Origin of the sequence: Streptomyces finlayi, assembly GCF_014216315.1 — a bacterium.
GTDB classification, from domain to species: domain Bacteria; phylum Actinomycetota; class Actinomycetes; order Streptomycetales; family Streptomycetaceae; genus Streptomyces; species Streptomyces finlayi_A.
Window position 1 is genome coordinate 7,316,013 of record NZ_CP045702.1, and the last position, 56,087, is coordinate 7,372,099.

The following is a 56,087-nucleotide window of genomic DNA, read 5'->3' on the forward strand; positions in this document are numbered from 1 at the left end:
GCGGTCCCCTGCGCGCCCCCGGGCGGAGGGTCGGGGGGCGCACAGGGGTCAGCGTTACCCCCGGGCCGGGACGAAAACGACACCCATCCCCACCACGGGAGGATCGGCGTACGCATGTGGAGGTGCCCAAGGCACGCGGTGAGGCCAGGCCCGTGATCACGCCCCAAGTCGACCGGAGGGACCGGGCAGACCTATGTGACCCGCAAGAGCCGTCGCAACAGCCCCGAGCGGCTGGAGCTGCGCAAGTGCGACCCGGCCGCAGGGTGGCGCGTCCCCTTCCGGTAGGACCGCTGACCTGGTGACGAGGCGGCCGGGCGAGGATCGCTGCCGGTGCTCTCGATCACATCGAGGGGTGGCGATTCCCGGGAACGAACCCGGGTGGTTTATTGTTCATCTATATGTGGGTGAGCGAAGCACCACCCGAGGTGGCCGCCTTCGCACCCGCTCATGAGCCGCCCCGGCCGGATTCCCCCGATTCGGCCGGGGCTTCCCTCTGCCCGCCCCGCGTTCCCCCTCGCGCAGCGCCCCGGCGGTGTCACGTGCTCTCGTCGAGATCCCCCGCGTAGTGCTCGATGGCCCGCCGGTAGCGCGCCACGTACGGGTCGGTGCTGGTCGTGGCCACCAGGCGCAGCAGGATCTCCATCGCCTCGTGGTGCTCGCCGATGTTGTAGAGCGCCATGGCGAGGAAGCTCCGCAGGGCTCCGTCCTCCGGGAACTCCGCCACACCTCCGCGGAGTGTATCGACCGCCTGGCCGTACCTCCCCAGTCCGCGGTAGGTGCTGCCGAGGCCGAGGACCGCACCCCTGCGGTCCTCCTCGCCGAGGCCGGGCAGCTGGAGGCACCGCTCGTAGTACGGAACCGCCTCGGCCTCCAGACCCAGTACGTCATGGACCCAGGCGGTCTGGTACGCCACATCCGCCGCGTCGGGGAATCGCGTGGTGAGCGCGAGCAGCTGCTCCCTGGCCCGTTCGGGCTGTCCTTCCGTGCGCAGCCGTGCGGCCTGGGCCAGCAGTTCGTCCTTGTCCTGTGTGCTCATGCCGCCATCGTCGCAGGGCGTGCAGACACCGTTGACAGTCGGTACGCGACTGTGGGTGTGGGCCGGGAAGTTCGGGGCAGTGGTCCGCCCATGAAACCTGAAGCGGAACACACCGGAGAGAGACGCTGGGGCCGGATACTGCTACGGGCGTTGATGCTTGTGGCGACGATTGTCGGACTGGTCGCCTTCTCCGTCGTCCTGGCCCATGTGACGCTCACCCCGTCACCTGCCTCCGAAGACCTCGTGCGCTCGAACCTGCGGCCCGGCCGGTCACTCCGGCAGTACGCGGAGGACTACACCTTCCTCGCCGCCTGCAAGCAGGCGGGCGGCAATCTGCTGCTGGGCATGCCGTTCGGCGTGCTGCTGCCGATCCTGGTGGCGCGCAAACTGCGGATGATCCGCATGGTGCTCCTGACCGTGGGGGTCATGGTGATCGTCGAACTCGTGCAGGGCGCACTCGTCGCCGGCCGGGCGTTCGACGTCGATGACGTGATCCTCAACACGACCGGAGCCCTGATCGGATACCTGCTGGTGGGCCGCAGGATCAGCCACCGCTATCACACGCTCGGCGAGGCGTCCCCGGCAGCGGAGGCGGCACCGGCCGTCGATGGACCGGACTCCTCGAAGGCGGGCGTCAGGGGAGTGGACGAGGCCGGGACCAAGACACGTACGAAGCCCCGGCTCAAGCCCTTTCTCAAGCCCCGGGGCAGGACCGGAAAGGGCCGGAGCGCTTCCGCCCCGGCCCGTGTCCGTGAATTGATCACCCGCCTGCGGAACCGTGGGCCGGGCAAGGGCGCAGGAGCGCCCCGGCCCGGCCGTCGTCGGCGTTAGAGCGCCGGGTGGGCGTTCTTCATGAGCTCCTGGAACTGGGCGGAGAACCAGTGTCCGGAGACGGGGGCGTTCGCCAGCGAGCCGGTCATGCTGTTGCCGTTACGGGGGTTACCCGTGTACGTCGGGTCGCACATCCGGTCGAAGCCCTTGCCCTCGTCGTTCGGGATCGCCTTGCTGGAGCCGTCCGACTCACCCGGGGGCTTCACCCAGACGTAGGCGTCGATGCCGGGCTCCGGTGCGGCCTGCGGCCGTTCGCCGAGGCCGGCTCCGGACTGGTTGCACCAGTTGCCCATGTGGATGCGACGGTCGTAGCGGCCGCCGTCGACGTAGGTGTCGACGCTGGTGGTCGCTCCGGGGCCGGCGGGCCTGGCGGTGCCGCCCCAGCCGTTGCGCGAGGTGTCGATCAGCATGCCGATGCCGGAGTTGAAGCCGATCGAGGCCAGCTTGGTGCGGAACCCCTGGGCGAAGGACAGTTCGTCCGTGTAGCGGTTCCAGTCCACCCACTTCGACTGCCGCACCGACGTTCCGTTGACGGAGTCGTTGATGGAGAAGTTCTCCTCCTTCAGCGCGCTGTAGTTGGCGGTGTTGGTGATGAATCCGTGCACGTCGTTCACCGTGGCGCCTTCGGCGGTGGCCGCCGCCTTGAACGTGTCGGCCGACGGGGCGAAGTTGTCGTCCCAGCCGATCCAGCCGTGGTGTCCGGCGTCGATGTAGTTGTAGACGTTGGGTGCGTCGCCGAGCTTGTTGAGTGCGTAGCCGACGCCCTTGACGTAGTTGCCGTTGGCCTTCATGACGTCGCAGGCCGGGGTTGCGGTGGGACGGCTGCCGGTGTTGGTGACGAGGTTGGGCAGTGAGTCGATCTCGACCGTGTTGACGATGCGCAGTCCGGCGTACTTGGGATCAGCGAGGATCGCCGAGATCGGGTCGATGTACTCGGTCTTGTACCGGCCGATCTCGGTGGGTCCGAGCTCGCCGTTGGAGGCGAGCGCCGCGCAGTCCCGTCCTGGCAGGTTGTAGATGACGAGCTGGACGACGAGTTCGCCGGCGCCCTTCTGGGCGAGGGCCGCGTCCAGGTGGTCGCGCAGACCCATTCCGCCGTTGACGCCCTCGATGGCGGCGATGCGGTCGAGCCAGACGGCGGTGGGCTCGTTGGCCACCCGGGAGCCACCGGGCTCGGCCGCGGCCTTCGCCGACCACTCCGGGTTCACGTAGACGTCGGCGCCCACGTACGGGTTGTCGACGCGGTCACCGGTCGGCGGGTCGGTCGGGTCCGTGGGGTCCGTGGGGTCCGTCGGGCCGCCGTTGCAGGTGACGCCGTTCAGTTTGAACGTCGCGGGCACGGTGCTGTTTCCGCTGCCGCTGGCGTTGAAGCCGAAGGAGGCGGAGGCGCCCGTGGCCAGCGAACCGTTGTACGAGACGTTCTTCGCGGTGACGGCGGTGCCGCTCTGCGTCACGGTGGCGTTCCAGCCCTGGGAGACCCGCTCGCCGGCGGCGAACGACCACTCCAGCTGCCAGGCGTTGACCGCGGCACCGTTGTTGGTGACGGTCACGGCGCTGGTGAGGCCGCCGTTCCACTGGTTCTGGATCTTGTAGTCGACGGTGCATCCTGCGGCGGCCGTCGCGGACGGTACTGCTGCGGCGGCGGTGCCCGCCGCGGCGGCGACCAGCGCTCCCGCCGCTATGAGGGCGGTGCGTGATCTGCGGAGGGGGGTGCGGCTCGTGCGGCTCATGAGAGTTTCCGTTTCCTTGGTTGTCGAGGGCGCGCAGGTGATCGCACAGCCCGATTCCTTAGGGGGTGGGGGGTGCCGTGGTAGTTGCTGATCAAGGCCGGGCCGGCGGAACAGTCCCAGGTGTTCAGGTCCAGCCGAGACAGGAGAGTCCTCGGTCGTCGAACCACCGCATGACCCGGTCGGCGAAGCCGTGGGAGCAGGTGTTCTCGCCGATCTCGCATGCGACGAGGGGGACTTCGGCGGCGACCGGTGCGAGCGTGGAGTACCAGCAGTCCTCGTTCGCACAGACGTTGAAGTTGTAGACGTGCCAGGCGGCGGCGAGATTGCCCGCCGGGTCGTGCGGCTTGTGCTGGAGCCACTGACCGAGGTCGTGGGAGTACGCGAGCCCGCCGGCCAGGATCAGGTTCCCGGCGCCGGTCGCCCGTACCACCTCGACCAGGTCCTGCGTTCCGGCGACCGCGTAGCCGATGCCCGGGCAGGTCCCGCCGTCCCGCTGACTGGTGGTCGTGTACTCCACCGTGCAGACGGGTGCGGAGCCGGAGGCGTTGACCACGGGGGCGACGGTGACGCCGACCGCGGCCAGACAGTTGTCACAACCAGGCGGAACACGTGCCGTAGATGGGGCGAATGCGGGGGGTGTCGCATGGAGCGACTCCTTGCAGACCGGATGTGCCCCCTACGGCACATCGACTGGATGGAACCGCTCCCACTGGTGTGGCATGACGTTAGAGCGTCAACTCGTGGCGGTCAACAGGCCAGTTCCGTTCTCTTGGTGTCGAATTTATTCGACTCTTCAAGTGTCTTGACTCCCATTTTTTACGTCCCCATGCTGGGAGCGCTCCCACTGGTTCAAGGCTTGTGCTCAACCCCCGCACACCCCCCATGTCGCCGAGCCGCGAGAGGAACCCGCGCATGCCATCGGTAAGCGCACGAAGAACGTGGGTACCAAGGAGATCCGGCAGAACCGGAACGAAATCCCGACGGTTATGGACGGCGTTCGTCGCCGCCCTGGCCCTCCCCCTGGGAATGACCGCCGCCGCCGGCACCCCCGCCCAGGCCGCCGCAGTGCAGTGCAGCGTCGACTACAAGGCCAATGACTGGGGTTCGGGCTTCACGGCCGAACTCAACCTCACCAACCGGGGCTCGGCCCGGGTCGACGGCTGGACCCTCACCTACAGCTACGCGGGCAACCAGACGCTCAGCAACGGCTGGAGCGGCACCTGGGCCCAGTCAGGGAAGAACGTCACCGTCAAGAACGCCTCCTGGAACGGGGCCATCGCCCCGGGAGCAGCCGTATCGACGGGTGCGCAGTTCACCTACAGCGGTACGAACGCCGCTCCCACCGGCTTCGCCGTCAACGGCACCACCTGTACGGGCGCACACCAGCCGCCGATCGCCGTCCTCACCAGTCCGGCGGCCGGCTCCGTCTTCACGGTGGGCGACCCGGTGCCGCTCGCCGCGACGGCGGCGGCCGCGGACGGTGCCACCATCAGCAAGGTCGAGTTCTACGACGACACGACCCTCCTCGGCACGGACACGACCTCGCCGTACTCCTACAACGCCTCGGGGCTCGCGGCGGGCGGACACTCCGTCTACGCACGGGCTTACGACAGCCAGGGCGGATCGGCCGAGTCACCGCCCGCGGGCATCACGCTCGTGGCGGGCGCCGCCGTTGTCGCGACCCCCGCCCAACTGGGCGTCCGTCAGAGCACATCGGGGACCTTCGGCGTATCGCTCTCCACCGCGCCGGCCGCCCCCGTCACCGTCAGCGTGGCCCGGACCGCGGGCAACACCGGCCTGACCGTCACCGGCGGTGCGAGCCTCTCCTTCACCCCGTCGAACTGGTCGACGCCCCAGAAGGTGACCGTGAGCGCCGACAGCTCGGGCACGGGCGCGGCGATTTTCACCGTGACGGCCCCCGGCCATGCCAAGGCCGAGGTCACCGTCACGCAGCTGGCCGCGACCAAGACGTACGACGCGCGCTTCCTCGATCTGTACGGGAAGATCACCGACCCGGCGAACGGTTACTTCTCACCGGAGGGCATCCCCTACCACTCCGTGGAGACGCTGATCGTCGAGGCTCCCGACCACGGGCACGAGACGACATCTGAGGCGTACAGCTACCTGATCTGGCTGCAGGCGATGTACGGGAAGATCACCGGGGACTGGACGAAGTTCAACGGTGCGTGGGACACCATGGAGACGTACATGATCCCCACCCACGCCGACCAGCCCACGAACTCCTTCTACAACGCTTCCAAGCCGGCCACGTACGCACCGGAGTACGACTCGCCGACCCGGTACCCCGCCGTCCTCGACCCCTCGGCGACCTCCGGCTCCGACCCGATCGCGGGTGAGCTGAAGAGCGCGTACGGAACCGATGACATCTACGGCATGCACTGGATCCAGGACGTCGACAACGTCTACGGCTTCGGCAACACACCCGGCACCTGCTCGGCCGGACCCGCCGAGACCGGTCCCTCGTACATCAACACCTTCCAGCGCGGACCGCAGGAGTCCGTCTGGGAGACCGTCACCCATCCGACCTGCGACAAGTTCACCTACGGCGGCAAGAACGGCTACCTGGACCTGTTCACCGGGGACGCCTCCTACGCCAAGCAGTGGAAGTTCACCAACGCCCCCGACGCCGACGCGCGCGCGGTACAGGCGGCCTACTGGGCCGGACTGTGGGCCAAGGAGCAGGGCAAGGGCAGCCAGGTCTCCGCGACCGTGGGCAAGGCCGCGAAGATGGGCGACTACCTGCGCTACGCCATGTTCGACAAGTACTTCAAGAAGGTCGGCGGCTGTGTCGGACCCCAGACCTGCCCGGCGGGCACCGGCAAGGACAGCTCGCACTATCTGATGTCCTGGTACTACGCCTGGGGCGGCGCGACCGACACCGCGGCCGGCTGGTCCTGGCGCATCGGCAGCAGCCACGCCCACGGCGGATACCAGAACCCGATGGCCGCGTACGCACTGAGCGCGGTCCCCGACCTCAAGCCGAAGTCGGCCACCGGACAGCAGGACTGGGCCAAGAGCCTGGACCGGCAGCTGGACTTCTACCAGTGGCTCCAGTCCGACGAGGGGGCCATCGCGGGCGGCGCGACCAACAGCTGGAAGGGAAGTTACGCCCAGCCGCCGGCCGGAACCCCGACCTTCCACGGGATGTACTACGACGAGAAGCCCGTCTACCACGACCCGCCGTCCAACCAGTGGTTCGGCTTCCAGGCGTGGTCCATGGAACGCGTCGCCGAGTACTACCACGAGTCGGGTGACGCCCAGGCCAAGGCCGTTCTCGACAAGTGGGTCGACTGGGCCCTGTCGGAGACCACGATCAACCCGGACGGTACCTACCGGGTTCCGTCCACCCTCAAGTGGACGGGCGCGCCCGACACCTGGAACGCGTCGAGCCCCGGCGCGAACAGCGGGCTCCACGTGACCGTCGCCGACTACACCAACGACGTCGGCGTGGCCGGCGCCTATGCCAGGACGCTCACCTACTACGCGGCCAAGTCCGGTGACGCGGCGGCGAAGACCGCGGCGAAGGCACTTCTCGACGGCATGTGGGACCACTACCAGGACGACGCGGGGGTGGCCGTACCCGAGACCCGCGCCGACTACAACCGCTTCGACGACCCGGTGTACGTGCCGGGCGGCTGGACGGGTGCCATGCCCAACGGCGACACGATCGACGCCGACTCGACGTTCGCCTCCATCCGGTCGTTCTACAAGGACGACCCGAACTGGCCGAAGGTGCAGAGCTACCTGGACGGGGGAGCCGCTCCGGTCTTCACCTACCACCGGTTCTGGGCCCAGGCCGACATCGCGCTGGCTCTCGGAGCGTACGGAGACCTCCTGGAGTGAGCCGGTGAGCGAGTGACGGCACGGAGGTGCGGGCCCGGGACCCGCACCTCCGTGTCCGTCCCGTGGCACCGGGCAGGCACCCGTTCGGCCCGTCGCCGTTTGCGCGCCGCCCCGCACGCGCCGAGCGTGGGCCATGCCGTACGTGCCCGAGCGGTACGGCACACCTGCCCAGGAGGAGCAAGCACCATGGTGGACGGTCAGTGGAGTCCGGGCCGCGTCGCGGGAGATCCGGACGAGTTCCTTCCCGTCCTCGACGTCATCGAGCCCACACGTCAGCGCCGGCTCACCGTGCTGCTGCGTCTGCTCCTGCTGATCCCGCACTTCCTCGTGCTGTTCGTCCTCTACATCGCCGCCGTCTTCGCGGTGATCTTCGGCTGGTTCGCCGCACTCGTCCTCGGGCGGCTGCCCGGCCCCGTCTTCACCTACCTCGAGCAGTATCTCGGCTACCACATGCGGGTCTCCGCCTCCGAGATGCTGCTCGTCGACCGCTATCCGCCGTTCGCCCTCACGCCGCCGCCGGACTACCCCGTCCAGATCGAGGTGCGGCCGACGGACCTCAACCGGCTCGCCGTCCTCTTCCGCGTCTTCCTCATGATTCCGGCGGCGGTCGTACAGGCGCTCGCGACGAGCGGCTGGTTCGCGCTGTCGTTCATCTGGTGGGTCATCACGCTGATCCTGGGCCGCATGCCCCGGCCGCTCTTCGATGCGACCGCGGCGACGCTGCGCTACCAGATGCGCCTTTTCGCCTACGCCATGATGCTCACCCCGGCCTACCCCCGGGGCCTCTTCGGCGACGACGACCTCTCCGGCACGGGCCGGCGGACACGCTCCGCGACCAGACCGCTGATCATGAGCGGCGCCGCGAAGGGCCTGGTCGTTCTTTTTCTGGTGTGTGGCCTCCTGAGCGGCCTGGGCTCGTCCACGGCCACCTGGTCCTCGGACGGCACCGACGACTTCAGCTCCTCCGTCGACGAATAGGGTCGCGCGGCCCAGCGGTCGACGGGCATGATCGCGCGATGACATGGACAGCAACACCAGTGCGTTAAGCCTGTGACCTGCGGTGCAACCTGTCCAGGGAGGGGCGTCGGGACCGGGAGGCGAGTCCGTTCTCCATGTACGTGACCTCTGTGTGGATGGTGTAGTGCCGGGTGCTCTGGGGGTGTTTGCCAGCGTTGGGGCCATATTTGCTGGTCGAGTTCTTGATGCTGCGTGCCTTGACGCGGTGGCGCCGACGGGCGGGCCAGAGGCCGGCCAGGGCGGCGGTGCCGATCGTGCCGACCAGGTCGATGTTCCCGGTGGTGATGCCGTGTCCGGTGATCACGGTGTCGGCGGCGGTCTGGAGCAGGATGGTGAAGCTGAGGCGGTCCATGTCCAGGCCGGGCCGGTGGGTGACAGCGTCGGAGGCGGCTCGGATGAGGGCCTGGTAGGTGGTGAGCAGGGCCCAGACCTCCTGGTCGATGCCGTCGATGCTGTGGGAGCGCAGGACCCGGCCGTCCAGCAGGCTCGCCTTGATCGAGAAATAGGTGGTCTCCACCTGCCACCTCTCGTGGTAAAGATCTACCAACTCGGCGGCGGGGTGGTGCTCGTGGTCCAGCAGACTGGTGATCGGACGCCACTGTTCACGGCGCACGGTGCCGTCGTCCAGGGTGACGGTGATGCATGCTTCCACCACCCACACCGTGAGGGACGAGTAGCCCCGGCCGGCCCGGTAGGGGCCGCTCAGCCGGGAGAGGTAGGAACCGTCGGGCAGTCGGCGCAGGACGGTGGGGCAGCGCGAAGCACCCGAGCGCACCAGGAACTGTGCTCCGGTATCCCGCACGCGTTCCAGCAGGTCACGGGCGTCGAAGCCGGCGTCGGCCAGTAGCAGCGTCGTGTCGTCCAGGACGTGCAACAGCCGGGCGGCATAGGCGGGCGGTCTCGCCGTCGCTCTCGGGGCCGAAGGCCGCGGCGAGCAGGGCCCGGGTGCCGCACTCGACGATCACCAGCAGCCGCAGCAGCGGGTAGCCGAACTCCATCTTCTCCCCGGCCCGCTTGGGGTAACGCCAGAGAATCCGCTCGTCCTCGGGGACGTGCAGGCTGGTGCCGTCGATCGCGACGGTCCGCAGGCCCCGGTAGTACACGCCGGGCCGGCTCTTCTCGCCGACCGGCCCGGCCAACATCTCGAACAACACCTTCAACGGGCGGGCGCCCAGGCGGCGCCGGGCCCGTGAGAGCGAGGAGACCGCCGGACGCGTGATGACCGATGCGGGCAGATGCACGGTCAGCTCGGGTACTTCCTCGCAGCAGCCCTGGCCAACGCCGGCGTCTACGCCCTCCTCGTGGGCATGGGGTACTACCCCTACTCCTGATCTCGCGCTTACAGCGGATCACGGCTCGGTTGTCGGCCCCGGCCTCACCGCCTTGAAACGCTCGACCGCGACCGATTCGATCGTCTGCAAGGCCGGTCCGGCACCTTCGACGCCTTCACAACGGGTGCAAGGGGCTCGGTGGGGTGAGGGCTGGACCTGAACAAGGCTCGGGACAGCGAACAGCACGTTTGCTCAAGTGGCGCCCAGATGAACATCATCCGTATGATTCCGGCACCACTGGCATGACCCCGCACTCACTCGTCACTCTTGGCCCCCTGTCAACTACGCGCATAGCGTGAGGGAGTTCGGGGGTCCTGCGATGAGTGATCAGGTGGAGCAGTGGATCGCGATCCTGAGTATCACGTTTCCTGTCGCGGCGTTCCTGTGGGAGTTCGCCGTCGTCGGCCGCAAGCGGCTCGGCTACCGGGTGCAGATGGACACCCTGGCCGCCGACGCGGCCGGCAGGCCGTACGCCGACGTGCTGGGGGACATGCAGCACGACGGCCACCAGCTCAAGGACCCCTCGTTCGTCCTGCTGCGCATCGAGAACGCGGGATCGACCAAGATCGTCTCCGATGACTATCTGGCCGACCCCGCCGATCCTTACGGCATCAAGGTCACCTTCCGAAACCGCCGGGTCGCGGCCGTGGTCCTCACCGATCCGAGCGAAGAGGAAGTGCCCGACTTCTTCTTCGAGGAGGTGTCGGAAGACGCCGGCACCGTGCGCACCGTCGCCAAACCCGGCTTCCGCCGCAACAACAACGAAGTGGATCGCACGGGAACCGTCCGGCTGCCGAAGGTGACGCTGCCCCGGGGTGCCGAGTACAAGATGCTCGTCGTGCTGGAGCGCTGGCGCCACGACGACAGCAACGGCGACTTCCCGGATCCCGTCGTCAGCGGCATCAGCATGCAGGGCCGGTGGTACGACAAGCTGATGAAGTTCTTCCGACTGAAGGCGACCAGGACCGAGAGCCATGTCTTCGCGTCCCGGCCCGCATGGTGGGTCATCTGGTTCCTGGTCGCGGGCGTCTGTGTCCAGGCCTGCTTCACACTCTTCCTGCGCGACGACCGGCGGCCCCCGCTGGACTGTGTCGGCGGCACCCTCCATCTCCACGGCTCCACCGCCTTCGGGCCCGCTGTGCGGGCCGCAGCCGAGGACTACCTCAACCGCTGCGAGGGGGCGGACGTGTCCATCCCGCTCCCGGACGACACCTTCGAGGGCAGTACCGACGGTGTCACCGGCCTGGAGCGGGCCGGTGAGAACGCCGGAATCAGGGTCGGCGAGGGTCTCAGCGACCACATCGCCTTCACCGACGGCCCTGCTTCCGACGGTCATCCCCGGCTGGCCCCCAAGCCCGTCGCCTTCTCCGTGTTCACCCTCGTCGTCAACAGGGACGCGGGCGTGGAGAACCTGAGCCTGGCCCAGATCCGCGAGATCTTCGCCGGCGGGGTGAAGAACTGGACCGAGGTCGGCGGCAACGACGTGCCCGTCCATCTGATCAACCGCGACCCCGGCTCGGGCACCCGCAGCACCCTCGTCGCCAAGGTCCTGGACGGCAGGGAGCCGCCCCAGTTCACCGTGACCGACTGCGCGTCCCTGAACCCTGGCCGGTACGGCCGTTGCCGGGTCACCAGCACGGACACCATGCTGAACACGGCCGCCTCCAGGCCCGGGGCCATCGGCTACAGCGAGGCCGGGGGAATCGATGACCACAAGGCCGCCGACCACCTCGTCAAGCTGAAGATCGACGGAAGGGAACCGACAGCAGAAGGCGTCGAGGACACCAACTACCCCTACTGGCAGACCGAGTTCGCCTACACCTACGGCGATGCCCCGGCCGGCTCCATAGCGGCGGCCTTCCTGAACTTCCTCACCCAGCAGAGCGGCCGCGACATCCTGCACGAGCACGGCCACGGCCTGTGCTCCGAGACGGAGAACTCGGGAGAGTGCCGGCCGGTCTGACCCACGCCACGCCACCCGTTGAACAGCTCGGCCGGCCGCATCAGCACCATCAGGTGGGCCTCCACCGCGGGACAGCTCGATTCCGCACTCCCGGCGCTGCTGACACACCGTCGCCGAGGGTGGCTTCCCGGGCCCTGTCCTGCACATGCTCGCCGGCCTCGGCACGCACGCCGCCCACTACGCGAACCGACTCGACAATGACCGCCGACACCGAACCCTGGACCCGCATCGAGACAGCGCACGCCCTGTGGGCTGTGACCGGTGACACCGAGAGCACCAACCGGCGCTGACGACTGCCGTGCGGGGCCTGCCGAGGGCACCTGCCTAAGCCATCGCCATCTCGTTGGTCCCGGGCCACCACTGGGCGAGGCACACCCAGTCCTCGGGGCGTGTAACCGTATCGGATGCCGGCAGCTCGCCTCGTGCCTCCGCTCGGGCCGCCTCCCGTCCGGCCGCTACGGCAGGGTCCTCCGCGGGATCTTCGTCGACGGAGCGACCCTGCGACCTGGTTTGTTTTGCTGTGCTGAGCGCTGACCGAACAGATCCGGACCTGGATCGGCAAGGACGGCGTGAAGCCGTCCGAGATCGTGGTGTGCGCGGTTCGACACGCTCGGCGACGCGGTCATCGCGCGCCTGCGCCGTGAGGGCATAGGCGCGGTCGCGGTCAAGGACGATCCGGGCCCGGAGGTGTCGGGGGTCCGGGTGGCCACGTCGCACGCCATGAAGGGACTGGAGTTCCGGTGTGTGGGTGTGGTCGGGGTGACGTCCAAGGTGCTGCCGTTCGCGCAGCAGGTGACACCGGCCGAGGTGGACACGGTCCAGCACCAGTCGGACCTGCTGGCGGAGCCCTGCCTGCTCTTCGTCGCCTGTACGCGGGCCCGCGACGCGCTGTCGGTCTCGTGGAGCGGGCAGCGCAGCCCGATGCTCGACCCCGTCGCCGGCTGAAAGCGTGCGACGGGGCCGTTGCCCACCCCGCCCCGCGGGTGGGCAACGGCTGTGCGGGTCAGGCCTCCGCATCCTCGGTGGCGAGTTCCCAGTCGAGTTCCCACAGGCGCACGGTGCCGTCGGAGCTGCCGGAGAGCAGGAAGCGGTCGTCCGGTGTGAGGGCGAGACCAAACGTGTCCTCGCTATGCCCCTCGAGAGTTCGGATGCGGCGCCCGGTGGCTGTTTCCCACACATGGACACCCCCTGCGCCGTCCCCCGAGAACGCGAACCGTCCGTCGGAGCTCAGCCGCGCCGCACACATCACGTCCGAGTCGTCATCGTCTGCACCCTCAGCTTCTTTGTCCCGCGCCTCACTGAAGCCCCGGACGAACGCGCCAGTAACCGCGTCGGTCAGCCAGAGCGTCCAGCCGTCGTGGCGCCCGGCGCTCAGGACGAACCGACCGTCCGCGCTGAGGCACACGGAGGAGACGTAAGCGCCCGGCTGTTGGATGACCACACATGTACCGGCGCCGGTGTCCCACACGCGCAGGTTGCCGTTGTCTCCGGCGGACACCGCCTGTCGCGCATCGGGGCTGAGCCACACAGCACCGGTCCGGACACCCTCCCCCGGCAGAGTGCGTACGCATTCTCCCGTGGTCATGTCCCACATCCGCAACTCGCTGTCGCGGCAGGCAGCGAGGACGTGACCGGCCGCGCTGACGGACGCGGAGCTGCAGACACCTGTCACACCGATGCCCCGGCGGTCGCCCCACCGACTTTCACGCCTGTCGGTGTCCACCAACCGCGGCCAGGAGCCTTCCGCCACCGACCGCATGACGATCACCCCGGAACCGCTCGCCACCACCCAGCCCCCCTCGGCCCCCATCCCGAGCCCGCCGGCACCGTCGTACTTCCACTCCGCCAGTCGCGCACCGCTCGCGGTGTCCCACACATGGACGGCCTCGCTCCCCGCCCCGCACGCGATACGCCCGTCCGCGGCGATCGCCACCGAAAACACCGTCGTCAGGCCGCCCAGCGTCCGCACCGCTCTGACGGAGCGCAGCCCGGTCCTGACCGTCGTGGTTCCCAGCACCCGCCACAACTCCATGGCGCGCGCGTCGCGTTCGTGGCCGGGCACCGCTCGGGCCCGTTTGACGAGGTCCAGCGCCACGGGGGTCCGGCCGGCGGCGATCGCCCGCCCGGCTGCGGCCAGGAGAGACGCCGACCAGCGGCCATGGCGGTCCAGATCGGCCTGCCGACGCGGCCGGCCCAGCGCGGGTGCGGCGGTGAAAGTCCCTGGCGAATCCCAGGTCATCAGCCGTGCGTTGTCCTCGTCGACGGATACCGCCGAGTGGCTGCCGAGGTGCAGCAGCAGGTCCCGGCCGCCGCCGATGTGGCCGGGGAAGGTCCGCAGGCAGCGGCCCTGGTCAAGGTCCCAGAGGCGTACGCGGCTGTCGTCGTCGGTCGCGGCCAGGGCATACCGCCCGTCGGGGCTCAGCGCGAGGGTCGACACAATCCACCCCGGGCCCGTCATACTGCGGGTCATCCGGCCGTGGTCGATGTCCCACACCTGGATCTCGTGACGCCTTGGACCGCCGATCATCGCAAGGACGGCGCGGCGTCCGTCGGCCGTGAGGGCCATGGCGTTCACCTGCCGACGCTCCGGCAGTTCCCACAGGCATCGTGCGGTGGTCAGATCCCAGACCTGGACGGTGTTACGGGACACCTTCCGGGTGCGCCTGCCGTCGGCGACCTGGGCGGTTTCATGGGACATCATCAGGGCGCGCCTGCCGTCGGCGCTCACCTCCAGGTCGGTGAGTGCTCCTTTCTGGCGGGCAGTGGACAGTTGGTACCACTGGCCGTCGGGAAAGTCCCAGATGACGAGGCGTCCGTCCAGTAGAGCGGCCGCGATCCGGGCGTCTGGAGTCAGCCGCAGGGCACCGACCCGGTCGATGCCCGGCGCGTGCACCCTGAGGCTCCGCCCCCGCCCTTCACGAGATCCCACTGCCGTACGAAGCCGTCCGCGTCGGCGGAGACGGCGCGGCGGCCGGCGGCATCGACATCAAGGGCCACGATCTTCTCGCCGTGACCTTCCAGGATGCGCTTGCACTCCCCGCTCGCCAGGTCCCACAGCCGTATCCGGCCGTCAGGCTCGCCGGCCAGCACCGAACGCCCGTCGGCAGACAGGCGCAACAACCGTGCCGGGTCACGCTTCCAGGGCAGCGGACGGACGCGGACCCTGGTTCCCTCGCCGGCCAGCAGGGCGCGCCGGATCGGCACGGCCTCCTGCGAGCGGGGCCGGTCGCGCTCCATCTCCTTCAGGAGCGAGCCGGCGGCGTCGTGGTCACCCCGTTCCAGCTGTGCCTGCGCCAGCAGGTGCCGGGCCTGCCACGGGTCGGTGGTGGTGTCCCCGCGCAGGCTCTCGAGGTCGGCGATGAACTCGTCATCCAGGAGGACACCGCTGCGCCACTGGTGCAGCCCGCGGTTGTACGTTGCTGTCAGGTGCCGCGGATCGGCGGCCAAGGACGCCTCGAAGGCCCGCTCCGCCTCCTCGGGCCTGCCCAGGTCGAGCAATGAGAGCGCCTGGTTGTTCAGCTCGTCGGCGCGCAGGTCCGAGGCCGTCGGCACCGGGCGCGGGTAGCGGTCAGCTGCTCATACAGGTCGGCCAGAACGTCGGCGACGTCGGCCAGCGAGGCCGGCCTGCGCGCCGGGTCCTGGCGCAGGCAGCGTGCGAGCAGAGCGGCCAGCCCGTCCGGGATGACGGGCCGGCCGTCCTGCGCGCCTGCCCGGCTCTCAGCCCGGTACTCGGCGAGTGCTTCCTCCGCCGCGGGACCGGCCGGCCAAGTCACCTCGCCGGTGAACATCTCGAGTACGGAGACGGCGAAGCTGTAGATGTCGGTGCGCCGCCCCACGCGCTCACCAGCCGCCTGCTCGGGCGAGGCGTACGGCAGAGTGAGGCCGCCCTGCGTAACGAGGACCGTCCGGCCCGGCATCCCGGCGTCCGGCAGCACACCGGTCACCGCGCCGGCCCGGGCCCGGCCGAAGTCGGTGAGCTTCACGGTGCCGTCCCGGTCGACCAGCGCGTTTCCCGGTTTGACGTCCTGGTGCACCAGGCCCCGGCTGTGGGCGTGATCGAGCCCCCACGCGAGCTGGATGGCGAAGTCGACGATCCTGGCCTGCGAGGCCGCTGCCCCTCCCTCGTACAACCGGCCGTCCCTGATCCAGTCCGCGACGCTGCCCTCTGAGACGTACTCCGCGAAGACCCGCGGAATGCCGTCGATCATCCGGACGTAGTGACAGCCGCACACATGCGGGTGGAGGCCGAGCGACACCCAGGCCTCCGCCTCGGCCACGAGTCGAGGAAGCCGTCTGCGCTGAGCAGCTCCGGGCGCGGTGACTTGACCGCCAGCAGGATTCCCCAATCGCGGTGGCTCACCACGTAGACGAGCGCCATCCCTCCTTGCTCGTGAACCGACCGCACCTCGTACTGGCCGTCGATCACCTCGTTGACCCGCCAACGCCCCGACGCCTCGGCTCCGCTCTCAAGCATGCCCATGCCCCCGTACCATCCGTGGTGGTTCTGCCACCACCCATGACCAAGTCTGCCGCCACTGCACCGGATGCGGGGCAAGTCGCGGTAATCCGAGTTGCAGCCCTGCAGGGCCGGCTCATGACTGGCGTGCCGGTGAGGTGTCACTGCGTTGAGGTATCTGCATCCACCGACGTGAGACCGGCACCCTCAACCGCGTACACCGGGGCAACAGGGCCTCCTCGTACGTTCGTTGTCTCAGCAACTCCGAACTGCACCAGTGGCCCTGTCCTCATGCAGGGCGACCGGGAGGACACCCGCCCCACCAGCCACTTTCGATCACACGCACTCAAGATCGATAGGATCACAGTCTCTGCGCCGGTGACTCCGGCGTCCGTCGGGACAGGTCTGTACGGGGCTCTGAGGCCATGCCCCGAGTGGTGCCCGCGTGGTCCGGGCCAAACGGACCTGCTCCGGGAACGCATCGATGGCACCACCGGCGTACAGCGACCGGATCAGGCAGTGTTGGCCCCGTCGACGCCGGCTCGTAGGCGCTATTCGTCGGCGGTGCAGGTCGCCCGGACAGTGGCCGCGCTGCGGGAGGGTGGTCCGACTCCTGGACGGGCGTGGCCGATCCGCTGAAGGGCGCGGAGTCGCGGTTCCGGAACAGCGGCGTCGCCTTCACGGCGCTGACGGGCCCGTGGCCGCGCTGCGGGCACCCGTCGGGCACGGCTCGTGCGGCTGGTGACCGGCGCTCGGACTCAGAAGTAGCGGAGCAGCGCGTCGTAGAACGTGTCGTCGGCGTCGACCGCCGGTGGGGTGTAGTCGTTGGCCCGCACGTGGTCAACGAAATCGGCGGGGATCTCCAGTGGCTGATCAGCGAGGTACTCGATCGAATCCTCGCGCCAGACCCATACACCGTCGGAGTTCAACGAGGAGCCGCCGGGGATCCAGCGGTCCTCTTCGAACAGGTGCGTCACCGCCTCCATCACGTCGAATCCGGCCGGGGCGTTGCGCAGGTACCCGATGATCTCGGTGTGGTCGGGCAGTATCTGCTCGGTGACGGAGTCGGCGATGGACGGCAGTTCAACGTGCTTGCCGCGGTACATCTCCCGGTATACACCAATGGGTTTGAGGATCATTGGGTCACATCCTGAAGCAGCACGCCCGCAGCGTCCCACTTTCGCCGAGCGCACAGTCTGCCGGTGTCGTCGTAGACGTCGATCTGTTTGATCGTGCCGTCGGGGTGCCACTCGCGCCACTCGCCGACCGCCCTGTTCCGTGCCGCCACGCCGGCGGATTGAGGGGTGCCATCGGCGTGGAAGCCTAGGGACGGGCCGTCTTCCATGCCGTCGACATAGGCCATCCGGCTGACGATCCGGCCGTCGTCATACTCCTCGACCATCTCACCCGTGAACAGTTCGCCACGGTAGTACATCAGGCCGTCCGGGCCGGTCGCGTCGGCCTCCGGATCATCTATGTTGATTTGCGGCGTGGTCATCGATATCTGCCTTCCGTTTCACCTCGGATCCTGGCGAAGGCGTTCGTCATTCTCGACGGAACCCTGCTGCTGATCGACCGTATCGCTGCCGACAGCGTACTGGGGCGCGCGAGCAACCGACCCATTGCATGCCGATCTCGACCTCCCGGACCGCTCCGGCAACGGACGCGGAGCGCATAGCCCTGGCGTTCCATCTGCCAGTTGGCGAGCATGCTGTCAGGGCCGAACAGCCAGGCTGTCACTGAGGCGGGCGTCGTGCGCCTCCCATTCCCTCTTGGTCTTGCGGGCAAACTGCACCCTCACCAGCCGCTGCCCGCGCGCGTACGACATATCGACCGTGTCCCGGAGCGGTCGGTCCTCGTGCCGGTAGACGGGGCGCGCGTCCGGGGTCTCGATGCCTTCGCATCGTCGAGGTTTCTTGGACGAACGTGAACCCTCACGGCCGGTCGTACGTGGAGCCGGGGCGGTTTGTGCGCTTCTCGGTGCCGACGGTGCGACAGGACGCACTCCGCACAGCGGGACTCGGTGTCGGCACGCCGAGGGCGTGGTGATCAACGGGTGCACCACAGATGCAGTTGATGGCAGATCAGACATCGGCCGAACGGCTCAGACATCTGGACGCGCCGCCCTCACACGGCAGTAGGACTATGGCCAGATGTGCCCATGGGCGCGCGTCGGATCCGTCCGCCGTGGGCTCGCTCGTCCGCTCCCCGGACAGACCCGGTGCGGGCTCGTCCTCCCGCACACCACCTTGGGGCAGAGACACAGCGTTCGCGATCCGGCCGATGCACGGCGGTTCCGCCGACGGCAGTCGTGTTCAGGAACCGATGGCCCAAGGGCGACCCGCGCTCCGACGAGCCGCTTGCACGACGAAAGGAAGACTCGACCCGATGATCAGTGGGGATACCGTGTCCGAAGAGTCCGGCCGCACGCGTGTGATCGCCGGCCGCTACACCCTGGTGTCGCCCCTCGGCGAAGGCGGCATGGGCACCGTGTGGCGCGCCCACGACAAGGTGTTGCACCGCGAGGTCGCCATCAAGGAGGTCCGGGCGCCTGCCGGGCTGGCCGCGGCCGCCATCGAGCGGATGTACACGCGGCTGGAGCGTGAGGCGTGGGCTGCGGCCCGGGTGTCGCACCGGAACGTGGTGACCGTCTACGACGTGGCTGTGGAAGAGGGCCGCCCGTGGATCGTCATGGAGCTGGTACGAGGTCAGTCGCTGGCCGACCTGCTCAAGGCCGAGGGCCCGCTCACCGCGCAGCGCGCCGCGTCCATCGGTGGTGAGGTGCTCGCCGCACTCCGCGCTGCCCACGAGGCCGGCGTGCTGCACCGCGACGTCAAGCCGGCCAACGTGCTGATGGCCAAGGATGGCCGGGTGATACTCACCGATTGTGCGGGCCGGAGACTTCCGTCGGGCCGGCGACCACGGTGGACTCACCCGCGGCGGCGGCGATGGCGGACCCGTTGGGGGAGGGCAGTACGAGGCGTGGGGTGAAGGGTGCGCGGCGCAGGGGGAGATCCACGGCATCGACCAGCTCCACTTCGACGAGGCGGGCCGCATCAAGGAGTTCACCGTCATGCCCACGTCCGCGCTCGAGGCGCTCAGCGACGCCGTTCTCGCGGGCCTGGTCGCCGACGGTCTCGTCCCGCCCGCCGCGGGCGGCTGATGCCGACGGCTCACTCGCACGTTCGGGGTGAATAGCGGCATGGTGCGGACACCCGGAGCCATCGAGACGCTACCCTGCGTCAGCCGCTCGATGGATCATCAACTCTCCGAGGTGTCCCGCCAATGAACCGTATGAGTACCGTACTGGCCGCGCTCGGCATCACCGCCGGACTGCTGAGCGCACCCGCCGCGAGCGCCTCGACGTCCCACGGGAACAACAAGCCGGCCGCCGCGCCGCGGCACGAGCCCTGCACCGGCGAGTTCGCGGGCGACGCGCGACTCGGGCCCAAGTGGCTGCCCAAGAAGAAGCAGGCCCCCGTCGGTCCGCTGCTGAACGGGTACGAGCGGACGGGCGACCTCTCGCCCGCCGACTTCCTCAAGAAGTACTGGGAAGGTCCGGCGGACTCCGGGAGCTGGAAGTACCCGCCCAACGACGGCTTCGGCGAGGTCAACGGCCAGCTCGACAAGGAGCCGGCCAAGCTCCGGACGGGGCAGCGGCTGGACCGCTTCGGCTCCGAGTACGGCAGCTATCTCGCCCCGGCGGGCGACGCGTACGCCGAGCGGGCACTGCCTCCGCAGAACCTCAACACCCGTGACGCCGCCGTCGCCTGCGACTACCGCGTCTACAAGGTCGCCAAGCCGTTCTGGGTGTGGCAGGGCAGCATCGCTCCGTGGTTCGAGCAGCCCGGCGGCGGTCAGCAGATCAAGCTCGACGCCGTCTTCCTCGACCCGGGCGAGGGCCTGCGGCTGAACGTGAAGTGGCTTCTGGACCACGGCTACCTGACGACCGCCGGAGTCTAGGACCATGGACCGCCCCCACCTGAGGGCCGCGCTGCGGGCGGCCGGAGTGCCCGACGGCTACTACCGCATCGAAGGCATCCACGAACCGGTTCCGACACCGGCCGACTTCCTGTTCCTGCGGGAGGCACCTGACGCGGTGTGGGAGACCGGGGCGTTCGAGCGGGGTACGTACGAGGTCATCGCCCGCCATCCGGACGAACAGACGGCCTGCGCGCATCTGCTGGGGCTCCTCGTCTGACGGCACGGCCGCGTGTCGGACACCGGGCGCCGGGAAGCACCGGCCATGGTGGGCGCATGAACACAGCAGGCATCTTGGCCGAGGCGCTCGAGCGCGTCAGGGAAGCGGTGCACACGGCGGTAGCAGGTCTCCGGCCCGACGAACTCGACGCCCGGCTCGACGAGGGGGCGAATTCGATCTCCTGGCTCGTCTGGCACCTCACACGCATCCAGGACGACCACGTGGCGGACGCGGCGGGAACCGAGCAGGTGTGGCTGTCCCAGGGCTGGGCCGCGCGGTTCGCTCTGCCCTTCGCCGAGGACGCGACCGGCTACGGACAGAGCAGCGAACAGGTCGCCGCGGTGCGGGTGGACTCGGCCGACCTGCTGCTCGGCTACTACGACGCCGTGCACGAGCAGAGCGTCGGATACGTCCGGGGCCTGGACGGCAGGGCACTGGAACGCATCGTGGACGAGAGCTGGTCACCACCGGTCACGCTCGGCGTCCGGCTGGTCAGCGTCCTCGCCGACGATCTCCAGCACGCCGGCCAGGCGGCCTTCGTCAGAGGAGCGCTGGAGCGCCGCCGATGACGATTTCCGCACGTGGAACCGTCGGGGCACGCCCGTGCGGGCTCCGCACCGCGGTGTCATACTCGGAGAAGTCCGCTTGACAGGTTCGTCACTGTCGGAAAGGCGTCGCGTCATGAGCTGGGCATCGTGGACGACGAGCGGTGTCTTCACGGGCGCCGGCGGAGTCCGCACCGAAGAAGCGGGAATCTTGGGCGGGGATCTCACCGTCCATACGACATGGGCCGACGGCGAGGCCGAAGTGGCCGTTCAGTTCAGCGGGGCCTCGGACTGGTTCACCCTGGTCGGCAGCCCCGTTCGCTGCCCCACCGAAGAGGCCAGCAGGGCGTTCCATCAGGCGGTCGTCGAGGCGGTACGCGCCGGAGGCGGCGCCACGGTGCCTGAGCAGCGGAACATGGAGCGGCTCGCACGCCCGGAGCCGGACGCACCGTGACCGCACGCCGCTGACGTTCCCCTGAAAGCCTGGTGGCTGCCGCATACACACCTTCGTCACAGTGATCGCGCCTAGAGTGGGCCGCTGCTGCCCATGCGGAGGCGGCGGTGAGCGAACACGGGGCGAGGAGCGGCTTGATGGTGCTGACGGGCGCACGGCGGACGAAGACACGGACGAACAAGCAGCGCCCTCTGTGGAAAGAACTCCCGATCCTCATCGGTGTCGCCCTGCTGCTGGCGCTGTTCATCAAGACCTTCCTGCTGCAGGCGTTCTCGATTCCCTCGGAGTCGATGCAGAACACCCTGCAAAAGGGCGACCGGGTCCTGGTCGACAAGCTGACTCCGTGGTTCGGCTCCGAGCCCGAGCGCGGGGAAGTGATCGTCTTCCACGATCCGTCCGACTGGCTGCGCGGTGTGCCGACCGAGCCTCCCAACGCGTTCCAGAAGGTCATGAGCTTCGTGGGAGTGATGCCGTCCGCGGAGGAGAAGGACCTCATCAAGCGGGTCATCGGCGTCGCGGGGGACACCGTGGAGTGCAAGGGGGACGGCCCGGTGAAGGTCAACGGAAAGCCGCTCGACGAGCCGTACGTCTTCCCCGGCAACACCGCCTGCAGTACCGATGACGCGGGCCAGTTCAAGGTCACGGTGCCCGACGACCGGGTCTGGGTGATGGGTGACCACCGCCAGGCGTCCGGGGATTCCCGCTACCACCAGGAGGATCCCTACCGCGGCATGGTTCCGGTCGACGAGGTGGTGGGACGCGCGGTGGTGGTCGCCTGGCCGGTGACCCGCTGGGACACCCTGCCGGTGCCCGGCACCTTCGGCCGCTGATACACGCCTCTGCCTCCCGGCCGCGAAGGGCCGGGAGGCAGAGGCGTGTTCGGACTCGGGATCAGGTCTTGGCGTCCAGGTCCTGCGCGAGGAGCACGGCGAGTTCATCGACCGCCGTCTCGGCCCCGTCCCCCGTGGCCGACAGCTCCACGGCCTCGCCGTGCTGAGCCGCCAGAGCGAGTACGGAGAGCATGCTGCGGGCGTCGACCGGCTGCTGTCCCTCGCGGTCTATGGTCACCCTGACCGGCTGACGGGCTGCCGCCTGGACGAACAGAGAGGCAGGGCGGGCGTGCAGTCCGCTGCGGGAACCTACGGCGACGGTGCACCGGTACATGCGATCACTCCTGTGGGTCGGGTACGTAACTGTGTGGATGCCGGAACTCCAGGCCGGGTGTGCCGCTCGCCGTGCTCAGGCGGCGACGGGCACCTTCGAGGTATCGGCCGCCGGTACGGGGTCCTGCCCGGTCCGGCGCATTCCCTTGAGGACGACGACCAGCGCGGTCGCCACCACCGTGCCCGCCGCGATCGCCACCAGGTAGAGGAACGGCTGGCCGATCAGCGGGACGACGAAGATGCCGCCGTGCGGGGCCCGCAGGGTGCAGCCGAAGGCCATCGACAGAGCGCCGGTGACCGCGCCGCCCGCCATCACCGAGGGTATGACGCGCAGCGGGTCTGCCGCCGCGAAGGGGATGGCACCTTCACTGATGAACGACGCGCCCAGCACCCAGGCCGCGCGGCCGTTCTCCCGCTCGGTTTTGGTGAACAGCCTGGCGCGCACGGTGGTGGCCAGGGCCATCGCCAGCGGCGGCACCATACCGGCGGCCATGACCGCCGCCATCACCTTGAGGCTGCCGGTCGTCGGATCGGCGAGCCCGCCGACCGCGAAGGCATAGGCCACCTTGTTGAGAGGGCCGCCCATGTCGAAGCACATCATCAGGCCGAGCACCATGCCGAGGATGATCGCGTTGGAGCCGGAGAGCCCGTTGAGCCCGTCGGTGAGGGCCTTCTGGAGAGAGGCGATCGGCTTGCCGACGACGACGAACATGAGGAAGCCGACCACTGCCGAGGAGATCAGTGGGATCACCAGCACCGGCATGATGCCGCGCAGTGTGGGATGGACCTTGACCCGCTGTATCGCCATCACCACCGCGCCGGCGAGCAGACCGGCGACGAGCCCGCCCAGGAACCCCGCGTCGATGGTCAGCGCGATGGCGCCACCGACGAACCCGGGGACGAGCGCGGGCCGGTCCGCCATGCCGTACGCGATGTAGCCCGCCAGCACCGGGACCAGGAAGCCGAAGGCTGCGCCGCCGATCTGGTTGAGGAGAGCGGCCCAGCTGTCGGCCTCGCCCCACACGAAGTGATCAGCGACGGACTTGGCGCTCGCGATCTCGTAGCCGCCGATGGCGAACGACAGGGCGATCAGGAGCCCGCCCGCCGCGACGAACGGCACCATGTAACTGACGCCGGACATCAGGTACGTACGCAGCCGGACACCGAAGTGCGTGCCGCTGCCGCCGCTCGTTCCGGACGCGCCCTCGCTCGTACCGCCGTCGTCGGCGACGCCGCTGATCTCGCCGCGCTCGGCCTTGCGCCGGGCCTCGGCGATCAGTTCGGCGGGCCGGTTGATCCCGGCCTTCACTCCGACGTCCACGATCGGCTTGCCGCCGAACCGTGCCTTCTCGCGTACGTCGACGTCGTGCGCCCAGATCACGGCGTCGGCGGCGGCGATGACCGAAGGGTCGAGCGGCTGGAACCCGGCCGAACCCTGCGTCTCGACGCTGAGCACGATTCCCTCGGCGCGGGCAGCCGCTTCCAGGGACTCGGCGGCCATGTAGGTGTGGGCGATGCCGGTGGGACAGGAGGTGACAGCGACGATCCGGAACGGCTCGGGAGCTGGTGTCCCCGCCGTCTCCGCAGCGGGCTCCTGGGGCGCAGCCGGCGGCGCGTCGCCGCGGATCAGGGCCGCCGTGGCGACGGGATCGGTCTCCGCCCGCAGCGCGGAGGTGAAGGCGGGATCCATCAGCCGGCGCGCCAGACTCGACAGGATGGTGAGATGGTCGTCGTCCGCCCCGGCGGGGGCCGCGATGAGGAAGATGAGGTCGGCGGGCCCGTCCGGTGCACCGAAGTCGATGCCCCGCGCACTGCGCCCGAACGCCAGCGTCGGCGCGGTGACGTGCTCGCTGCGGCAGTGCGGAATACCGATGCCGCCGTCCAGGCCGGTCGGCATCTGTGCCTCACGGGCGGCCACGTCGGCGAGGAAGCCGTCGAGGTCGGTGACGCGCCCGGCGGCGGCCATCCGGCCGGCGAGCGACCTCGCTGCGGCGTTCTTCGTCTCGGTGGACAGATCGAGGTCGACCAGGTCCGCGGTGATCAGCTCACTCATCGCGGGGCTCCTTGCTCGTGGGCCGCCGTGGTGGCGGCTGGGGGGACGGGGGTCTGCGGGCTCGTACGCAGGGATTCGGTACGCGGTGATACGGACGTCATGGCGCGGGCTCCGTCAGCACGCGGTCCAGGGGAATGTCCGTGGTCGTGACGACCGACGACAGATCGATGTCGGCGGGAGTGGGCATCACACTGCCGGGGAGCTGGACCGCCGCCGCGCCGTGCGCGACAGCGGCCGCCAGTGCTGGCCGGCCCGCGCCCCCGGCGGCCAGGAATCCGGCCAGCGAGGCGTCCCCGGCACCGACGTTGCTGCGGACGGTCTCCACCCGGGCGCTGCCGAAGAACGTTCCCGAGCCGTCCACCAGCAGTTGTCCGTCGGCTCCGAGGCTGGCCAGCACGGCCTGCGCCCCGCGTCCGCGCAGCACCTCAGCGGCCTTGACCGCGTCACCGACCGTCGCGAGAGGACGGCCGACGGCTTCGGAGAGCTCCTCGACGTTCGGTTTGATCACATCGGGCCGCTCACGCAGCGCGGCGATCAGCGCGGCGCCCGAGCTGTCGAGCGCGATCCGGGCACCGGCCCCGTGGCTGCGTGCCACCAGCTCGGCGTACCACTCGGGGGGCAGGCCCCTCGGCAGGCTGCCGCAGCAGGCGATCCAGTCGGCGTCCGACGACCAGGTCCGCACCGTCTCCAGCAGGGTCTCGGCCTCGGACTCCGTGATCTCGGGCCCGGTCGCGTTGACCTTGGTGAGGGTGCCGTCCGCTTCGACGAGCGTGATGTTGACGCGGGTGCTGCCCGTGATCCGCACACCGGCGGCCTCGATCCCGTGCTCCCCGAGCAGCCGGGCGAGCAGCGCCCCCTCCGGTCCGCCGAGCGGAGCGACAGCGACCGTACGGTGTCCGGCCGCCGCTACGGCGCGGGAGACGTTGATCCCCTTGCCGCCGGGGTCGACCCGGTCCGCGGTGGCACGCAGGACCGCGCCCCGCGTCAGGTCCCGCAGCTCGTAGGTGCGGTCGAGGCTGGGGTTGGGGGTGACGGTGAGGATCACGCGCGTACCACTTCCGTGCCCCGGCTCTCGATGGCGAGGGCGGCCTCGGGGCTGAGCCCCGTATCGGTGATGAGCAGGTCGACGTGGGAGAGGCCGCCGAAGCGGGCGAAGTGCTCCTGGCCGAACTTGCCCGAGTCGGCGAGGAGCACGACCCGGCGGGCGGCGGAGATCATGGCGCGCTTCACGGCGGCCTCGGCGAGGTCGGGGGTGGTCAGACCGCCTTCGGCCGAGAACCCGTTGGTGGCGAGGATGACGACGTCCGCGTTGATCTCGGCGTAGGCGCTGAGGGCCCAGGCGTCGACGGCCGCGCGCGTACGGTGCCGGACCCTGCCGCCCACGAGGTGGAGTGCGATTCCGGGATGGTCGGCGAGGCGCGCGGCCACGGGCAGGGCGTGGGTCACCACGGTCAGGGACGATTCGAGGGGGAGGGCGGCAGCCAGCCGGGCCGTCGTTGTGCCCGCGTCGATGATCACGTTGCCGTCGACGGGGAGCTCGCCCAGGGCGGCGGCGGCGATGCGGTCCTTCTCGTCCGCGGCCACCGCGTCGCGCTCGGCGAGGTCGGGCTCGAAACCGAGCCGCCCGGCCGGAATCGCACCGCCGTGTACTCGGCGCAGGAGCCCGGCCCGGTCGAGCGTCTTGAGGTCACGCCGCACGGTCTCGGCGGTCACCTGGAACTCCTCGGCGAGGGAGAGGACATCGACACGTCCGCTCTCCTGGGCGAGGCGGAGGATTTCCTGCTGCCGCTCCGGTGCGTACATGTGGTTTCGTATCCGTTCCATGCCCGAGTTTGTGGTTTCGCGCTCAGGTTACGTCCGGGGTGCGGGAATGTAAACAGATTCGGGCGAAGAGCGGGCATGAACGGGCATGAACGGTCAGGGATGGTGATGGGCGGAGATGGGTGGGCTTCCTGGGCTCCGTGACGTCGCGCCGGAAACGGGCAGCACTCGGCGCACCGCATACGGGTACCGCGCCCCGGCGCGTGTGGCTGGGCTGCTCAGCGGGCGGGGGGCGCCCCTCCTGCCAGGGGGCGCACGAGCAGGGGCATTCCCGGTGCCTGATGGCCGCCGCTGGCCAGCATGCGTACCTCGCCGCGGTAGCTGATCTCCGCGCGGACGATTCCTGTCTCGTCCTCGTACACCGGGTGTCCGCCCGCCCCGGACCGGTCGGTCATCCGGACGACGACGACGTCGTCCGCCGCGCCGTGGGTCTGGAATATCAGCTCGAAGCTGTCCGGGTAATCCATGAGGGCCTCCCGACCGGACGCCGGCGGGAGCCGGTGTCCGTGGCTGTCCTCACCATTGTTTCCCACGTACGACCGCGGCGCGCCCCGGGGGGATGACGCCAACAGGCGGAGCCGCGCGGTCGATCGGGTGACCCGTCCCCAAGGACAACATGACCGGTCGGTGCGGGGGCTAGTCATGCGTGTATGAGCCTTGAATTCCGACGAGAAACCGCGGTCTCCCCGCGCGCCCGCCGCCTCCGTATCGCCGCCGGCGCGCTGTGCGCCGTCGTCGCCTCCGCGCTGGTCGCGGGATGCGGGCAGGACGGCGGCGACCAGACAGGGGCGGCTACCTCGGAGGCCGCCAAGGTCATTCCGAAGCAGACGACCTCCCCGGCCGGTAGTCCTTCCGGCAGCCCGTCCCCAGGGAAGCAACTGACCGAGGACCAGGCCGAGCGCAAGAAACTCCTCGAATCCACCAAGATCACTTTCGACAAGGCGGCCACCGCCGCGGTCGGTGCGGTGCCGGACAGCAAGCTGGTCGAGCTCGATCTGGAGGGCCTTGACGACGACACCGACCGGCGCACCGACGCGAGCGGCTCGCCGACCGGGAGCGCGAGCCCGGGTGGTACCGCGAGCCCGAGCGGCAGCCCGGCCGGTACGGCGAGCCCCAGCGGCACCGCCTCCCCCGCCGGCAGTCCCAGTCCGAGCGGCAGCGGTGCCGGCCCGTACTGGGTCGCCGAGGTCGTCGAGACGGACGGAACCGCCCACACCGTCCGTATCGACGCGGTCTCCGGCACGGTGATCGAGGAGGCTGCCGACGCCGACCAGGACGCGGAAGGCAAGCGCGAGATGGCCGACTGGATCGCCAAGGCGAAGCAGACGCCCCAGCAGGCGGCCAAGGTCGCCACGGACAAGAAGAAGGGGAAGGTCACTTCGATCGGCCTGGACACCAACGACGACAACACCCTCGTCTGGGCCGTGGACGTCGTCAGCGCGGACTGGGACAAGTCCGAGTTCGAGGTGGACGCGGCCAGTGGCAAGATCGTCCGCGAGGAGACCGACCGCGGCTGACCCGCCCGGCGGCGTGGAGATCCCGCCCGGCGTAGACCCTGTGCCGCTCCCCTGTGCCGCTCCCCTGGCCAGCAGGTCAGGGGAGCGGCACGGCCGCGTTCAGCGGCCGTTCGAAAGCGAGCCCGGGACAACCGTCCAGCACGGTCTCGCCGGTGAGTACGAACCCCGTCCTGGCCAGTACGGCGCGGGATCCCGAGTTGTCCGTCGTGGTCGCGGCCCGCAGCGTGGTCAGCCCGTACTCCGTGGCCGCCAGAGCGCACATCCGGCCGACCGCGCTCGTGGCCAGGCCTCGGCCTGCGGCCTTCTCGGCGATCCGGTACCCGAGGTCGGCGGCACCGTCCGCCACATCCACCACATTCACCCGGCCCAGCACCTCGCCGCCCTCGCCCACCAGGACGTGGAAGTAGCACAGACCAGCGGCCTGCTCGGCGAGCAGGCCGCTGTGCCGCGCCTCGAACTGTGCGAAGTACTCGTCGCCGCGGTCCGGAACGGAGGCGGCGAAGTAGGCGCGGTTCTCCTGCTCGAAGGCGAGCAGTGCGGCGGCGTGGTCGTGGCGCAGAAGCTGGAGTTCAGGCATGTGAAAGAGTCTTCCATGGGGGCCCGGACGCGCAACTGCCGGGTGATGAGGGCCCGTTCGGACTCTCTCCACCCGGCAGTCGTGAACCGTGGCCGTTGCCAGGGATCAGTAGGCGCCGAAGACGTTGTCGATCGAGCCGTACCGGTCGGCGGCGTAGTTGCACGCGGCGGTGATGTTGGCGACCGGGTCGAAGCTGTCCGTCGACGTACCGGGCACGTGGTACGCCTGGAACGTCGGGTCGATGACCTGGAGCAGGCCCTTGGACGGGGTGCCCTTGGCGGCGTTCGAGTCCCAGTTGTTGACGATCTGCGGGTTGCCCGAGGACTCGCGCATGATGTTGCGGTGGATGCCCTCGTAGGTGCCGGGGATGCCGTTCTCGGCCATGACGGCCAGCGACTCCTTGATCCAGCCGTCGAGGTCGTTCGTGTACGTCGCTGCCTTCACGGCGGGTGCGGCGGCCTTCGCGGCCGGCGGAGTGCTCGACCGCGCGGAGCGGTCGGCGCGGCCGGTCGACGCGGTGCGCTCGGCGGACGAACCGGAAGCCTTGGCCTGCGACTTGGCGCCGATCGTCAGCTTGAGACCCGGGCGGATGAGCTCCGGATTGTCGCCGACAGCCTTCTTGTTGTCCTTGTACAGCTTCTGCCAGCCGCCGTCCAGGGAATGCCCCTGGGCGATCTTGTGCAGCGAATCGCCCTTGACGACGGAATAGCTGGTGATTCCGGCCTTCTCTGCGGTGATTGCCTTGGCGGGGGCGCTGGCGGATACACCTGACTTTGCTGCGTTCGCCGATTGCGCCGGGGCGGCGGACGCGGTGGTGGCGCCGATCACCGGAAGGGCGAGAACGGCTCCACCTGCGGTGAAAGCGACGAGTCCGCGGGTCAGCGGGTTGGACTTGGTACGGCGGTGCTTACCCATCGTGGGCATGGCGAATTCCTCTCCGGCGCCTACGAGGTGAGCTGTCGGGTTCAGGCTGGAGATGCCTGGTCGCAGGTGCATGCGACTTAACCCCGAGCCGTTCCGCATAACGGATCGGCGACTTACCTGGGTTCCCCGCTCCTGCCGGGCGTGAGTGGTCTGGGTTTCCGGACGGCGGCAGGATTCGGCGTGCCATCCGGATTGAGGGTGACCGTAGGCGAGAAATGCCGAGAGGGACAAGCCCCGAATTCCGGATCACAATTCATTTGCAAGATCGAAAAACGGGATCGCCCGTCGGTTCACCCGAACCGCGACGTCAACTCTCTTCCCGCAGAAGGGCTGCGCGCTCCGGGTCGGGAACCCGCAGTTCGCGGACGTGACGCTGGCCACTGAGTCCGAAAAGGGCGATTTGCGCAATGAGGGGCGAGTGCGGTTCGGGTGAAAAGAATGCTATGGGCGATAGGGGTTTATTGCCCATGAAAGTCCGTATTGGACTATTTCTTGTTGAGCTTGGATATGGCTTGTTCGTGCAGGCAGGCGGTGGGCCTGAGGCGTGGGTCGGGCGTGGTTCAGGCTTCGGGCCAGGCCTGGGCGCCGGGCGTGTGGTCAGGTCCTAGCCGGGCACCTCCGTGCGCTCCCACCAGGCGTAGACGGGCAGCAGCCCCTCGGGGGTCTCCTCCTGGCGGTCCGTCGCCCTGAAGTGCTCGTACCCGCCCCGGAACGGGACCTTGATGTCGGTCCCGGGTTCGGTGACGGAGACGATCCGCTCGGGAAGATCGCCGGGTCCGCCTTCGAGGACTGCTTTCGTTGCGTTGGCCATGCGGAAAGTCTGCCCGCAGGGCTGCCAGGCTCGTCCGTGACGCGCCGACGCCGCGGCATCGCGAGGGGAGGCCGGGGACCCGGGCAGCCACTGCTCCGCTCAGGTCCGGGCGTGGGGGGTGATGTCGGCGGTGAACTCGGCGACGACGGCCGGAGTGACCGTCGGACGGCACTGACCGAGGGCGGCGAGATGATGGGTGTCCGCGCCGGCCTCGGCCACCTCGCGTTCGAAGGCCGCCTGCGGGGCGGTGCGGGCCGCGGCCTCGGGGGTGCCGACCGGGACCAGGCAGTCGAAGCGCCCGGGACGGAGGAAGGCCCGGTCCAGCGAACGGATCGAGTTGGTGGCGCCCAACAGCAGCCGCTCGTCCCGCTCGCGGAGCCGGGGTCCAGCGTCAGGAGTTCGTCGGTGACGCCGTGCATTCCCGGCTCACGGTTGTCTTCCGGGTACGGGCGGCGTCTGCCGGAGCCTCATCCGAGCGCGCGCGCCTCCTTGAACCTGGCGAGGCCGTCCGCCAGTTCGATGACGGGCTCCGGGTAGGAGTACAGGTTCCTCGCCGGCGCGGACAGCTTCCAGGGCTCGTGCACCGCCCCGCCGTCGATGCCACGAAGCTCGGGAACCCAACGGCGTACGTAGGCGCCGTCGGGGTCGTACCGCCTGCCCTGGAGCACAGGGTTGAGCACGCGATTGGGGCGGCTGTCCGTGCCCGTACCCGCCACCCACTGCCAGTTCAGCTGGTTGTTGGCGATGTCGCCGTCCACCAGCAGGTCGAGGAAGTAGCGGGCGCCGATCCGCCAGTCGACGTAAAGGGTCTTGGCGAGGAAGCTCGCGGCGAGCAGCCGCCCCCGGTTGTGCATCCATCCCTCGTGGCGCAGTTGGCGCATGGCGGCGTCCACCACCGGGTATCCGGTCCTGCCCTCCCGCCACGCGGCGATGTCGTCGGCCGCGGACCGTTCCGTGCGCCACTGGTCCCGGCGCGTCCGGTAGTCGGCGTGCGCGGCCGCCGGACGGGCGGCCAGGACCTGGTGGTGGAAGTCCCGCCAGCACAACTGGCGTACGAAGGCGTCGGCGCCAGGTCCGCCCGCCGAGCGGGCCCCGTGGATCAGCTCGACGGGGGAGAGGGTTCCGAAGTGCAGATCGGGGGAGAGCCGGGAGGTGGCGTCGCCGGCCAGGTCGTCGTGGCGGGCCTCGTACTCCGCGAGTCCTTCGCGGCACCACCCGGCGAGCCGCTTCCGAGCCGCCTTCTCACCGCCCCGGACCAGCCCTTCCGCCACACCCGCCACAGCCGCACGCGAGGGCACGGTCTCCGAGCCGAGGTCGTGCGGCACGCGTACCGCACGCGGGGCCGCGAACACCTCCCGTACGGGCTGCCCGGACCACCGCCGGAAGTACGGTGTGAACACCGCGAAGTGGTCGGAGCCCGAGCCCGACGGGGTCACCGCGCCCGGCGCGACGGCGGTGACGACGGCGTCATGGACGTGCAGGCGGCACCCCTGCGCTTCCAGGGCGGCACGGAGCCGTTGCTCGCGACGCTGTGCGTACGGGCTCACTCCCGCGGCCATGAACACGTCGCGGGCCCCCGCCTCGGTGGCGACGCGGCACACCTCGTCGGCGGGGCGGCCCGAGCGGATCACCAGCCGGCCGCCGCGGTCACGGAGGCCGGTGTCGAGGTCGCCGAGACAGTCGGCGAGGAACGCGCGACGGTTGGGCACGCCGAAGCCCACGTCCGCGATGTGGTCGTCGAGGACGAACAGCGGCACGATCTCGTCCGCCGCCTCCAGGGCCGCGCGCAGGGGCGGATGGTCGTGCAGGCGCAGGTCGGAGGTGAACAGGACGACGGCGGCTGTCATGGCGGCACCTCTGGCAGGAGCGGAAGCGGAACGCTGTCACTTTCCGCCTCCGCGCACTCCCCTGTGGGGGAGTTCAGTCGAGTGGCGGGGTTTTCACCCGCGCGGGTGCCGTGGCCTTGGCGGCCGCGCGCGCGATGTTGCGGGCCATGCCGCCGAAGACAACGGCGTGGAACGGGGACACGCTCCACCAGTAGAGGTGGCCCAGCAGCCCCCGCGGGTGGAAGACCGCCCGCTGGCGGTAGTGGGACCGCCCGCCGGCACCCCTCTCGCAGTGCATCTCCAGCCAGGCCGGGCCCGGCAGACGCATCTCCGCGCGCAGCCGCAGCAACCGGCCCGGCTCGATCTCCTCGACCCGCCAGAAATCCAGCGAGTCCCCCACCCTGAGCCGCTCGGCGTCGCGCCTGCCGCGGCGCAGCCCGACACCACCGATCAGCCGGTCCAGCCAGCCCCGTACGGCCCAGGCCAGCGGGAACGAGTACCAGCCGTGTGCGCCGCCGATCCCCTCGATGACGCGCCAGAGCGCCTCGGGCGGGGCGTCCACCTCGCGTTCCCGTACGTCTGTGTAGAGGCTGCCGCCCGCCCAGTCGGGGTCGGTCGGCAGCGGATCGCTGGGAATGCCCGGCGTCGAGGCGGAGGACCAGCGGGTCGTCACCTTGGCCTCGCGGACCTGCTGCAGGGCGAGAGTGAGCGCGGTGGAGAAGGGGAAGGGCTGCCCCGGCCCGTCGGGGACGTACCGGGCGATGTCGTGCTCGTGGCACACCACCTCGTGGCGCAGCGACTCCGCGAGCGGGCGGGCGATCGACCTGGGTACCGGAGTGACCAGCCCGATCCAGTGGCTGGAGAGCCTCGGAGTCAGCACGGGCACCGACAGGATCAGCCGGTGCGGCAACCCCGCCACCTGCGCGTACCGCTGCATCATGTCGCGGTACGTGATGACGTCGGGGCCGCCGATGTCGAAGGAGCGGTTCACCTCGTCCGGCATCCGCGCACTGCCCACGAGATAGCGCAGTACGTCGCGGACGGCGATCGGCTGGATCCTCGTCGACACCCAGCTGGGTGTGACCATGACGGGCAGCCGCTCGGTGAGGTAGCGCAGCATCTCGAAGGACGCGGACCCCGAGCCGATGATGACGGCGGCACGCAGCGCGGTGGTCGGCACGCCCGATTCGAGGAGGATCCTGCCCACCTCGGCCCTGGAGCGCAGGTGCGGCGACAGTTCCGCCTCGGGGACGTCCGGCGGAGTGAGACCGCCCAGATAGACGATGCGCCGGACGCCCGCCGCCCGTGCTTCCCGGCCGAAGGTGCGGGCGGCCTCGCGGTCCGTCCCCTCGAAACCGGCGCCCGTGCCCAGCGCGTGCACCAGGTAGTACGCGACGTCGATGTCCCGCAGGGCCGGGCGCAGCGATTGCGCATCGGTCACATCACCCCTGACGGTCTCCGCACGGTCGGCCCACGGGTGGTCCCGGAGCTTCTCCGGAGTGCGCGCGAGGCAGCGCACGGTGTGACCGGCGGCGAGCAACTCGGGGACGAGGCGTCCGCCGATGTATCCGGTTGCTCCTGTCACCAGACACCGCAGCCCGGCCCCGGTCTCCTCGTTCTGCATGGCGCCTCCGCTTCGGCTCATGTCGTCTCCACCCACTGTGTACGCACGGCGGCGGTCCGGCTCCCTGGCCTACGCCGAAGACGTACTCCCAAGCTCAGCGGACGGAGACCGGCCTCTCGAAGAGGGTCTCCAGGGCGACGGTCGCATGCGTGCCGCTGACGCCGTCGACGGCGTACAGCCGCCGCAGGACCTGCTGCAACTCCTCGGTCGTGGCCGTGCGCACCTTCACCAGCGACTACGAGGGGCATCGTGCGGAGCGCGAACTCGGCACCTGCGACGTGTACCGGATCGATCCGGTACGCGGTGAGGTGCGCCGCGTCGCGGACGGTTTCAAGGGGCCGAACGGCCTGGTCTTCTCCTCGGACGAACGGCAGTTGTACGTCGCTGACACGGGGGCCCGCCGGATCCGCGTCTTCGATGTGCGCGAGGGCGGCAGCCTGTCCGGGGACAGGGTTTTCGCCGAGCCGAGGGCGGGTTCGACAACATCCGGCTGGACGAGGACGGGCGGCTGTGGGCCGCGGCGTTCGACGACGGCGTGCACTGCTACGACCCGGACGGCACCCTCATCGGCAGACTGCATGGGCCCGAGCCGGTCTCCAACCTCGCCTTCGGCGGACTCAGGAACAACCGGCTCTTCATCACGGCGACCACCTCGCTGTACTCACTGGTGATGGCAGTGACAGGGCTGCCACGGGTCCGCTGACCGGAGGTGCGGCACGACGACGATCTGGACGTCGTCCTCGTATACGACACGCCCGGGAGCGGCCGAGCGCAGCGTCTCGCAGGCGATGCCGTGGGTACGGAGCACGTCCAGGTATCCGTCGACACGTTCGAGGAGGTGTGTCGCCGTCTCTTTGAACCAGGCGGCGGCGCCGGGGTTCACGGCCGGGTCGTAGACCGTCGGGTCAACCGTCGACGGATCGGGGTAAGCCTCGTCGAACCATTTGTTGGCGAGAAGTCGGAAGTGTTCTTCGGCGGCACTGAGCCGGCCGCTGCGGCCGAGATTGTTGACCAGGCCGAACACTCCGGTGAAGTGGCCCCGCTCGTTCGGGGCGACGGCCTGGAAGCGTATGTACTCCGTCGGGCGGCGGTTGTCGTTCGCAGTCATCGAGCGAGCCTGCCATATGCGAGTTGCCACATCCCCTGTCGTACGCCGGTCGCACGGCCGGCAACGCGCACCCCGCCGTCAGCGAGGCCCCGCCGGGGGGCGAGTGCCGGAGGCGGCACTACCGGCCTTGGCCGCGTCGGCGAGGGCCTCGGCAGCGGCCTCGGCGGCCTGCACCGTGTCGCCGGCGGCATCGACGGCGGCCTTGTCGTCGTGGGTCCTCTCCCGAGTGGCCGGCGACTGGGGCAGCGCCTCGCCGAAGGCCCGCGAGATGCCCTGGAGCGCGGAGGTGACCTCGCTCGGAATCACCCAGAACGTGCTGCCCTCGCCCTGTGCGAGCTGGGGCAGTGTCTGGAGGTACTGGTAGGCGAGCAGTTTCGGGTCGGGATCGTTGCGGTGCACGGCCTGGAAGACCTCGTCGATGGCCCGGGACTGGCCCTCGGCCTTGAGGATCTCGGCGGTACGGTTGCCCTCGGCCCGCAGCACCGCGGACTGCTTGTCGCCCTCGGCGGTGAGGATCTGGGCCTGGCGCTGTCCCTCGGCGCCGAGAATCGCGGCCCGCTTGTCCCGCTCGGCCCGCATCTGCTTCTCCATCGCGTCCTTGATCGACTGCGGGGGGTCGATGGCCTTGATCTCCACCCGGTTGACCCGTAGTCCCCATTTGCCGGTCGCTTCGTCCAGCACGCCCCGGAGCTGGTTGTTGATGGTGTCGCGGGAGGTGAGGGTCTTCTCCAGGTCCATCGATCCGACGACGTTGCGCAGCGTGGTGACGGTGAGCTGCTCGACCGCCTGGAGGAAGTTCGCGATCTCGTACGCGGCGGCCCGTGGGTCGGTGACCTGGAAGTAGATGACGGTGTCGATCTCGACGACGAGGTTGTCCTCCGTGATGACCGGCTGCGGCTTGAAGGAAACGACCTGTTCGCGCAGGTCGATCGGAGGATAGACGCGGTCGATGTACGGGACGACGACGTTGAGTCCGGGTTGCAGGGTGCGGTGGTAGCGGCCGAGCCGCTCGACGTTGCGCGCGCGTGCCTGGGGCACGATGCGTACCGCTCGCAGCACGGTGAAGACCGCGATGACGGCGACGATCAGGCCGGCGATGAGGAAAGCCGAGACTTCCACGGTCACTCCCGGGGGTAGACGAGCGCGGTCGCGCCGCTGATCTCTATGACGTCGACAGTCGTTCCCGCGGGAATCACCAACGTCTCGTCATAGGCGCGGGCCGTCCATTCCTCGCCGCCGATGCGCACCCTGCCACCCGCGCCCGTCACCTCGGAGACGACATGGGCGGAGCTGCCGATCAGGGCGTCGACGCCGAACCGCTCCGCCTGGGGCTTGAGGATGTGGCGCAGCGCCAGGGGGCGCAGGAACAGCAGGCCGGCCGTGGACGCGATGGTGAACACCACGAACTGGAGGGGCAGCGGAAGCCCGACCCCGGCGAATCCGGCCGTGACCAGCGCCGCCACACCCAGCATGCCGAGCGCGGCGGTGAGCGTGAGGATCTCCGCGACGGCCAGTACCGCTGCGACGATCAGCCAGATCAGCCACGGATCCATGAGCAGCCCCCTCTCGACTGTGGGGTGCGCGCTGCGAGGACTGGCAGCCCGTTAGTCTAATTTTACCCAATCTGACCGTCGGCGGCCTGGTAGGACGGCCGACGGCCTGGGAGCGAGACGGGCTCCGGGCGATCGCTCAGATCTCCTGGTCGTTGCCGTGGCGCCCGAGGGCCCGGCCGAAGCGTTCGGAGAGGGCCGGCATCAGGCTCTCGCCGTCGGCGGGGCGGTCCAGGCCGAACACGTAGCCGGGGAAGTCCAGATCCTTTTGCACCGACCAGATCGCGGCGTGGTCGTCCGGCGGGAGGATGCGCACGGGATCGCCGACGGCGACCCAGCCGATCGGGACCATCGAATCGGCGGGCAGCACGGTGCGCAGGTGCACGATGCCGTTGATCCGTACTTCCGACCGGGTCCCGATCCGTGCTCCGTTGAACACACGGCTGCCGGTGGCGAGGAAGACCTCGTTCTCGACCTGGCAGCCGGTCAGGTAGGACGTGGGGCCGACCAGGACCTTCCGACCCAGTGCCAGTGGATCGCGACGAGTGCCGCGCAGGACCGCGTTCTCCATCACGATGCTGCCCTCGCCCACCTCCACCGGTCCGCCCTCGGCGGTGAGCACCGCCCCGAACAGGACACGGCACCCCGGCCCCACCCGCACATCCCCGCAGAGGGTGGCGGTCGGAGCGACGTAAGCGGTGGGGTGGACGGTCGGGGACAAGCCTTCATGAGTGATCAGCATGGCCCGATCATGCCGGGCCCAGGGTACGGACGCGGCGCCTCGTCCCGCCGGGCCCGGCCGGTGCGGCTCCGCCCGGTCGGATACCGCTCAACGTTCCGACAGTTCGGACGGGGCCTCCTGGACCACCCAGCCGTTGCCGTCCGGGTCCTCGAAGGACATGAACGAGTTCCAGGTCTCGCCCTTGCCGTCCTCCCATCCCGTGGCACCGACGTGGCGGACGGGGGAGACGTCCACCCCGCGGCCCGTCAGCTCCGCACGGGCCGCCTCGATATCGGTGACACAGAGCTGGAGGCCCTGCAATGTGCCGGGGGCCATCTCCTTCATGCCGGGGGCCGAGGGCATTCCCTCGATCATCGCGAGGGAACACCGGGAGCCGGGCGGGGTCATCTGGATGATGCGCATGCCCGGGGCCACCTCGTCGTCGAGGTCGACCGTGAATCCGGCCTTGTTCGCGTAGAACTCCTTCGCCCGGTCCATGTCGGTGACGGGGAGCGGAACGACCTCGAGAGTCCAGTTCATGGAAATCCTCCTAGGAAAGGCCACAGCACCTGCAGAACGGATCCACCGTCTCGCACGCGGGAGTGGTCCCGCACGCCGAACCACCGGACCGCCGCCGGTTCATTCCCGTACGTCGCCGGTTCGTCCGGTTGCACCGCCGGTTCGTCCGCATACGACGAGTGTGCTTCAGCCGCCGCCCGGCGTCCGCGTTCACGGTCCGTGGACGGGCCGGGGAGACTCACCTCCCGCCGCAACTCCTCGACCGCGCGCCGTGTGATCCCGGGGCGGCGGACGGGCATCTTCGGGAGTGGTGGCTACGGCCAGCCGTACGGCACCGAGGGCGACGGCCTGTGCATCCCCACCGAGGCCGGTGCGGTCTCCCGGAAGCCCGAACTTCTCGTAGAGATGCCGGGCATCGCCGTCGGGGAAAAGGGAGACATAGGCGCCGGCCGGAGCCCGGCGCTCCAGCTCGCCGATCAGCTCGGCCATGGTTCTCTTCCCAAGACCCCGCCCCTGATGGTCGGGGAGGACACAGATGTCACGCAGGTCCATGACCTGCACGCCCCTGGTGGTGGCGACACCCTTGAGTACGAGTACCAGCCGATGTAGTCGGTCGCGCAGGTTTTGATGATGCCCGGTAGCTCGTCGCCGCGGGTGTGGGCATCTCGCTGATCCCCTCCATCGCGTTGGCGCCGGAGGTGCCGGGCCTGCGCACCGTCGCCATCGAGCCGCAGGCTCCGACCCCGCACATCGGTGTCGCGGTGATCGGCCTCCGGCGTGACCGTCCCGAGGTCGCCACGTTGATCCGGGCCCTCCAGCAGCGGGCGGCGGCGCTGGACGACGTGTGAGTGCGGGGCCGTCAGGTCATCGGGGAGAACGTGGAGGACACCGACGAGTCGAACACTCCCTGCGTCCCGGCGTATCGACTTCCGTGCGCCGTCCTCCGTGCTGCTCGCCCCCGCGCCATGATGTGTCCTTCAGACGTCAGGCTTTCGCGGATACTTCGACGTCCGTCGCCCGGGCCTCGGTGTCCGGCTTGGGAGCCGTGTACATGGCCGATCCCTTCTGGATCGCCTTGCTGATGACACCCCGCTTGACCAGGGTTTCCAGGCTGTTGCGCACGACCTGAGCAGAAGTCTTGCGGTCCGGGTACACCTTCTCCAGGTCCGCGTGCACCTCACGCACCAGGCGCGGCTCTCCCGCGGGCAGGAACTCACGGAGAAGCTGGTGCAGCGGCGCCTCGGCGGTCTTCGGGGCGGCTTCCTCCGCGACCTTCTTCGCGACGGTGCTCTCGCCGGACGCCTTCTTGGCCGACTTGCGCGCGGTGCTCTTCGCGGCGGCCTTGGGCTGGGCGGTCTTCGGCTGCGCCGACTTCGCGCGGGTGCCCTTCGCCGAGCGCGGCTGCGGGACGGCCTTGGCGTCCGGCTTCGTCCCGGTCGTGGGAGCGGGGTCCGCGCTCTCGTCGGAAGCGGCCGCCGGTGCGGTGGGTGCCGCGGTCGGCAGCGAGCCCTGCATGCCGGCGAGCCAGCCCTCGTCCTTCTTGAGCTGCTCCAACCGGGTCTGCAACTGCGCGATCTGCGCGGTGACTTCACCCTGCTCCGAGCGGTTGGCCACCAGATCGGCGGCGAAACGCTCCGCGTACGTGCTCTGCACGCTCTTGAGGTCGATGTCTTCCAGCCGGTCGGCCACGGTAGTTCACACTCCTTGTATAGGGGGATTGCTGCCGGATGCTACCCATGTTGGACGGCCCGTGGTTACCGTCACGCACGTCCAGCACTCGTACGGGCGGCATAGTGGCCCGGCTCGGCCCTCCAACTCGCTTTGCAGCGGGACCGTTTGCGAAGCCTTGGGAAGCAGGAGAAAGACCCTTCGCGAAACGTCGGCGCAGCACCTTCATACGACCCACGACCATCACTCTCTGCGTCCGTGCCGATACGGATCGGTTGTGCGTGCTGGTGATCGGCAGCTGACTGACTCCGCGGCACCGCTGTCGGTCATGGGGGCCCGCCCATGGGTCGTCGAGCACCTGCCCCCAACGCCGCGTCCCGTTGAACGCTTCCTCGCCCGACAAGGAACACCTATGACAAGTCCGCGCGCTCACAGGTACGTTGCTCCTGGCCACGCACAGGCCGACGAGCGGCACGGCGGGGGGACGGGGCCGCGAGAGTTCGAGATGCTGGGTTGCGCTGGGACCTCCCGCCTCAGGTGTTCGCCCCCGTCCAAGCCGACTCCACGGGGCTGTTCACCAACCGGATATGGACGATGTCGCCCGGCTCGCGGGTGCCTCCAGGCAGACCGTCTCCAGAGTCCTCAACGAGAACCCCTCGGCCGGCAACTGGCGTCCCGGCCGGACGTCACCGCCGTATTCGCCTCCAACGACCACATGGCGCTGGGAGTTCTGCGGGCACTGCAGGAAGCGGGACGACGGGTGCCCGACGACGTCAGTGTCGTCGGCTACGACGACATCCCCGAAGCCCCTTACCTCCTGCCGCCGTTGACGACCGTCCACAACGACTTCGCGGAGACGGGCCGGCGCGCGCTCGACCTGCTGTTGCGGGAACTCCGGGGGGACGGGGGAGCGGCGTCGACTCGATCGTCCCGGTCGGGCTGATCGTGCGCGCCAGCACGGGCCCGGCCCCCCTGTCCGCGGGCGACTGAGTTTTCCGCCCTCCCCGATCCACGGCGTACGGCTGGCCCGCGCCGGAACCGGACGCAGTACCTCCATGTCGGCGTGAGGCCACCGCAACCGGTCCCCGCACGTACGTGCGAACCGGTCAACGACTGCTGCCCTGCTTCGGATTACTGCTGTCAGGACTCTTGCGGGGAGGTGTGCGGCACGCTCCAATGGACGCGGCCCAATGGAAAGGAAACTTTCCTAACAGAGCTGACCTCCCCGGCTGAGCTGTGTCCGTACGCCCCTCCACGACGCTCCTGTGCGTTCGGCGTCCGGCACATCGCAAGAGATCGGAGAACCACATGCGCATGCGTATGCCGCACCGCATTTCCCGGCGCATTTCCCGTTCGGAACGACCACCCCGCCCCGCACACCGCCGCCGGCGCACCGGCGTCCGGATCGCCCTGGCCATGGCGCTGGCCGCGATCCCCGCGGTGGTCGTCCTCAACACCGGGCAGGCTGCCGAGGCGTCCGGCCTCGACGATCCGGTGAAGAAGGAAATCGCCATGCAGATCGTCTCGACGGCCGAGAACTCGTCGCTCCAGTGGCGCGAGCAGTTCGACTACATCGAGGACATCGGCGACGGCCGCGGCTACACCGCCGGCATCATCGGCTTCTGCTCCGGTACGCACGACATGCTCGAACTCGTCGAGTACTACACGGGCAAGGTGCCGGGCAACCCGCTGGCCAAGTACCTCCCCGCCCTCCGCGCGGTCGACGGAAGCGACTCCCACGAGGGCCTCGACCCCGGCTTCACGACCGCCTGGGAACAGGCCGCCGCCACCCCCGAGTTCCAGGCGGCCCAGGAACACGAGCGCGACCGCGTCTACTTCGGCCCCTCGGTCGTACAGGCCAAGAGCGACGGACTGCGGGTGCTCGGCCAGTTCGCCTACTACGACGCCATCGTCATGCACGGTCAGTCGGGCTTCGAGAGCATCCGCGCCGAGGCCAGGAACGACGCCCGTACGCCGGCCGAGGGCGGCAACGAGACCCAGTACCTCGACGCCTTCCTCGACGCCCGCGTCGTGGAGATGAAGAAGGAGGCCGCGCACGAGGACACCAGCCGCGTCGACACCGCCCAGCGCGTCTTCCTGAGGAACGGCAACCTCGACCTCAACACCCCACTCGCCTGGGCCGTGTACGGCGAGGACTTCCGCATCGACACCGACCCGAAGCCCGGCCCGGGGCCGACGGACCCGCCCGGTGCCGAGGCGCTGATATCGCGAGGCAGGCCCGCCACCGCCTCATCATCCGAGGACTCCGCCCTGACGCCCGGCAAAGCCGTCGACGGCGTCGCGACCACCCGCTGGGCCAGCGCCGAGGGAGCGGACCCGCAGTGGCTCCGCATCGACCTCGGTGAAGGGGCGTCCGTCTCCCGCGTCGAGCTGAAATGGGAGGCCGCGTACGCGAAGCAGTACCGGCTGGAGATCTCGGCGAACGGCACCGACTGGACCCGACTCGCTGCGGAGACCGCGGGCAACGGTGGCACCGACACCTGGACCGGGCTGTCCGGCAAGGGCCGGTACCTGCGGGTGTACGGCACCGCACGCGGCACCGCGTGGGGCTACTCCCTGTGGGAGGCCGAGGTGTACGGCAGCGTCGGGGGCACCACACCCGACCCGACCGACCCGCCCGCCAACGGCGCGTTCACCGTGGTCGGCGCCGGTGACATCGCCGACCAGTGCAACCAGAGCGACCCCGGATGCCAGCACTTCAAGACCGCCGCACGCGCCATGGCGATCAACCCGGCCTTCTACATCACCATGGGAGACAACCAGTACGACGACGCCCACATCGAGGACTTCCGCAACTACTACGACAAGTCCTGGGGCCAGTTCAAGGACAAGACCCACCCCGTGCCCGGCAACCACGAGGCGTACGACGACTGGGACAACCAGGACGAGGTCGCCTACCGGCAGTACTTCGGTGACCGCGCCACTCCCCAGGGCAAGATGTGGTACAGCTACGACTACGGCAACTGGCACTTCGTCGCTCTCAACTCCAACCGGTTCGACGAGCGCGAACAGCTCGACTGGCTGAAGGCCGACCTCGCCAAGAACAGCAAGAAGTGCGTGGCCGCCTACTTCCACCACCCGCTGTTCAGCTCCGGAAGCCACGGCAACGACCCCGTGAGCAAGCCGATCTGGTCCATGCTGCAGGCGGCGGGCACCGAACTGGTGCTGAGCGGCCACGACCACCACTACGAGCGCTTCGCCCCCCAGCGCCCGGACGGTCAGGCAGACCCCAACGGCATCGTCGAGGTCCTCGGCGGTATGGGCGGCAAGGACCTGTACGGCCAGGGCGACACCGTGCAGAAGAACAGCCAGAAGCGCATCTGGGACAAGTTCGGTGTGATGCAGCTCGACTTCACCGACACGAGCTTCACCTCGAAGTTCGTCGGCACCGACGGAACGGTCCTGGACACCGGCCCGACGTACAGCTGTCACTGAGCCCCACACCAGCCTGTCGCCGACCCCACACCTGTCGCCGACCCCACACCGTCCGTCGTGGACCGGCTGCCGTGCCGCGGCGGCCGGTCCACGTCCGGCCGGCGAAGGCGCCCGGAGCTCCGGTTGTGCAACCGGAGCTCCGGGCACCGCGTACCAGGAGCGTGTATGTACCTCGCCGTCGGCAGAGCCCGTCCACCGGACGGGCCAGCCCCCACCCGGACCCCCTCACCCGCACGGCCCGCCGGCCGGAGGCGCCTCACCGGCACGGTCGTCGCGCTCGGCGCGGTCAGCCTCGTCACCGACATCTCGTCCGAGATGGTCACCGCCGTACTGCCCCTCTACCTCGTCCTCGGCCTGGGACTCAGCCCGCTCCAGTTCGGCTTCCTCGACGGCCTCTACAACGGTGTCACCGCGTTCGTCAGACTCGCCGGCGGGCACGCCGCCGACCGCTGGCAGCGCCACCGGCTCGTCGCCGGAAGCGGCTACGCGCTGTCCACCCTCTGTAAACTCGGCCTGCTGCTCGCGGGCAGCTCCACCCCCGCCCTGTCCGCCGCCCTCGCGGCCGACCGGGTCGGCAAAGGCGTACGGACGGCACCCCGCGACGCCCTGATCTCACTGAACTGCGACGAGCGGGACCTCGGCCGCGCCTTCGGTGTGCACCGGGCGATGGACACCACGGGCGCCATGCTCGGACCACTCGTCGCCTTCGCCATCCTGTGGGCGACCGTCGACGCCTACGACGCCGTCTTCGTCGTCAGTTTCTGCTTCGGCCTGCTCGGTGTGCTGATCCTGTTCGCGTTCGTCCCCGGCCGCGCGGCCGCGCCGGCCCGCCCCCCGGGCACGGCCGCGGCCACGCTCAGGCAGACCCTGCGGCTCTTCCACGTCCCGGCCTTCCGCCGGATCCTCTGCACCGCCACCCTGCTCGGCCTGGCAGGCGTGGGCGACGGATTCCTCTACCTGGTCCTGCAGAAGCGGCTCGCCCTCGACGTGGAGTTCTTCCCGCTGCTGCCACTCGGCAGCGCCGCGGTCTACCTCCTGCTCGCCGTACCCCTCGGCCGGGCCGCCGACCGGATCGGCCGCCGCACCCCGTACCTGCTGGGGCACGTAGCCCTGCTCGGGGTGTACCTCACGCTGTTCTCACCGGTGGCCGGATGGCCCCTCACCGTCCTGGTGCTCGTCCTGCACGGTGCGTTCTACGCCGCGACCGACGGGGTCCTGATGGCGCTCGGAGGCCCGGTCGTGCCGGCGGACCGGCGCGCGGGCGGGATGGCACTGCTGCAGACCGGCCAGGGGGTGGGCCGGCTGCTGGCGTCCGTCGGGTTCGGAGCCGTCTGGACGGTATGGGGCATGGACACCGCGCTCGTCCTGGCCGCAGCCGCCCTCGGCGCCGCCCTCGTCCTCGCCCGCGTACTCCTGCCCGCCGCACCCACGCCCGCCGACCCCGCACCCGTCACCGTTCCGGAGCCCTCATGAGCCTGCCCCCTCTCTCCCTGCGCGCGCGGATCACCGCCCTCACGGCGGCCACCGCCGTACTGGCGGCCGTCGCCGTCGGCTACACGGTCGCGGCGGCCGACGGCGACGGCCGGCCAGCGGCCTCAGCAGCCGCTCCGGGCCTCACGCTCGACAAGGCGCCCGGCCTCTACCACGCGTCACGGAAGGGCAACGTGCTCTCGACTCCGTACAGCCCCTCCGGCACGGAGACGGCCGACGGGGCGCGGAGCAGGAAAACCGGACTGTCGTGCAACCGCTTCTACGCGAGCGGAGGGTCGGCCGTCTGCATCGCGAACCACCCAGGCCTCTCACAGAAGACGAAGGTGACCGTCCTCGACCGCGAACTGGACACCCGCGAGACGGTCGTCGTCGGAGGCATTCCCAACCGTGCGCGGGTCTCCCCGTCGGGCCGGATGGTCGCCTGGACACTGTTCGTCAGCGGCGACTCGTACGCCTCGTCGTCGTTCTCGACGAGGAGCGGCATCCTCGACACCCGGACCGGCTACCTGGTGAAGAACGTGGAGACCCTCCAGCTGTACATCGAGGGCAGGCGCTACCACGCGCCGGACGTGAACTACTGGGGCATCACCTTCGCCGACGACGACAACCGCTTCTACGCGACGGTGGCCACCAAGGGGAAGACCTACCTCGTCGAGGGCGACATGAGGACGTGGAAGGCGCGCACGCTCCGCCGGAACGCCGAGTGCCCCTCCCTGTCTCCCGACGGCACCCGGATCGCCTTCAAGAAGAGGGTCCGCAAGGGCACCCAGGACCCGTGGCGACTGCACGTCCTGGACCTGGGGACGATGCGGGAGACGCCCCTCGCCGAGACCCGCAGCGTCGACGACCAGGCGGCGTGGCTGGACGACTCGACCCTCGCGTACTCCCTCCCGGGGCGGGCGAAGGGCACCTCGGACATCTGGACCGTCCCCGCCGACGCACCGGCCACCGGACCGAGGCTGCTCCTGAGTGACGCGTCGTCACCTTCCATGGTCCAGGGAGGCGGATGACCGGGGGCGACGAGCGATGGAGCCCCCCGCGGCGGCCGTTCTCGCTGGTGATCGATCCGTCCCCCGCCCAGCCGCCGGCGCCGGGGGCCGTTCTCCTCGGGCCGCCGCACCGTTCTGACACCCCGGGACGGCGCCCGGGCCGGCTGATGAGCCGGCCCGGGCATCACGGTCAGCGCAGGTCGAACCGGTCGAGGTTCATGACCTTGTCCCACGCGGCCACGAAGTCCTTCACGAACTTCTCCTGGGCGTCATCGCTCGCGTAGACCTCGGCGACCGCGCGCAGCTCGGAGTTCGAGCCGAACACGAGGTCGGCGCGGCTGCCGGTCCACTTGACCTCGCCCGTGGCGGAGTCGCGGGCCTCGAAGGTGTGCGCGTCCTGCGACGTCGCCTTCCACTGAGTGCCCAGGTCGAGCAGGTTGACGAAGAAGTCGTTGGTCAGCCGCCCGGGGGTCGCGGTGAGGACACCGAGCGGCGAGTCCGCGTAGTTCGCACCCAGGACCCGCAGGCCACCGACGAGGACCGTCAGCTCGGGAGCGCTCAGGTCGAGCAGATTCGCCTTGTCGATCAGCAGGTACTCGGCAGGCAGACGGTTGCCCTTGCCGAGGTAGTTGCGGAACCCGTCGGCGGCCGGCTCGAGCGCGGCGAACGACTCGACGTCGGTCTGCTCCTGGGACGCGTCCACACGGCCCGGCGTGAAGGGGACCTCGATGTCGAAGCCGGCTTCCTTCGCGGCCCGCTCGACGCCGACGGCGCCGGCGAGCACGATCAGGTCGGCGAGCGAGATCTGCCTGCCGTCGGTCCGGGCACTGTTGAACGCCCCCCGGACCGCCTCCAGTGTGCGCAGAACCGTCGCCAGCTCGTCGGGGTTGTTGGCCTCCCACCCGATCTGCGGCTGGAGGCGGATGCGGGCACCGTTGGCTCCACCGCGCTTGTCGCTGCCGCGGAAGGACGAGGCCGACGCCCACGCGGTCGACACCAGCTGGGAGACGGACAGGCCCGAGGCGAGGATCTCGCCCTTGAGGGAGGCGATGTCCTGCGCGCCGACGAGCTCGTGCGTCACGGCCGGCAGGGGGTCCTGCCACACCAGGGTCTCGCTGGGTACCTCGGGGCCGAGGTAGCGCACGACCGGGCCCATGTCGCGGTGGGTCAGCTTGAACCACGCCCGTGCGAACGCGTCCGCGAACACGTCCGGGTTCTCCAGGAAGCGGCGCGAGATCTGCTCGTACGCCGGGTCGACCCGGAGCGAGAGGTCCGTCGTCAGCATCGTCGGGACGTGGCTCTTCGAGGCGTCGTGCGCGTCGGGCACGGTACCCGCGCCGCCGCCGTTCTTCGGCCGCCACTGGTGCGCACCGGCAGGGCTCTTGCAGAGCTCCCACTCGTAGCCGAACAGGATCTTGAAGAAGCTGTTGTCCCAGGTGGTGGGGGTGTTCGTCCAGATGCCTTCGAGGCCGCTGGTGATCGTGTCACCGCCCTTGCCGGTTCCGTGGGAGTTCCGCCAACCGAGGCCCTGGTCCTCGATCGGGGCGGCCTCGGGGTCGTCGCCGACGCTCTCCGCGGGCCCGGCGCCGTGCGTCTTGCCGAAGGTGTGACCGCCTGCGATGAGGGCGACGGTCTCCTCGTCGTTCATCGCCATCCGGCGGAACGTCTCACGGATGTCGCGGGCCGCGGCCAGCGGGTCCGGGTTGCCGTTGGGGCCTTCGGGGTTCACGTAGATGAGGCCCATCTGGACCGCGCCGAGAGGGCTCTCCAGCTCACGGTCGCCGCTGTAGCGCTCATCGCCGAGCCAGGTGGTCTCGGGACCCCAGTACACGTCCTCGTCGGGCTCCCACACATCGGCGCGACCACCAGCGAAGCCGAACGTCTCGAAGCCCATCGACTCCAGGGCGACGTTACCGGTGAGGATCATGAGGTCGGCCCAGGAGATGTTCTTGCCGTACTTCTTCTTGACCGGCCACAGGAGACGGCGGGCCTTGTCGAGGTTCCCGTTGTCCGGCCAGCTGTTGAGGGGCGCGAAGCGCTGCTGCCCGGCCCCGGCACCACCGCGGCCGTCACTGATGCGGTACGTACCCGCGCTGTGCCACGCCATCCGGACCATGAGCGGGCCGTAGTGGCCGAAGTCGGCGGGCCACCAGTCCTGAGAAGTGGTCAGCACCTCCGCGATGTCCCGCTTCACGGCCGGGAGGTCGAGCGACGTGAACGCCTCGGCGTAGTCGAAGTCCTCACCGAGAGGGTTGGCCACGGCGGGGTTCTTGGCCAGGATCTTCAGGTTGAGGCGCTCCGGCCACCACTGGCGGTTTCCACCACCCTGGGTCGGGTGCGGGGCACGCCCGTGTGCGACCGGGCAGCCGCCGCCCTCACCCTCGGTTTTCGGGTCGGTGACGATTGCGTCGTGGTTCTCAGACATGGGAATCCTTCCGGACGGGGCGGATCACATCGCTCAGGGAACAGCGGACGGTGCAGCAGCCGGGGGACAGACCACCGTGGGGAAGTGACCCACGCGATCACGCGCCCCGGAAGCGATCGCCCCGACGTCGTGGTGGCCACTGCCCTCTTCCTGTCCCTTGGCTATTGCCGTAACCGATCCTACGATGGACAGAATCCAAGTCAAGAAGTGAACCAAGTCTATCCCTCTCGGACGCTGGATGCACGGATGTACGCCTGCTGAATCGGGCGCACCCCACCGAACCGGATTGGTGAACCGATATGAGCGGTCTGCTGGAGCGACTGCGGGGGCGTGGCTGGCGGATGACCTCCCAGCGACGTGTCGTCGCGGAGGTGCTCGACGGCGATCACGTGCACCTCACAGCCGACGAGGTGCACGCCCGGGCGGTGGGGCGACTCCCGGAGATCTCCCGGGCGACCGTCTACAACGCCCTGGGGGAACTCGTCGCACTCGGCGAGGTCGTGGAGGTCTCCACCGACGGCCGCGCGAGGCGTTACGACCCCAACGCGCACCGGCCGCACCAGCACCTGGTGTGTTCCGGCTGCGGCATCATCCGCGATGTCCACCCGACGGGCGACCCGCTGGCAGGTCTTCCTGCGGAGGAGCGGTTCGGCTTCACGGTCGCCACGGCCGAGGTCACCTATCGCGGGCTGTGCCCGTCGTGCGCACAGCGATGACCGGGCCCCGCTGAGTCCTGGGTTCCCCGCCGGCGGGACGTGGTCCTTTCCATCGCGGACGTCGACCTCGTCCACATCAATCTGCGTGCGGTCATCCGGTCGGTCACCGGCGACGAACCCGCCCCCTGGGGCGCCGGACCGGCCGCACCGCACACCGCAGGGAGGTTCCCACAATGAACGAGCCGGCCCCCGGCACGGCGAGCGGCACCCTGGCCCGAAGGCTGGCCACGGACCCGGACACGGTGGAACGCGACCTCATGAAACTCGTGCTGACGATCGTCGAGCTGCTGCGTCAGCTGATGGAACGCACCGCCGTCCACCGGGTCGACCAAGGAGACCTGGGCGAGGACGAGGAGGAACGCATCGGCATGACGCTGATGATCCTCCACGAACGCATGGAAGAGCTGTGCCGGACCTACGGCCTTTCGATGGACGACCTGAATCTCGATCTGGGCCCGTTGGGGTCGCTGCTTCCACGTGACTGAAGCGGCACCCGACAGGACCCGGCCAACTATCGCTGTTTCACCCGAGAGGGAGAGGCAAGGAGGAATGTCATGACTACTGAAAGCGGAAACGCCAGGAATTCCAGCGCCACGAACGCCAAGAAGACGACGGCCAAGTCGGCGTCGCAGGGAGTACGGTCCGCGGGCGACGCCACCAAGCAGGTCGGCCGCGCGGCGGCGAACGGCCTGCAGAGCGGGCAGCAGGCCGTGACGGCGAACGCCGCGAAGGCGGTCTCCGTGGCCACCACCGCCTGGACGGTCGTCAAGCACAGGAAGGCGGTCGTTACAGGAGCGGCCGCGGGTGTCGCCGGCGTGGCCGGTGCCGCCTTCGCCCTGGGCCGCTCGACGGCGAAGCCGCCGGTCGGACCGCTGACCCGGCTCGCGCGCGGACGGATCTGAGCCCGAAGAGGGGTCCGTCCCGCCGCATCCGACCACGCGTACCGCCCCCGCCCCGTCCCGACGGGGCGGGGGCGGTACGCGTGGTCGAACGCCGAGCCCGCGCGTGCGGCCTCCGTCCCTTGACCGCTTCAGCCGGTGACGTCCGGATGAGCCCCTGCCGCTGTACCTCAGAGTGCGGACCGAGCTCGGACAAGCAGTCGGCGGCGCCGCGCTGGAGCCTGTCTGCGCCTTCGCTCAGGTCCCGTCCGCCTTTCCGCGGGCGAACCGTTCACTGAAGTTCCGCGACGCTCGGGCAGCTCACGTCCCGAGCCCCGGACCGCACAACCGCCGCGGACCACCGTGGGCCACCTGACGGTGACCGGGCCAGGACGGCCGGCTTCGTGTGCCTGCGGCCGCCGCGATCCGAAACGCGAAATGGCCGCCGCGCGGGTGTCCGTGGACACCCGCGCGGCGGCCAACCGCCCACCTCACCGCGCCGAACGAACCGGTAGCCCTCCCGTTCGTCCCGTGCGCGCGGCACTCACAGCAGGTCCCGTGGCACGGTCTCGTTCCAGGTGCGGGAGAAGACGCGCCGCTCGCCCTCGTAGCCGTCGAGGGTGGCGTCGATGAGGAACTCCGCCTCGTTGCAGCGGAGTTCGGTCCGCGTCTCCACCCGTACATCCCAGTCGTCCCGCTGGAAGCGCATGGTCCAGGCCGATTCACCACCGACGGACGTGAAGTCGTCGGCGGTCGCGGTGTAGCGCTCGTACGCACGGCAGCCCACGTCCATCCCGATGTCGTCGATGCGCACCGTGCCCCGGTCCTTCACGATCTCCAGTGCCGACTCGTAACCGATCAGGTCCCGCTTGACCTCCCAGCGCTGCTCGGGAGGGCCCAGCCGGGTGGTGGAGACGGGCGGGGCGCCCTCGGGCTCGCCGAAGGGGCGTTGCGGCATGCCGTCCGGCTCCTCCACCGGGCGTACCGGGAGCGTCAGGGTGCTGGATCCTTCGTACACACTCAGCAGGACGGGCCGGGGCGGGGGCCAGGCCAGGGGCCAGTACGAGGTCGAGAGGGAGAGCCGGATCCGGTGGCCGGCCGGAAACACCTGTGCCACACCGTTCAGCTGCACGGTGGCCCGGTACCGGCGGCCCGGCTCCAGTGGCCCGGGTTCGTCCGTCGTGTCGTGGCGCGTCAGGTTGAGAAGGCCGTACGTCACCCGGGTGGCCCGTCCGTCGGGCGCGACGTCGGAGAGGCGAGCGGCGACCGTGGCCACCGGTTCACTGGCGGACAGGTCGAGTTCGACCGTCGGTGAACCCAGGATCTCCACCGGTTCCTCCAGCGGTCCGGTGTCGAAGACGAGTGAGCCGCCGTCCTCCTCGCGCTGGTCGTAGGGCAGGTCGGGCGGGGCGTTGTACGACGCCCACTTGCCCGCGAACTGGCCCACGGACAGGGGTGACTGCACCGTCATCGGGGCCCCCGGCCGGCCGCCGCCGTCTTCTCCGGGCCCCAGGTCGTCCAGCCTGACGATGCGGTGCCGCAGGAGGGGATGCATGACTGGCTGGACGCGCGGTGACGGCCAGCCTGGCTCGCCCACCCAGCGGCCGGGGCGCTCCTCGTACGACGTCGAGGGAGGCACGCTCTCCTGCATCCACGTCTGCAGCATGGGGCCGTCCATCACCCCGTTGTCCACTCCCTTGAGCCAGTGGTCCCACCACCGCACGACCTCCTGCAGATAGCCGATCGCGGGGCCGGGCTCACCGAGATGCGGGTACTTGTGGGACCACGGCCCCACCAGGCCCTTGCGCGGCACGTTCAGATGCTCCAGGAGACGCATCACGGCGTTGGAGTAACCGTCGGCCCAGCCGCTGGACGCGAGCACCGGGCAGCGTACGGACGTGTAGTCCTCGCACACCGACGCGTGCCGCCAGTAGTCGTCACGGCGCTGATGGCGCAGCCACTCCAGAACCCAGGGCCGGGTGTGCTTCATCCGTTCGTGCCACATGTCCCGCCACCGGTCCCCGACGACGGCGGGGTCCGGGGGGCACGTCGCGTACGCGAACATCGTCCCCGCCTCCGCGAGGTTGTCCGACAGCATCACGCCGCCCATGTAGTGCATGTCGTCGGCGTACCGGTCGTCGGTGAACGAGGCGATCACCACGGCCCCCAGGCTCGGCGGCTGCCGTGCCGCCGTCTGGAGCGCGGCGAAGGCGCCCCAGGAGATGCCCATCATTCCCGTCGAGCCGTCGCACCAGGGCTGGTCGGCCAGCCAGGCCAGCACCTCCTCGGCATCCGCCTGCTCCTGCTCCAGGTACTCGTCGGCCAGGACCCCCTCGGAGTCACCGGTGCCCCGCAGATCGACGCGCACGCACGCGTAGCCGTGCCCCGCGATGTACGGTTGATGGATCGAGTCGCGTACGGCGGTGAGGTCCCGCTTGCGGTACGGGATGTATTCCAGCACCGCGGGCACCGGCTGGTCGTCCGAGGACACCGGACGCCAGATCCGCGCGGACAGGCGCGTACCGTCTGACATGGGCACGACGACGTGCTCGTCTTCCTTCGTCGCGTGCGGCAGATTGCTCACGAATCGCATAGGGCGCAACCGCTCCTCTCCGGTGTGCTCAGCTGTTCTTCCGGTCGCGTCCGCCCGGTGTGGTCTCGTCGAACACCAGCCCCAAAGCCGCGACACAGCGGTCGTACTTGGACCGCATGTCCTCCTCGCTGTCACCGCCGGTGAAGATGTGCGCGATCTCGTAGCTGTAGCTGTCCTGTTGCGGCGTGTCCGAGAGGCGCTGCCCCTCCTCGGGCACCACGTCGACACGCACGCCCGGTATCTCGCGCTCGATCCGCTCGATGTCCTCGCGTGAGGGGACGCGGTGCGCCGCCCCGTCCGCGAACCACCGGTGGTACCACTTGGCGGCCATGGCGTACGGCCCGGCCCGGTGCGGCAGCGAGGGGTCCTTGTCGAGGGCGAGGCTGATCATGCAGTGGTGGTTCGGGACACCGTCGACGTACTCGAAGAGCTCCGCGTGCGACTGCGAGTGGCGGGGGTTGATCTCCAGCAGGTTGATCGCGTCCTTCTGCGGATCGTAGAAGTACTCGATGCTGAAGGTCGCGCTGTCCATCCCGATCTGCCGCATCACCCGGGCGGAGACGTCGTGCAGCCTGCGCACCACCGGTTCGGGCAGGGCCGAGGGGTACTGGTGGCGCAGAAAGCTGGAGGAATCCGGGTAGTTGATGGAGTCCAGGATGCCGTAGACGGTGACCTCGCCGTTGTGGACGTAGCCCTCCACCGCTACCTGGACGCCCGACAGGGCCTCCTCGGCGAGGCAGACCTGGCCCCCGACACCGGCCATCTCCTCGGGCAGATCCAGGCGTTCCAGGATGTACTCGAAGGGCCGGCCCACCCGGGCCACACCCTTACGGATCTCCTCGACCGCTTCCCGGAACTCCTGCTGGTTCCCGACACCGAAGGCGAGCTCCGACGAGTACGACAGGGCGGGCTTCAGCCACATGGGGAAACGCACGCCCTCGGGCGGCCGGGGTTCGTCCGCCTCCATGTCGACCCGTCCGAAGCGCGGGTGCTCCTCGATGACCTTCTGCTGTTCCAGCCGGCTCCAGTACTTGTGCTCGCACGTGACGACGGACTTGAGACCGGTACTGCGTGTGCCGTAGTGCTCACTCAGCATCGGCACCAGTGTGCTCACCGGGAAGTCCCAGTAGCCGACGATCGCGTCGATGCTGCCGTCGAAGGCATCGAGTATGTCCTTCGCCTTCTCGAGCAGGTCGGCCACCGATACCTCACCGACCTGGAGCTCCTCGATGGTGAGCAGCGGGTGGAACACGTACGTGTCAGCGTCGGGCACGGTATGCAGGGTCCGTAGATTCCCCTCGTCCATACCGAGAACGAATATGTTCTTACGTTGCATGGTCATGCGGTTCACGCGTCTCCTTTGCGGGGTTCGTGACGCGGTGCTTTGTCACCGGCCCCGTTCTGGGCGCTTTCCTCGTCCAGCGCGTTTCACACCTCATGCCCGGAAAGGATCAGGGGATGTCGCTGCGCAGCATGGGGCCCCACGGGCCCGGCTGGTGAGTGATCACCTCAGTGGCCTCGGCGATGGCACAGGCACCGATCCAGCCCAGCGCCTCGACCTCGTGCACGAGAGGCTCGTTGTCGGGGCCGCGTCCGGTCTCGGTGCCGTGCAATACCCACGGCCGGGTCCCGGGGTTCCTGACCCGGGGGAGATGTGAGTAGTCGTACAGCCGCCGTGCCACCCATGTCCGTACGGAACGGTCGCCCCACCAGTCCTCGACGTCGAGGGGGTTCGCGGACAGGCCCGGCAGGGAGAGACCGGTGAGACCGTCCCTGCTGGAGACGGTCTCAAGATCCCGCTCCGGACCCCGTGACCAGCGCACATAGAGACCCCGGCGGCTCCGCACCAGCTCGGCCAGAGCATCCAGGGTGTCATATACGGGCATCGATTCCGTGTTGCTCATAACCCCTCGTCCGCAGCCCGGGATGACGCTGCAAGGATTCCCACAATCCGTTCCGGGTAACGGCCGACGGCGGCGGGCACCCGAACAGGCGTACCCTCCGCCGCGACGGAGCATCAGGGGCGGTCCCCCGCCCGCAGCAGCTCCGTAGCCTCAGTCGCCCGCGGGCAGAGCGCCGGAACGGGCGACCTCGGCGTACCAGCGGGCGCTGGACTTGGGCGTACGGCGGCCCGTCGGGTAGTCCACGTACACCGCGCCGAAGCGCTTGCTGTAGCCGTAGCCCCACTCGAAATTGTCGAGCAGCGACCACAGGAAGTAGCCACGGACATCCACACCGTCGGCGATCGCCCGGTGGACCGCCGAGAGGTGACTCCGCAGATACGCGATGCGGTCCGGGTCGTGGACGGTGCCCGCCGGGTCGACGTAGTCGTCGAACGCGGCGCCGTTCTCGGTGATGATCAGCGGAAGGGCGGGGAACTCGCGCTTCAGGTCGCGCAGCAGGTCGTACAGACCGCTCGGGTCGACCGCCCAGCCCATCGCCGTGGTGCTCCCCGGCGGACGGTGGAAGGCGACCTGGTCAGCCCCTGGCCACGGGCTGTGCTCGCTGATGCCGTGACCGTCGGAGGTGTGCGCGCCGTCGACCGTCGCCGCGGAGACCAGGGTCGGCGTGTAGTAGTTGACGCCCAGGAAGTCCAGCGGCTGGTGGATGGTCTCCGTGTCGCCGTCCCTGACGAACGACCAGTCCGTCAGGTGCGCGGTGTCCGCCAGCACGTCGGCCGGATAGGCGCCGTGGAGCATCGGCCCGGTGAAGACCCGGTTGGCCACCCCGTCGATCCGCCGGGCCGCGTCGACGTCCTCGGCGCTGTCGGTGAGCGACCGCATCTGATGGATGTTGAGGGTGACGGACATCTGGGCGTCGGAAGACAGCACGGCGCGCATGGCCCGCGCGGCGAGGCCGTGGCCGAGATTCAGATGGTGGGCCGCACGCAGCGCGTCGACGGGGTCGGTGCGCCCGGGGGCGTGCACCCCGGATCCGTATCCGAGGAAGGCGCTGCACCACGGCTCGTTGAGCGTCGTCCAGGTCTTCACCCGGTCGCCGAGCGCCTCGGCGACGATGCCGGCGTACTCCGCGAAGCGCTCCGCCGTGGCCCGCTCGGGCCAGCCACCGGCGTCCTCCAGCTCCTGCGGAAGGTCCCAGTGGTAGAGGGTCGCGACCGGCTGGATGTTCTTCTCCAGCAGACCGTCGGTCAGTCGGCGGTAGAAGTCGAGCCCCTTCTGGACCGCGGGTCCACGCCCCGTGGGCTGGACCCGGGACCACGAGACGGAGAACCTGTACGCGCCCACGCCGATGTCGGACATGATCTGCACGTCCTCAGGCCAGCGGTGGTAGTGGTCCGTCGCGATGTCCCCGGTGTCGCCGTTGTGGACCTTGCCCGGTGTGCGGGAGTAGGTGTCCCAGATGGAGGGCGTCCGGCCGTCGGTGTCCGCGGCCCCCTCGATCTGGTAGGCGGCGGTGGCCGTACCCCACAGGAAGTCCGGCGGGAAGACGAGGGACGGCGGGACGGGACGGGTGGAGGTGTGGGTGCCGTGCGAGGTTGCGGTGACCATGTGAATCCTTACGGTGCGGACGGGAGAGCGGGAGCGGTGCGAAACGGGAGAGCGGGACGAGGTGGCCGGCTCACCCCTTGACGGCGCCCTGCATGATGCCGCCGACGATCTGGCGGCCGAGAACGACGAACATGACGAGCAGCGGGAGTGTGCCGAGCAGGGCGCCCGCCATGACCAGCGACTGGTCGCGCACATAACCGGCGCTGAGCTGGGTGAGAGCGACCGGCACGGTCGGGTTGTCCATGTTCAGCGCGATGAAGGGCCAGAAGAAGTCGTTCCACGCGTGAACGAAAGTGATCATGAAGAGGACGGCCATCGCGGGCCTGGCCACCGGAAGCACGATGCTCCAGAAGATCCGCAGGGAGTGTGCGCCGTCCACGCGTGCGGCCTCGATGAGCTCGTCGGGCATCGCCTCCATGAGGTACTGCCGCATGAAGAACACACCGACCGCGCTGACCAGGGTGGGGAAGATGACCGCCGGCAGCCGCTGTCCCCAGCCCAGGTCGCTCATCATCATGAAGAGCGGGACCACACCGAGCTGCGGCGGGATCATCATCGTGCCGATGACCAGGGTCAGCAGCCCGTTGCGGCCCGTGAACCGCAGCTTGGCGAAGGCGAAACCGGCCAGGGTCGCGAACAGCACGGTGGCCACGGCGATGCTTCCCGCCACGATCAGGCTGTTGAGCATCGCCTTGCCGAGTGCCGCTTCCGTCCAGGCGC

The 56,087-nt window shown here is 69.5% G+C and carries 51 protein-coding genes, 7 pseudogenes and 1 riboswitch (1 of these 59 only partly in view); of the genes and pseudogenes, 23 read left to right on the forward strand and 35 right to left on the reverse strand.

What is annotated here, in order from left to right; all coding sequences use genetic code 11:
• The first annotated feature begins 195 nt into the window (after positions 1 to 195).
• A complete protein-coding gene (gene rpmG, locus F0344_RS36950) occupies positions 196 to 285 on the forward strand; it encodes a 50S ribosomal protein L33 (RefSeq protein ID WP_374940135.1) in 90 nt (29 codons plus the stop codon).
• 250 nt (positions 286 to 535) lie between these two features.
• On the opposite strand, the gene F0344_RS33610 is transcribed toward rpmG, so the two are convergent.
• Positions 536 to 1,036, reverse strand: a complete 501-nt coding sequence (locus F0344_RS33610; RefSeq protein ID WP_185302355.1) for a tetratricopeptide repeat protein — start codon at positions 1,034 to 1,036, stop codon at positions 536 to 538.
• A gap of 153 nt (positions 1,037 to 1,189) precedes the next feature.
• On the opposite strand from F0344_RS33610, the gene F0344_RS33615 reads away from it, so the two are divergent.
• Positions 1,190 to 1,867 (forward strand): VanZ family protein, encoded by a 678-nt coding sequence (locus tag F0344_RS33615; RefSeq protein WP_185302356.1) that lies wholly within the window; start codon positions 1,190 to 1,192, stop codon positions 1,865 to 1,867.
• On the opposite strand, the gene F0344_RS33620 is transcribed toward F0344_RS33615, so the two are convergent.
• Entirely contained in the window at positions 1,864 to 3,597 is a 1,734-nt protein-coding gene (locus F0344_RS33620) for a glycoside hydrolase family 6 protein (protein WP_185302357.1), read from the reverse strand. The two genes, F0344_RS33615 and F0344_RS33620, sit on opposite strands and share 4 nt — an antisense overlap.
• 22 nt (positions 3,598 to 3,619) lie before the next feature.
• A pseudogene (locus F0344_RS33625) lies at positions 3,620 to 4,093 on the reverse strand (cellulase family glycosylhydrolase); the annotation flags it as partial.
• A gap of 530 nt (positions 4,094 to 4,623) precedes the next feature.
• On the opposite strand from F0344_RS33625, the gene F0344_RS33630 reads away from it, so the two are divergent.
• Entirely contained in the window at positions 4,624 to 7,461 is a 2,838-nt protein-coding gene (locus F0344_RS33630) for a glycoside hydrolase family 48 protein (RefSeq protein WP_258050206.1), read from the forward strand.
• A gap of 186 nt (positions 7,462 to 7,647) precedes the next feature.
• Entirely contained in the window at positions 7,648 to 8,439 is a 792-nt protein-coding gene (locus F0344_RS33635; RefSeq protein WP_185302359.1) for a DUF4389 domain-containing protein, read from the forward strand.
• A gap of 64 nt (positions 8,440 to 8,503) precedes the next feature.
• On the opposite strand, the gene F0344_RS33640 is transcribed toward F0344_RS33635, so the two are convergent.
• Entirely contained in the window at positions 8,504 to 9,352 is an 849-nt protein-coding gene (locus F0344_RS33640) for a transposase (RefSeq protein ID WP_185302360.1), read from the reverse strand.
• Positions 9,294 to 9,719 (reverse strand): hypothetical protein, encoded by a 426-nt coding sequence (locus F0344_RS33645; RefSeq protein ID WP_185302361.1) that lies wholly within the window; start codon positions 9,717 to 9,719, stop codon positions 9,294 to 9,296. Before F0344_RS33645 ends, F0344_RS33640 begins: the two co-directional genes overlap by 59 nt.
• A 409-nt stretch (positions 9,720 to 10,128) precedes the next feature.
• On the opposite strand from F0344_RS33645, the gene F0344_RS33650 reads away from it, so the two are divergent.
• Together F0344_RS33650 and F0344_RS36955 are read left to right on the forward strand one after the other, a co-directional pair.
• Positions 10,129 to 11,772, forward strand: a complete 1,644-nt coding sequence (locus F0344_RS33650) for a substrate-binding domain-containing protein (RefSeq protein ID WP_185302362.1) — start codon at positions 10,129 to 10,131, stop codon at positions 11,770 to 11,772.
• Positions 11,773 to 12,299: 527 nt separating this feature from the next.
• Positions 12,300 to 12,717, forward strand: a pseudogene (locus F0344_RS36955) (3'-5' exonuclease); the annotation flags it as partial.
• Between the two features lie 58 nt (positions 12,718 to 12,775).
• On the opposite strand, the gene F0344_RS33660 reads toward F0344_RS36955, so the two are convergent.
• The 5 genes from F0344_RS33660 to F0344_RS33680 all read right to left on the reverse strand — a co-directional run bounded on the left by F0344_RS33660 (position 12,776) and on the right by F0344_RS33680 (position 17,726).
• Positions 12,776 to 14,665, reverse strand: a complete 1,890-nt coding sequence (locus F0344_RS33660; RefSeq protein WP_185302363.1) for a WD40 repeat domain-containing protein — start codon at positions 14,663 to 14,665, stop codon at positions 12,776 to 12,778.
• The gene (locus F0344_RS33665) at positions 14,623 to 15,324 is read right to left on the reverse strand and encodes a WD40 repeat domain-containing protein (protein ID WP_185302364.1); all 702 of its coding nucleotides are present in this window, start codon (positions 15,322 to 15,324) and stop codon (positions 14,623 to 14,625) included. Before F0344_RS33665 ends, F0344_RS33660 begins: the two co-directional genes overlap by 43 nt.
• Entirely contained in the window at positions 15,288 to 16,214 is a 927-nt protein-coding gene (locus F0344_RS33670; RefSeq protein ID WP_308461001.1) for a serine/threonine-protein kinase, read from the reverse strand. The genes F0344_RS33665 and F0344_RS33670 overlap by 37 nt, the downstream gene beginning before the upstream one ends.
• Before the next feature lie 772 nt (positions 16,215 to 16,986).
• On the reverse strand, positions 16,987 to 17,367 hold the full coding sequence (locus F0344_RS33675; RefSeq protein WP_185302366.1) for a hypothetical protein: 381 nt from the start codon (positions 17,365 to 17,367) through the stop codon (positions 16,987 to 16,989).
• Entirely contained in the window at positions 17,364 to 17,726 is a 363-nt protein-coding gene (locus F0344_RS33680) for a toxin-antitoxin system YwqK family antitoxin (protein ID WP_185302367.1), read from the reverse strand. The genes F0344_RS33675 and F0344_RS33680 overlap by 4 nt, the downstream gene beginning before the upstream one ends.
• Positions 17,727 to 18,616: 890 nt before the next feature.
• Here F0344_RS33680 and F0344_RS33685 point away from each other — a divergent pair.
• The 6 genes and pseudogenes from F0344_RS33685 to lepB form a co-directional block, all read left to right on the forward strand.
• Positions 18,617 to 19,114 (forward strand): annotated as a pseudogene (locus tag F0344_RS33685) (serine/threonine-protein kinase); the annotation flags it as partial.
• A 399-nt stretch (positions 19,115 to 19,513) separates the two neighbouring features.
• Entirely contained in the window at positions 19,514 to 20,191 is a 678-nt protein-coding gene (locus tag F0344_RS33695; RefSeq protein ID WP_185302368.1) for a TNT domain-containing protein, read from the forward strand.
• Positions 20,192 to 20,195: 4 nt separating this feature from the next.
• Complete coding sequence (locus F0344_RS33700) at positions 20,196 to 20,429, forward strand: hypothetical protein (protein WP_185302369.1); 234 nt, start codon at positions 20,196 to 20,198, stop codon at positions 20,427 to 20,429.
• A gap of 56 nt (positions 20,430 to 20,485) precedes the next feature.
• Positions 20,486 to 20,998 carry a mycothiol transferase gene (locus F0344_RS33705; protein WP_185302370.1) on the forward strand — a complete coding sequence of 171 codons (513 nt, stop codon included), beginning with the start codon at positions 20,486 to 20,488 and terminating at the stop codon, positions 20,996 to 20,998.
• A gap of 112 nt (positions 20,999 to 21,110) precedes the next feature.
• Positions 21,111 to 21,428 carry a hypothetical protein gene (locus F0344_RS33710; RefSeq protein WP_185302371.1) on the forward strand — a complete coding sequence of 106 codons (318 nt, stop codon included), beginning with the start codon at positions 21,111 to 21,113 and terminating at the stop codon, positions 21,426 to 21,428.
• Positions 21,429 to 21,565: 137 nt separating this feature from the next.
• A complete protein-coding gene (gene lepB, locus F0344_RS33715; RefSeq protein ID WP_185302372.1) occupies positions 21,566 to 22,258 on the forward strand; it encodes a signal peptidase I in 693 nt (230 codons plus the stop codon).
• Positions 22,259 to 22,319: 61 nt separating this feature from the next.
• Here the strand turns inward: lepB and F0344_RS33720 are convergent, their stop codons facing one another.
• The 5 genes from F0344_RS33720 to F0344_RS33740 all read right to left on the reverse strand — a co-directional run bounded on the left by F0344_RS33720 (position 22,320) and on the right by F0344_RS33740 (position 26,932).
• Entirely contained in the window at positions 22,320 to 22,592 is a 273-nt protein-coding gene (locus F0344_RS33720) for an HPr family phosphocarrier protein (RefSeq protein WP_185302373.1), read from the reverse strand.
• A gap of 75 nt (positions 22,593 to 22,667) precedes the next feature.
• Positions 22,668 to 24,644: a PTS fructose transporter subunit IIABC gene (locus F0344_RS33725; RefSeq protein ID WP_185302374.1), complete on the reverse strand. Its 1,977-nt coding sequence runs from the start codon at positions 24,642 to 24,644 to the stop codon at positions 22,668 to 22,670.
• A gap of 97 nt (positions 24,645 to 24,741) precedes the next feature.
• Positions 24,742 to 25,689: a 1-phosphofructokinase gene (gene pfkB / locus F0344_RS33730; RefSeq protein WP_185302375.1), complete on the reverse strand. Its 948-nt coding sequence runs from the start codon at positions 25,687 to 25,689 to the stop codon at positions 24,742 to 24,744.
• Positions 25,686 to 26,447 (reverse strand): DeoR/GlpR family DNA-binding transcription regulator, encoded by a 762-nt coding sequence (locus F0344_RS33735; RefSeq protein ID WP_185303008.1) that lies wholly within the window; start codon positions 26,445 to 26,447, stop codon positions 25,686 to 25,688. The genes pfkB and F0344_RS33735 overlap by 4 nt, the downstream gene beginning before the upstream one ends.
• Positions 26,448 to 26,683: 236 nt before the next feature.
• Positions 26,684 to 26,932: a DUF6296 family protein gene (locus F0344_RS33740; protein ID WP_185302376.1), complete on the reverse strand. Its 249-nt coding sequence runs from the start codon at positions 26,930 to 26,932 to the stop codon at positions 26,684 to 26,686.
• Positions 26,933 to 27,115: 183 nt separating this feature from the next.
• Here F0344_RS33740 and F0344_RS33745 point away from each other — a divergent pair, with 183 nt between their 5' ends.
• A complete protein-coding gene (locus F0344_RS33745) occupies positions 27,116 to 27,982 on the forward strand; it encodes a PepSY domain-containing protein (protein ID WP_185302377.1) in 867 nt (288 codons plus the stop codon).
• A 76-nt stretch (positions 27,983 to 28,058) separates the two neighbouring features.
• Here F0344_RS33745 and F0344_RS33750 read toward each other — a convergent pair whose 3' ends face one another.
• The 7 genes and pseudogenes from F0344_RS33750 to F0344_RS36330 form a co-directional block, all read right to left on the reverse strand.
• Positions 28,059 to 28,559, reverse strand: coding sequence for a GNAT family N-acetyltransferase (locus F0344_RS33750; protein WP_185302378.1), 501 nt, complete (start codon positions 28,557 to 28,559; stop codon positions 28,059 to 28,061).
• Positions 28,560 to 28,664: 105 nt separating this feature from the next.
• Entirely contained in the window at positions 28,665 to 29,483 is an 819-nt protein-coding gene (locus tag F0344_RS33755) for a transglycosylase SLT domain-containing protein (protein WP_185302379.1), read from the reverse strand.
• Positions 29,484 to 29,485: 2 nt separating this feature from the next.
• Positions 29,486 to 29,641, reverse strand: a riboswitch (cyclic di-AMP (ydaO/yuaA leader).
• 446 nt (positions 29,642 to 30,087) lie between these two features.
• A complete protein-coding gene (locus F0344_RS33760) occupies positions 30,088 to 30,294 on the reverse strand; it encodes a DUF5988 family protein (protein ID WP_185302380.1) in 207 nt (68 codons plus the stop codon).
• A gap of 99 nt (positions 30,295 to 30,393) precedes the next feature.
• Positions 30,394 to 30,645: a hypothetical protein gene (locus F0344_RS33765; protein ID WP_308461002.1), complete on the reverse strand. Its 252-nt coding sequence runs from the start codon at positions 30,643 to 30,645 to the stop codon at positions 30,394 to 30,396.
• A 116-nt stretch (positions 30,646 to 30,761) separates the two neighbouring features.
• A complete protein-coding gene (locus tag F0344_RS33770; protein WP_185302381.1) occupies positions 30,762 to 32,141 on the reverse strand; it encodes a cryptochrome/photolyase family protein in 1,380 nt (459 codons plus the stop codon).
• A gap of 73 nt (positions 32,142 to 32,214) precedes the next feature.
• The gene (locus F0344_RS33775) at positions 32,215 to 33,765 is read right to left on the reverse strand and encodes an SDR family oxidoreductase (RefSeq protein WP_374940136.1); all 1,551 of its coding nucleotides are present in this window, start codon (positions 33,763 to 33,765) and stop codon (positions 32,215 to 32,217) included.
• Positions 33,766 to 33,838: 73 nt separating this feature from the next.
• A pseudogene (locus F0344_RS36330) lies at positions 33,839 to 33,976 on the reverse strand (Lrp/AsnC ligand binding domain-containing protein); the annotation flags it as partial.
• Here F0344_RS36330 and F0344_RS36335 point away from each other — a divergent pair.
• Positions 33,972 to 34,447, forward strand: a pseudogene (locus F0344_RS36335) (SMP-30/gluconolactonase/LRE family protein); the annotation flags it as partial. The pseudogenes F0344_RS36330 and F0344_RS36335 overlap by 5 nt on opposite strands.
• Here F0344_RS36335 and F0344_RS33785 read toward each other — a convergent pair.
• From F0344_RS33785 to F0344_RS33810, 6 genes and pseudogenes are all read right to left on the reverse strand, one after another.
• A complete protein-coding gene (locus tag F0344_RS33785; RefSeq protein WP_185302382.1) occupies positions 34,406 to 34,852 on the reverse strand; it encodes a hypothetical protein in 447 nt (148 codons plus the stop codon). The pseudogene F0344_RS36335 and the gene F0344_RS33785 sit on opposite strands and share 42 nt — an antisense overlap.
• A gap of 78 nt (positions 34,853 to 34,930) precedes the next feature.
• On the reverse strand, positions 34,931 to 35,971 hold the full coding sequence (locus F0344_RS33790; protein WP_185302383.1) for an SPFH domain-containing protein: 1,041 nt from the start codon (positions 35,969 to 35,971) through the stop codon (positions 34,931 to 34,933).
• A 2-nt stretch (positions 35,972 to 35,973) separates the two neighbouring features.
• Positions 35,974 to 36,405: an NfeD family protein gene (locus F0344_RS33795; protein ID WP_185302384.1), complete on the reverse strand. Its 432-nt coding sequence runs from the start codon at positions 36,403 to 36,405 to the stop codon at positions 35,974 to 35,976.
• Between the two features lie 136 nt (positions 36,406 to 36,541).
• Positions 36,542 to 37,144 (reverse strand): gamma carbonic anhydrase family protein, encoded by a 603-nt coding sequence (locus F0344_RS33800; protein WP_185302385.1) that lies wholly within the window; start codon positions 37,142 to 37,144, stop codon positions 36,542 to 36,544.
• 87 nt (positions 37,145 to 37,231) lie between these two features.
• Positions 37,232 to 37,663 carry a VOC family protein gene (locus F0344_RS33805; RefSeq protein WP_185302386.1) on the reverse strand — a complete coding sequence of 144 codons (432 nt, stop codon included), beginning with the start codon at positions 37,661 to 37,663 and terminating at the stop codon, positions 37,232 to 37,234.
• Positions 37,664 to 37,956: 293 nt separating this feature from the next.
• Positions 37,957 to 38,182, reverse strand: a pseudogene (locus tag F0344_RS33810) (GNAT family N-acetyltransferase); the annotation flags it as partial.
• Between the two features lie 116 nt (positions 38,183 to 38,298).
• On the opposite strand from F0344_RS33810, the gene F0344_RS33815 reads away from it, so the two are divergent.
• Entirely contained in the window at positions 38,299 to 38,490 is a 192-nt protein-coding gene (locus tag F0344_RS33815; RefSeq protein WP_185302387.1) for a hypothetical protein, read from the forward strand.
• Between the two features lie 136 nt (positions 38,491 to 38,626).
• Here the strand turns inward: F0344_RS33815 and F0344_RS33820 are convergent, their stop codons facing one another.
• Positions 38,627 to 39,331, reverse strand: a complete 705-nt coding sequence (locus tag F0344_RS33820) for a hypothetical protein (protein WP_258050210.1) — start codon at positions 39,329 to 39,331, stop codon at positions 38,627 to 38,629.
• Between the two features lie 694 nt (positions 39,332 to 40,025).
• On the opposite strand from F0344_RS33820, the gene F0344_RS36960 reads away from it, so the two are divergent.
• From F0344_RS36960 to F0344_RS33840, 5 genes and pseudogenes are all read left to right on the forward strand, one after another.
• Entirely contained in the window at positions 40,026 to 40,253 is a 228-nt protein-coding gene (locus tag F0344_RS36960) for a substrate-binding domain-containing protein (RefSeq protein ID WP_258050211.1), read from the forward strand.
• A gap of 371 nt (positions 40,254 to 40,624) precedes the next feature.
• Positions 40,625 to 41,476: pseudogene (locus tag F0344_RS36345) on the forward strand (chitosanase); the annotation flags it as partial.
• Positions 41,453 to 42,766 (forward strand): discoidin domain-containing protein, encoded by a 1,314-nt coding sequence (locus F0344_RS36350; protein WP_258050326.1) that lies wholly within the window; start codon positions 41,453 to 41,455, stop codon positions 42,764 to 42,766. The pseudogene F0344_RS36345 and the gene F0344_RS36350, both read left to right, overlap by 24 nt.
• Before the next feature lie 165 nt (positions 42,767 to 42,931).
• Positions 42,932 to 44,239: an MFS transporter gene (locus F0344_RS33835; protein ID WP_185302389.1), complete on the forward strand. Its 1,308-nt coding sequence runs from the start codon at positions 42,932 to 42,934 to the stop codon at positions 44,237 to 44,239.
• Entirely contained in the window at positions 44,236 to 45,267 is a 1,032-nt protein-coding gene (locus F0344_RS33840) for a TolB family protein (RefSeq protein ID WP_185302390.1), read from the forward strand. The genes F0344_RS33835 and F0344_RS33840 overlap by 4 nt, the downstream gene beginning before the upstream one ends.
• Before the next feature lie 169 nt (positions 45,268 to 45,436).
• Here F0344_RS33840 and katG read toward each other — a convergent pair whose 3' ends face one another.
• On the reverse strand, positions 45,437 to 47,671 hold the full coding sequence (gene katG, locus F0344_RS33845) for a catalase/peroxidase HPI (RefSeq protein ID WP_185302391.1): 2,235 nt from the start codon (positions 47,669 to 47,671) through the stop codon (positions 45,437 to 45,439).
• Positions 47,672 to 47,970: 299 nt separating this feature from the next.
• On the opposite strand from katG, the gene F0344_RS33850 reads away from it, so the two are divergent.
• The 3 genes from F0344_RS33850 to F0344_RS33865 all read left to right on the forward strand — a co-directional run bounded on the left by F0344_RS33850 (position 47,971) and on the right by F0344_RS33865 (position 49,289).
• Complete coding sequence (locus F0344_RS33850) at positions 47,971 to 48,387, forward strand: Fur family transcriptional regulator (protein WP_185302392.1); 417 nt, start codon at positions 47,971 to 47,973, stop codon at positions 48,385 to 48,387.
• A gap of 125 nt (positions 48,388 to 48,512) precedes the next feature.
• Positions 48,513 to 48,872, forward strand: a complete 360-nt coding sequence (locus F0344_RS33860) for a gas vesicle protein K (protein WP_374940176.1) — start codon at positions 48,513 to 48,515, stop codon at positions 48,870 to 48,872.
• Between the two features lie 69 nt (positions 48,873 to 48,941).
• Entirely contained in the window at positions 48,942 to 49,289 is a 348-nt protein-coding gene (locus F0344_RS33865; protein WP_185302395.1) for a hypothetical protein, read from the forward strand.
• A 520-nt stretch (positions 49,290 to 49,809) separates the two neighbouring features.
• On the opposite strand, the gene F0344_RS33870 is transcribed toward F0344_RS33865, so the two are convergent.
• From F0344_RS33870 to F0344_RS33890, 5 genes are all read right to left on the reverse strand, one after another.
• Complete coding sequence (locus F0344_RS33870; RefSeq protein WP_185302396.1) at positions 49,810 to 51,858, reverse strand: CocE/NonD family hydrolase; 2,049 nt, start codon at positions 51,856 to 51,858, stop codon at positions 49,810 to 49,812.
• 28 nt (positions 51,859 to 51,886) lie between these two features.
• Entirely contained in the window at positions 51,887 to 53,194 is a 1,308-nt protein-coding gene (locus F0344_RS33875) for an ATP-grasp domain-containing protein (protein ID WP_185303012.1), read from the reverse strand.
• A gap of 115 nt (positions 53,195 to 53,309) precedes the next feature.
• Entirely contained in the window at positions 53,310 to 53,762 is a 453-nt protein-coding gene (locus F0344_RS33880; RefSeq protein ID WP_185302397.1) for a DUF6098 family protein, read from the reverse strand.
• Positions 53,763 to 53,912: 150 nt separating this feature from the next.
• Complete coding sequence (locus tag F0344_RS33885; RefSeq protein ID WP_185302398.1) at positions 53,913 to 55,367, reverse strand: GH1 family beta-glucosidase; 1,455 nt, start codon at positions 55,365 to 55,367, stop codon at positions 53,913 to 53,915.
• 70 nt (positions 55,368 to 55,437) lie between these two features.
• Positions 55,438 to 56,087 carry the 3' portion of a carbohydrate ABC transporter permease gene (locus F0344_RS33890; protein ID WP_185302399.1) on the reverse strand. It continues 280 nt past the right edge of the window, so 650 of the gene's 930 nt are visible here — the last part of the coding sequence; the start codon falls outside the window, past its right edge; its stop codon occupies positions 55,438 to 55,440.

Bases quoted from the DNA above. Each gene is read 5' to 3' on its own strand.
- F0344_RS33610 (WP_185302355.1), bottom strand. From the start codon at position 1,036: ATGAGCACACAGGACAAGGACGAACTGCTGGCCCAGGCCGCACGGCTG.
- F0344_RS33615 (WP_185302356.1), top strand. From the start codon at position 1,190: ATGCTTGTGGCGACGATTGTCGGACTGGTCGCCTTCTCCGTCGTCCTG.
- F0344_RS33620 (WP_185302357.1), bottom strand. From the start codon at position 3,597: ATGAGCCGCACGAGCCGCACCCCCCTCCGCAGATCACGCACCGCCCTC.
- F0344_RS33630 (WP_258050206.1), top strand. From the start codon at position 4,624: ATGACCGCCGCCGCCGGCACCCCCGCCCAGGCCGCCGCAGTGCAGTGC.
- F0344_RS33635 (WP_185302359.1), top strand. From the start codon at position 7,648: ATGGTGGACGGTCAGTGGAGTCCGGGCCGCGTCGCGGGAGATCCGGAC.
- F0344_RS33650 (WP_185302362.1), top strand. From the start codon at position 10,129: ATGAGTGATCAGGTGGAGCAGTGGATCGCGATCCTGAGTATCACGTTT.
- F0344_RS33675 (WP_185302366.1), bottom strand. From the start codon at position 17,367: ATGATCCTCAAACCCATTGGTGTATACCGGGAGATGTACCGCGGCAAG.
- F0344_RS33680 (WP_185302367.1), bottom strand. From the start codon at position 17,726: ATGACCACGCCGCAAATCAACATAGATGATCCGGAGGCCGACGCGACC.
- F0344_RS33695 (WP_185302368.1), top strand. From the start codon at position 19,514: ATGAACCGTATGAGTACCGTACTGGCCGCGCTCGGCATCACCGCCGGA.
- F0344_RS33700 (WP_185302369.1), top strand. From the start codon at position 20,196: ATGGACCGCCCCCACCTGAGGGCCGCGCTGCGGGCGGCCGGAGTGCCC.
- F0344_RS33705 (WP_185302370.1), top strand. From the start codon at position 20,486: ATGAACACAGCAGGCATCTTGGCCGAGGCGCTCGAGCGCGTCAGGGAA.
- F0344_RS33710 (WP_185302371.1), top strand. From the start codon at position 21,111: ATGAGCTGGGCATCGTGGACGACGAGCGGTGTCTTCACGGGCGCCGGC.
- lepB (WP_185302372.1), top strand. From the start codon at position 21,566: ATGGTGCTGACGGGCGCACGGCGGACGAAGACACGGACGAACAAGCAG.
- F0344_RS33720 (WP_185302373.1), bottom strand. From the start codon at position 22,592: ATGTACCGGTGCACCGTCGCCGTAGGTTCCCGCAGCGGACTGCACGCC.
- F0344_RS33725 (WP_185302374.1), bottom strand. From the start codon at position 24,644: ATGAGTGAGCTGATCACCGCGGACCTGGTCGACCTCGATCTGTCCACC.
- F0344_RS33735 (WP_185303008.1), bottom strand. From the start codon at position 26,447: ATGTACGCACCGGAGCGGCAGCAGGAAATCCTCCGCCTCGCCCAGGAG.
- F0344_RS33740 (WP_185302376.1), bottom strand. From the start codon at position 26,932: ATGGATTACCCGGACAGCTTCGAGCTGATATTCCAGACCCACGGCGCG.
- F0344_RS33745 (WP_185302377.1), top strand. From the start codon at position 27,116: ATGAGCCTTGAATTCCGACGAGAAACCGCGGTCTCCCCGCGCGCCCGC.
- F0344_RS33750 (WP_185302378.1), bottom strand. From the start codon at position 28,559: ATGCCTGAACTCCAGCTTCTGCGCCACGACCACGCCGCCGCACTGCTC.
- F0344_RS33755 (WP_185302379.1), bottom strand. From the start codon at position 29,483: ATGCCCACGATGGGTAAGCACCGCCGTACCAAGTCCAACCCGCTGACC.
- F0344_RS33760 (WP_185302380.1), bottom strand. From the start codon at position 30,294: ATGGCCAACGCAACGAAAGCAGTCCTCGAAGGCGGACCCGGCGATCTT.
- F0344_RS33770 (WP_185302381.1), bottom strand. From the start codon at position 32,141: ATGACAGCCGCCGTCGTCCTGTTCACCTCCGACCTGCGCCTGCACGAC.
- F0344_RS33775 (WP_374940136.1), bottom strand. From the start codon at position 33,765: ATGAGCCGAAGCGGAGGCGCCATGCAGAACGAGGAGACCGGGGCCGGG.
- F0344_RS33785 (WP_185302382.1), bottom strand. From the start codon at position 34,852: ATGACTGCGAACGACAACCGCCGCCCGACGGAGTACATACGCTTCCAG.
- F0344_RS33795 (WP_185302384.1), bottom strand. From the start codon at position 36,405: ATGGATCCGTGGCTGATCTGGCTGATCGTCGCAGCGGTACTGGCCGTC.
- F0344_RS33800 (WP_185302385.1), bottom strand. From the start codon at position 37,144: ATGCTGATCACTCATGAAGGCTTGTCCCCGACCGTCCACCCCACCGCT.
- F0344_RS33805 (WP_185302386.1), bottom strand. From the start codon at position 37,663: ATGAACTGGACTCTCGAGGTCGTTCCGCTCCCCGTCACCGACATGGAC.
- F0344_RS36960 (WP_258050211.1), top strand. From the start codon at position 40,026: ATGGCGCTGGGAGTTCTGCGGGCACTGCAGGAAGCGGGACGACGGGTG.
- F0344_RS33835 (WP_185302389.1), top strand. From the start codon at position 42,932: ATGTACCTCGCCGTCGGCAGAGCCCGTCCACCGGACGGGCCAGCCCCC.
- F0344_RS33840 (WP_185302390.1), top strand. From the start codon at position 44,236: ATGAGCCTGCCCCCTCTCTCCCTGCGCGCGCGGATCACCGCCCTCACG.
- katG (WP_185302391.1), bottom strand. From the start codon at position 47,671: ATGTCTGAGAACCACGACGCAATCGTCACCGACCCGAAAACCGAGGGT.
- F0344_RS33850 (WP_185302392.1), top strand. From the start codon at position 47,971: ATGAGCGGTCTGCTGGAGCGACTGCGGGGGCGTGGCTGGCGGATGACC.
- F0344_RS33865 (WP_185302395.1), top strand. From the start codon at position 48,942: ATGACTACTGAAAGCGGAAACGCCAGGAATTCCAGCGCCACGAACGCC.
- F0344_RS33870 (WP_185302396.1), bottom strand. From the start codon at position 51,858: ATGCGATTCGTGAGCAATCTGCCGCACGCGACGAAGGAAGACGAGCAC.
- F0344_RS33875 (WP_185303012.1), bottom strand. From the start codon at position 53,194: ATGCAACGTAAGAACATATTCGTTCTCGGTATGGACGAGGGGAATCTA.
- F0344_RS33880 (WP_185302397.1), bottom strand. From the start codon at position 53,762: ATGAGCAACACGGAATCGATGCCCGTATATGACACCCTGGATGCTCTG.
- F0344_RS33885 (WP_185302398.1), bottom strand. From the start codon at position 55,367: ATGGTCACCGCAACCTCGCACGGCACCCACACCTCCACCCGTCCCGTC.